The sequence below is a fragment of the Streptomyces nogalater genome, from assembly GCF_039532885.1.
Lineage (GTDB): Bacteria > Actinomycetota > Actinomycetes > Streptomycetales > Streptomycetaceae > Streptomyces > Streptomyces nogalater.
The window spans coordinates 224,255-280,617 of the sequence record NZ_BAAASM010000009.1 but is presented as its reverse complement, the minus strand read 5'-3'; the positions used below and the strand labels follow the sequence as shown (position 1 = coordinate 280,617).

Sequence of the window (56,363 nt, the reverse complement as noted above, 5' to 3'; positions counted from 1 at the left end):
CTCGCCTGCGCGGTGTTCGTCTTCAGCGCCCCCTCCAGCGTCGCCCTGGTCAACCGGCTGACCGGCGTGCCCAACATCTCGGCGCCCTGGTGCTACTCGCTGATCACCGCACTGTGCGCGAACGGCCTGCTGCTGCTCGTCACCTGGCGCAACGGCCCCGGCAGCCGCTCGGCCGGCACCCGCCGCGCGCGGCGCTGGGTGGTCTCGGTGTACTCCGGCGTGATCGTCGCCCTGTGGGCGCTGTTCCCGTTCGCCGACGCCCCCGTGGAGCGGCTGCGGGACCTGGACACCTACTACGCCACCACGCCGTTCATCCGCGAGGGCATCCTGCTCTACCTCGTCGCGCACGCCGTGGCCTGCCTGATCAGCTCCCGGCTGATCCGGGCCTGGGTGCGCGTGGCGGGCCAGGACCCCTGGCTGCGCCGGGGCCTGAGGCTGCTGGGCGCCGGGTACGCGCTGGACCTGGTGTACAGCGCGGCCAAGCTGACGGCCGTCGGGGCGCGCTGGGCCGGGCGGAACGCGGACTGGCTGAGCACCGACCTGGCGCCGGCGGTGGCCGCCGTCGCCGCGATTCTCGTGGCCACCGGGTTCGTCCTGCCACACGCCGGACAGTATCTGCGCGACCGGTGGCGGGTACGGCTCGCGCACTGCGAACTACGGCCGTTATACCGGTTGTTGCGCTCGGTCAGCGGGGCGGGACTGCCGTTCGTGCTGCGCGCCACGCCCGAACTTCGGCTCACCCGGCGCGAGACGTTCATCCGGGACGTGCTGCTGCCGCTGGCCCGGCGCATCGACACCGGGCTGGGCGGGCGCGCCTACGACGCGGCGCTCGGGCTCGGCCATCCGCCCGAGCGGGCGCGGGCGCTGGCGGCGGCGGTGTGTGTCCTGGACGCCGTCGAGACGGGGTCGCGTGCGCGGCCCGGGCCGGGGGGCGACCGGGCCGACGCGGCGGAGCTGCTGCGGGAGATCGGGGCCGTGTCGCGCGCGCTGCGGAGGCCGGCCGACATCGAGGCGGTGCGGGCCCGGGTCGCGGGGGCGTGCTGCGGCCGGCCGGGTGCGGGTGTCGTCCGGCGGAGAGACGGGGATGTGCTGTCGTCGGCCGGGTGCAGGTGCCTTGTGGCTGAGCGCGCGGTTCCCCGCGCCCCTTCGGGGCGCGGTGGCTCGCGGAGTTGAGAAGTGGACCTAGCCCTCGAACGGCGGCTGTGGCAAGCCTTTCCCCGCGTTCGGTACCACCAGCAGGGAGCCCGACAGGGGGTGCGGGGCGTCCAGGCCCGTGCGGGCCGTGGTGATGTAGAGGTCGGTCAGGGCGGGGCCGCCGAAGGCGCAGGCCGTGGTGCGGGGGGTGGGCAGGGAGATGACGCGGTCCAGCGTGCCGTCGGGCGTGTAGCGGCGGACCGCTCCGCCGTCCCACAGCGCCACCCATACGCAGCCGTCGGCGTCGACCGTGAGGCCGTCCGGGTAGCCCGCGCCCTCCTCGATCTCGGCCAGCGGGCGGCGGCCCCGGATGCCCTCGGCGTCGTAGTCGAAGACGTCCACGCGGCGCGTCGGGGTGTCGACGTAGTACATGAGGCGGCCGTCGGGGCTCCAGCCGGTGCCGTTGCTGACCGTGACGTCGTCCAGCACCGTCCGCGCGGTGCCGTCCCCGGTCAGCCGGGACAGCGTGCCGCCGCCGGTCGCCTCGTCGTAGCGCATCGTGCCCGCCCACAGGGAGCCGTCCGGGGCCACCGCGGCGTCGTTCGCGCGCCGGCCCGGGACCGGCTCGTGGTGCAGCCAGCGGAACGTGTCGTCGGGGTCCAGCAGGCCGACGCCGTCCCGCAGGTTCAGCACCAGGCCGCCGCCCGCGCGGGGCTTGGCGGCGCCGATGTGCTGGGGTGTCGTACGGACCGTGCGGCGGCCGGTCACCGGGTCGTAGGTGTGCAACCGCATGCCCAGGATGTCCAGCCACAGGAGCCTGCCGGTCGCCGGGTCCCAGGTCGGGCCCTCGCCGAGCGCCGCCTCCGCCGCCACCGCCACCTCGTACGCCGTCATGCCGCGCTCCTGTACCCCAGCCGCTCCGACAGTTCCGCCGCGCCCTTGACGGCCAGCTGCTCCAGCTCGGCCAGGCGCTCGTCGCTCCAGCGAATCATAGGGACGGAGATGGACAGCGCGGCGACAACCTGGCCGGTGCGGTCGCGGACCGGCGCGGCGACGCAGGAGACGTCGGGGTTGGACTCGCGGCTCTCCACCGCGATCCCGCGCTGCCGGATCTCCGTCAGGGCCGCGCGCAGCGCGGCCGGCTCGGTGATGCTGTTCGGCGTCATCGCGGCCAGCTCGGCGTCGTCGGGAATGCGCGCGGCCAGCTCCGGCCCGGGCAGCGAGGCCAGCAGCATCTTGCCGACCGAGGTGCAGTGGGCGGGCAGCCGGCGGCCGGCGGCGGAGACCATGCGGACGGCGTGGGTGGAGTCGACCTTGGCGATGTAGATGACGTCGGTGCCCTCCAGGATGGCCACGTGCACCGTCTCGTCGCAGGTCTCGGCGACCGCGCGGGCCACCTGCTGGCCCTCGGCGGCGAGGTCGAGCTGCTCGGCGTAGCGGCTGCCGAGCTGGTACGGGCGCACGCCGAGCCGGTACCGTCCCGGCTGGCCGGGCACCGGCACGATGTACGAGCGTGCGGCGAGCGTGGTGACCAGTTCGTGCACGGTGGTGCGCGGCAGCTGGAGCCTGCGCACGATGTCGGGGGCGGAGAGCGTCCCGTCCCCGTCGAGGAACAGCTCAAGAATGTCCAGAGCCCGGGTCACGGCAGGCACGAGGCGTCCCACGTCCGGCCCCCTCCCTTGGTGTAGGCGCCCGTTGGCGATATCCGCGCGGATATGTTCGAGATATCAACAGGCGATCGGCATGACGAACACAGGCTAGTCAGGGAAGGTTGCGCGGGCAATGGGCGGGGGTGGAGGCGGGCACGATGGACCCCATGGGACTCGACTTCCAGCTGGTGCTGCTGCGCCGCATGGCCGACCACAACCCAGACCTCGTCGACGAGGCGCGGCGGCGGCTCGGCGCCTCGGCGGCGGACATGCGGGAGGCCAACAAGCGGTGGCAGGCGATGGCCCGCTCACCGCGGGGCCGGGGCGCCGCCGCCCGGTACCGGGCCGTCCTCGGCGCCCCCGGGACCGTGGCGCCGCGCCGGATCGGCGACCTGGACTGCGAGGCCCGGCGGTGGACCCTGCCGCTCTGGCCCGACCTGCGGTTCGAGGTGCTGGTCGGGCCGGACGGCGGGGTGTGGCACGCGTGGCTGGTGCGGGCGCCGGACGCGCCGGGCCCGCGCCTCGACACCCTGGAGGACCTCACCCCCTGGTCGTGCACGGTGGACGAGGCCGCCCGCGCCTTCGCCCCCGCCCGCCCGCTCCAGGGCACGGCCCCCACCCGGTCGGGCCTGGCCCTCACCGCCCCGGACCGCGACGGCGTACGGCACGACCTGGTCGCCGAGTTCACCTGGGGGCTGCTCCAGCGGACGGCGGTCCTCGGCTAGCCGGCACGGAGTCCGGCCGTCGGGTTCACGCACGGCCGCCCTCGGCCGGGCGGCACCGGGGCCGGTCGCCGGGCCGCACCGCTCCGGCGGCCGGCCCCGCGCGGGGCCTAGGCGTCGAAGCCGGTCGCCCGGGTCTGCTTCTCCCACTCGGTGACCTCCGCGCGGACCTGGTCGAGGTGGCCCAGGACCGCGGTCACCCCGTCGTCGCCGAGCGGCAGGTGCAGCGGGGTCCGCTCGGCCTCCAGCGCGGCCAGGATGACGGCCGCCGCCTTCGCCGGGTCGCCGGGCTGGGTGCCGTCGCCGCCGGAGATGAACCCGCGGGTCTCGCTCACCTTGGCGTACACCCCGCTGTCGGGGCTGGCCCCGGCCCGCCCGGCGCCGAACAGGGAGGTCCGGAACGCGCCCGGCTCCACGATCAGCACCTTGATGCCGAACTCCGCCACCTCGTCGGCGAGCGCCTCGGAGATGCCCTCCAGCGCGAACTTGGTGCCGCTGTACGCCCCGAAGCCCGCGAAGGACATCTGCCCGCCCATGCTGCTCATCTGCACGATCGCGCCCGAGCGCCGCTCGCGCATGTGCGGCAGCACCGCCCGCACCAGGGCCGTCGGGCCGAAGACATGCAGCTCGAACAGGTCCCGCAGCTCCTGGTCCGTGGTCTCCTCGACCGCGCCGACGTGCGTGCGGCCCGCGTTGTTGACCAGCACGTCGATGCGGCCGTGCCGGGCCACGACGTCCGCGACCGCCGCCTCGATCGCGGCACCGTCCGTCACATCGAGGCGCAGCGCCTCCACCTTCCCCGGGTGGGCGGCCACCAGGTCCTCCAGCGCCTCCGGGCTGCGGGCCGCGCCGACCACCAGGTCCCCGGCGGCGACGGCGGCCTCGGTGATCGCCCGCCCGAATCCGCTGCTCGCCCCGGTCACCAGCCATACCTTGGACACGTCAACTCCCCCATCGTGTAGTGATCTTGACGGCGTCAGCCTGCGGTACGGGACCCCGCGGCGTCCAGCGACGACGGCGAACCGTCCGGCAGGCGGACCGGGTTCAGCCGTCCTGGGCCGCCCGGAGGATCGCCTCCGCCACACGGGGCACGGAATCGGGGTGCAGCCCCAGGAACAGGTTGGGTTCGACCAGTTCCAGCTCCATCAGGAGGGGTTCGCCGTCGTCGCCGTCGACCAGGTCCACGCGCGCGTACAGCAGCTCGGGCGTGCCGGGGACGGCGGCCAGCGCTCGCTCGGCGACGGCGAGTTCGGCGGCGGTCGGCCGCCAGCGCTCCAGGCGGGGATGGGCGACCTTGTCGGCGTCGTAGGGGGTGCCGGGGGAAAGCACGGCGCCCTTGCGGCTGGCGTGCAGCAGCCGCCCGCCGAAGAACTGCAGGGCCCGCTCCCCGCGCACGTCGATGCCCGGCATGTACGGCTGCACCATCGCGGTGAAGCCCTCGGCGTGCATCCGGGCGAGCTGGCGCAGCGCGGTGCCGTGCTCGGCGGGGGTGTAGCGGGCGGCGAACCGGGCGCCCGCGCCCGAGGTGGGCTTGACGACGAACTCGTGGCCGCCGGGCAGGCCGGCGGGTTCGCCGGGGGCTATGTAGCGGGTGGGGACGGTGGGCACGCCGGCCGCCGCCAGCTCGCCGAGGTAGCGCTTGTCGGTGTTCCAGCGCACGACGGGGACCGGGTTGGCCAGCCGGGTCAGCACCCCCGTGCGCTCCACCCAGGCGGCGAACTCGGCGGCCCGCCAGCTGTAGTCCCAGGTGGAGCGGATGACCACGAGGTCGTAGCCGGCCCAGTCGGCCGCCGGGTCGTCCCAGTGCCGGGCCTCCGCGTCGGCGCCGGCGTCCCGCAGCGCCCGCACCAGCACCGGCAGATCGGTGTCTTTGCTGCGCCCGGGTGCGGGATCGTAGGTGGCGAGGGCGATACGGGGCACGGCAGGACTCCCTTTCGTACGGGGGTTCGATGACGGTGCGGTGGCGAGGCTAACAAGGCCCGCCACGCGCGCTCCCGCTGGTGTAGGAAGGGTGCTGTCGTCCCCGGCAGCCGGCCGCCGCCGGCAGTAAGGAGTGCGCCGCGTGTCCCCTCTCTTCCCCGCCCTGGCGGACGGTCCCCCCGATATGGCCGCCCTGCGGTTCGGGCCCCGGACCCTGACGTACGGCGCTCTCGCGGGCGCCGCGGGTGCCCTCGCCGCCCGGCTGGAGGGCACGGGCCGGGTCGCGGTGTGGGCCACGCCGGAACTGGAGACCGCCGTCGCGGTGACCGGCGCGCTGCTCGCCGGGGTGGCCGCGGTGCCGCTCAACCCGAAGTCGGGCGGGAAGGAACTCGAACACATCCTCACCGACAGCGCGCCGACGCTGGTCCTGGCCGCGCCCGGCGCCGAACTGCCGTCCTCGGTCGGCGACTTGCCGCGGATCGACGTGGACGCCTTTGCCACCGGTGCGCTGCCCGAGGAGCGGGCGGCGGACGGCGACCCCGCGCTGATCGTGTACACCTCCGGCACCACCGGCCCGCCCAAGGGCGCGGTCCTGCCCCGCCGGGCCCTGGCCGCCACCCTGGACGCGCTGGCCGACGCCTGGCAGTGGACCGGGGGCGACGTGCTGGTGCACGCGCTGCCCCTGTTCCATGTGCACGGGCTGGTGCTGGGCGTCCTGGGCCCGCTGCGGCGCGGCGGCGCGGTGCGGCACCTGGGCCGGTTCACCCCCGAGGGCGTGGCCCGCGAGCTGAACGACGGCGCGACCATGCTGTTCGGGGTGCCGACGATGTACCACCGCCTCGCCGAGGCCCTGCCCGGCGACCCGGGGCTGGCCGGGGCGCTGGCCCGGGCCCGGCTGCTGGTCTCGGGCTCGGCCGCGCTGCCGGTGCACGACCACGAGCGGATCGCGGCGGCCACCGGCCGAAGGGTGATCGAGCGGTACGGCATGACCGAGACGCTGATGAACACCAGCGTGCGGGCCGACGGCGAGGCGCGGGCCGGCACGGTCGGGGTGCCGCTGCCGGGCGTGGAGCTGCGGCTGGTGGAGGAGGACGGCACGGAACTCACCGACTGGGACGGGGAGAGCGTCGGCGAGATCCAGGTGCGCGGCCCGAACCTGTTCACCGAGTATCTGAACCGGCCCGACGCCACCGCCGCCGCGTTCACCGCCGACGGCTTCTTCCGCACCGGGGACATGGCCGTGCGGGAGCCCGACGGCTACGTCCGCATCGTCGGGCGCAAGGCCACCGACCTGATCAAGAGCGGCGGTTACAAGATCGGGGCCGGGGAGATCGAGAACGCGCTGCTGGAGCATCCGGGGGTGCGGGAGGCGGCGGTCACCGGGGAGCCGGACGCCGACCTGGGCGAGCGGATCGTGGCCTGGATCGTCCCGGCGGACCCGAAGTCACCTCCCGGTGCGGAGGAGTTGGCGGACCACGTGGCCCGGCGGCTGGCCCCGCACAAGCGCCCCCGCGTCGTCCGCTACCTGGACGCGCTGCCCCGCAACGACATGGGCAAGATCATGAAGCGGGCCCTGGCCGATGCCTGAGCGGCGCTCGGCGCGGGAGGTGCTGGCCCTGCTGGCGGACCCCGGCACCTTCCGTGAACTCCCGGCGCCCGCCGGGGAGTCGGCGCCGGACGGCCCGCTGGGCTGGCAGGGCTACGACGCCTCGCGGGCCCGCGCCGCCGAGCGCACCGGCGAGACCGAGTCGGTGGTCTGCGGCACCGCGCGCGTCGCGGGCACCGGCGCCGTGCTGATCGCCTTCGAGTTCGGCTTCCTGGGCGGCTCGCTGGGCGAACGCACCGGGGACCGGCTGGTGGCGGCCTACGCCCACGCCCGCGCGCACCGGCTGCCGGTGGTCCCGCTGATCGCGACCGGCGGCAGCCGTATGCAGGAGGGCATGCTCGCGCTCACCCAGCTCCAGCGGGTGGCCCGGGCCTCCGCGCTGACCCGGCGGGCGGGGCTGCCGCAGATCGCGGTGGTCCGGGACCCGACGACCGGCGGCGGCTGGGCCACGCTCGGCGCGGGCGCGGATGTGGTGCTGGCCCTGCCCGGCGCCCAGGTGGGCTTCGCCGGCTCCCGGGTCCGCCCGGCGGACGCCGACCCGGCCGCGTACACCGCCGAGGCGCAGGTGGCGGCGGGTTCGGCGGACGCGGTGGTGGAGCCGGACCGGCTGAAGGAGGTGCTCGGCACCTGGCTGCGGCTGCTGACGGCCCCGGCCGCCGAGGCGCCGGTGCCGCCGGCCCTGGGCCGGGCCGCCCTGCCCGCCACCGGGTGGGACGCCGTCACGGGCGCCCGGGATCCGCGGCGCCCCCGGGCGGGCGCCTACCTGGACGGCTTCTTCGACCGCCGGGTGCTGATCGGCGGCGACCGGTGCGGTGGCACGGACCCCGACGGGATGCTGTGCGGGTTCGGCGAACGGCACGGCCGGAGCGTGGCGTTCGCGGCGCAGACCGGCACGGCGACCCGGCCCGCCGGGTACCGCACCGCCGCCCGGCTGATCCGGCTCGCGGACCGGCTCGGCGTCCCGGTGCTGACGCTGGTGGACACCCCGGGCGCCGCCAACGGCGCGGACGCGGAACGGCAGGGGGCCGGGGCCGCGATCGCCGAGGTGTTCCAGGCGGTGGCCGACGCCCGGGTGCCGCTGGCGACCCTGGTGATCGGCGAGGGCGGTTCCGGCGGGGCGCTGGCACTGGCCGCGCCGGGCAACACCTGGGCCACCCCGGACAGTTACTTCTCGGTGATCGCGCCCGAACTCGCGGCGGCCATCCTCAAGCGTCCCCCGGGACAGGTGGAGGCGACCGCCGGCCAGTTGCGCATCCGGCCGCAGGACCTGGTGGAGCTGGGGGTGGTCCGGGGCATCGTGGAACCCGCGGGCCACCCCCCGCTCGGGGGCTAGCCGACGGCCGCCGCCCGGATGATCTCCTGGGTGACCGAGCCGCCCCGGTCGTCGCGGGCGGAGGCGCGCAGGGAGAGGTGGGCGGTGCCGCGCGGCACGGTGAGCGTGCCGCGCCAGGAGGCGCCCCGGCCGGCGGTCAGCGGGACCGGCCGCCAGGTGGTGCCGTCGTCGTACGACACCTCCAGCCGGCCGCCGCCGAGCCTGCCGGTGCCGGCCGCGCCCGCCACGTACCCGGCGGACATCCCGACCGGCACACGCCGGCCCGCGGGCACCCGGCCGGCCAGGTCGGTGTCCAGGTCGAAGGCGAGGTTGACCAGCGGCAGGTACGTCCAGCGGTCCGCCGGGGTGGCCGCCGACCGGACGGTCCACTCGGTGTGGCCGCGGGTGGCGGCGGGCCACCGACCGGGGTCCAGGGCGGTGTCGGTGACGACCTTGTAGGTGTGCTCGTCGGCGGGTGCGCCGAAAACGTAGGCGGTGGAGCCGGTGTTCCGCTCCACGAGGGTGCCGTCCAGGTAGACGGCGGTGGTCTGGCTCAGTCCGCTGTCGTCGCTCCACACGTCGCCGAAGCCGGTGTGGTCGGGCCCGGAGTCGCCCCAGCCGGGCGTGTTGAACCGGAGCCGGTCCCCGGCGCGCTGCTGTCCCCAGCCGAGCCCGGTGCCCAGCCAGGGGTGCCACACCGGGCGGAACCAGTCCAGCTCCGGCCGGCTGCCGCCGGTGTACCGGACCAGCCCGCCGCGCTCCTCCAGCGCGCCGTCGCGGACGGTGACCGACTCGTGCCACAGCTGGCCGGGGCCGGTGGAGACGTAGTCGGTGCGCTCGGCGGGCAGCGCGACGCGCTCCTGGAAGCCGATGCCGACCGGGAAGGTGCCGGTGAGGGAGTAGCGGAACTCGCCGCCGTCAGTCGGTTCGGCCGCGTGGAACCTCACGTGCACGGCCGCGAGTCGAGGGGTGTACGTGAGGTCCCGGTCGGGGATCGCGCCCGGGTGCCCCTCGGACAGGTCGTAGACGTACGGCGAGTCGGCCGTGCCGGTCATGTCGGCCCGGCCCGCGGCGCGCAGCCGGGCGGCGTCGGCGCGGTTGACGGTGGCGATCGTCAGCGGCCGGTCGGTGTTGTCGTCCGTGCCCCACCAGGCCATCAGCCGGCCGGGCGCGTCGTCCGTGACGAACAGGGCCTCGGCGCCCGCGTCCTGGGCGGCTTCGGCGAGTGCGGCCGGGTCGGCGCCGGAGGCGAGGCGGGCAAGGACGGCCTTGCCGGACACGCCGGTCAGGGGGCCGTCGCCGACGTCGGCCAGCGGCAGCCGGGTGCGGCCCTCGGCGAGGGTGCCGCCGGGCTGGACGGTCGCCTCGCCGACGCCCTTCACCTCCAGCCGCGGCTTGGCCAGCCGCCACACGGTGCGGTACTCGAAGGTGCCCCGGGTGACCTTCCGGGTGGGCGCGGCGAAGACGCTGTCGTAGGCGAGGGGGACCTGGACGGCGCCGAACAGGTCGGCGCCGTCGGCCCGGCGGTCGTACTCCATCAGCAGCTGACGGGTCTCGGTGCGCCGGTCGACGGCGGCCTTGGCCTCGCGCAGTTCCCGGCCGTCCAGGGTGACCTCCTGGTCGTGGTCGAGGCGGATCTCGGGGGCCGTGAGGAAGCCGAGGCCGAGCGAGTCGGCGCCGTGGCCGCCGCGTACGTCGAGGAAGGTGGCGAGGGTGTAGGTGCCCGGCGCGAGGCGCAGCCGAAGGGTGCCGGAGGCGCCGACGTGCGCGGGCCGGGCCTCCTCGCCCCCGGCGAGCCGCTGCACGGTCAGGTCGGCGGGCGCGGGGGCGCCGTCGCGGTCCTTCACATGGACGGTGAGCGTGTACCGCTCCTCCTCCTTGACCAGGCCGAACACGGTGTGCGCGAGGGGCGTGCCGTCCTCGGCGGCGGCCACGACCTGTCCGCCGGTCCCGCCGACGGGCGCCCGGGTGGCGTCGCCGGTGACGGTGGTGGACACGGTGGAGCGGGCGGGCACGGTGAGGGTGTCCCGGGCGAGGGTGACGACGCCGTCCGGGGCGCCCTGGACGGACAGTCTCAGCCGCACATCGGTGCCGGAGGCGTTGCGGTAGGTGAGGGTGCGGGTGACGGGCCGGTTCGTGCCGTAGGGCCAGCGGTGGAAGCCCAGGTCGGCGCTGCCGGTGGCGGTGAGGTCCGCCCGCACGGCGTCCGGGACGCTCACCCGGCCCGCGCCCACGACGTAGGCGGAGCCGTCGAGTTGCCGTGAGGTGGACAGCAGCGCGTCCTTCAGTTCGGCGCCGCTCCAGTCGGGATGCTTCTGGGCGAGCAGCGCGGCCACCCCGGCGACCTGCGGGGTCGCCATCGACGTACCGCTCAGGGAGGTGTAGTCGCCGGTGCCGGGGGCGAGCCGGGAGCGGGCGGCGAGGATGTCGACGCCGGGCGCGGTCAGGTCCGGCTTCAGGGCGTTGTCGCCCGCGCGGGGTCCGGCGGAGGTGAAGGGGGCGGGCCGGTCGGCGGAGTCGACCGCGCCGACGGTGAGCGCGGCGTCGGCGGCGCCGGGCGAGCCGATGGAGGAGGGCGCGCCGGTGTTGCCGGCGGCGACCACGAACAGCGCCCCGGTCTCCTTCGAGAGGGTGTTCACCGCCTGGGCCATCGGGTCGGTGCCGTCGCTCGGCTCCTGCGAGCCCAGGCTCATGGAGACGATCCGGGCGCGCACGTCCCGGGCCGCCCACTCCATCCCGGCGATGATCTGGGACTCGCTGCCCGACCCCTGGTCGCCGAGCACCTTGCCGACGGCGAGGGCGGCGCCCGGCGCGACCCCCTGCTCGGCGCCGTCGGAGGCGGCGCCGCTGCCGCCGACGGTGGAGGTGACATGGGTGCCGTGCCCGTTGCGGTCGGCGACCTCCTCCCCCTCGACGAAGCTCCGGCCGGCGCTCACCCGGCCCGCCAGGTCGGGGTGGCCGAGGTCGGCGCCGGTGTCCAGGACGGCGACGGTGACGCCCTTTCCGGTCAGCCCCGCCTCCCAGGCCGCCGCCGTGCCGATCTGGGCGTTGCTGCGGGCCAGGTCGGCCGTCACCCGCCCGTCCAGCCACACCTTGCCGATGCCGCCGCCCCGGGTGAAGGCCCGCCAGAAGGTACGGCCCCTGTCCGCGGCCAGGGCGGCCCCGCGCAGACTGGGCAGCGCCCGGACCCGCCTGGCCCCGGCCGGGGTGGCGGCCCGCACGCCCTCGCCGTAGGTCACGATCAGCGGCAGCGCGTCCGTCCGGGCGTCGGTGAGCCCCTGCCGGATCAGCCCGCCGACGTCGAACAGCCGCCGGTCCAGGGTGCCGGCCCGCAGATACGGCAGCGCCTCGTCCGGTACGACGGTGAGGTGCCCGTCGCTGCGCTGTGTCCGGACGGCACCGCCGGCGCCCCGGGGCCGCTGGACGGTGACGGTCTGCCGGCCGTGTCCGAGGCCGGTGACGGTCACCCGGTCGCCGGTGACCAGGGTGACGGTCACGGGGGCGGCGGAGCCCGGGGCGGGCGCGGCGGCGGGGGCGGGCGCCGCCCGGGCGACCGCGGGGCCGGCCGGGAGCAGGGCGCTCACCAGCGCCGCCGCCAGCAGGGCCGTGCCGCGTCTGACTGGTCCTGTGCTCATCCACGCCTCGTCTCGTAGGGGTCGCGCGTGTCCTGTGCTGGGACGAGTGTGAGGTGACCGGTCCGGTACGGGAGTCGACCACCGCTGACGGAAAGCTGCCCTGGCGGGTTCTCGCCGGTGCCGCCCGCCACCCGCCGCGCCGTCGTCCGGCGTGACTCGCCAAGCACCGTCCGTACCATGGGGCTTGCACGAGCCACGCACGGAACAAGGGGGAACGAGCGGCGCCATGGACGACGGACTGCTGGAGTTCAGGACCGAGGACGGCGCGCTCGTCGTGGTGGACGGCGTCAACGCCAGGTCGGGCGCCCGCCTCGTCTCGCGCGGCGACGGACCGGCGCAGGCCGCGCGCACCTTCGAGGGCGCGCTGGACGGCGTACGGGCGGCGGCGGCCGCGGCGCTGCGGGTCTTCCGGGACGGCAGCCTGCGCCCCGACGCGGTGGAGATCGAGTTCGGCGTACGGCTGTCCGCCGAGGCCGGCGCGGTCATCGCCAAGGGGTCGACGGAGGGCCACCTGGTGGTCAAGCTCAGCTGGTCCCCGGAGCGGGGCGGGCCGGCACCCGCCGTGCCGGAGCAGGGCGCGTCGGAGCGGAACGTGCCGGAGCAGAGCGCGTCGGGCCCGGAGTCCGGGAGCCGGTGATGCGCGGCCCCGCCTGGCAGGCCCGGATCACCTGCGGCGGCGCGGTGGGGGCCGGCTTCCTGGTGACCGACCGCCTGGTCCTCACCTGCGCCCACGTCGTCCACGGCGGGGCCCCGGTGCGGGTCGGCTTCCCGCACGCCCGGGAGCTCGGCGAGCTGTCCGCCAGGGTCGTCGCCGAGGGCGGCTGGGCGGGCGGGGTCACCGACCCCGGCGACGTGGCCGTGCTGGAACTCGCGGTGGACCAGGGCCTCCCGCTCGCCCCGGCCCGGTTCGCACCGCCCGAGGCCGCGTACACCGAGCCGTACCCGAAGCTGGTCTCCTACGGCTTCCCCGAGGACTACGACGAGGGCACGCTCGCCGAATACCAGGCCGTCTCGGCGCAGTTGATCGCGGGCGAGTGGCTGGAGCTGGTGACGTGGCACGGCCACGGCCAGCCGATCGTGGAGGGCTTCAGCGGGGCGGCGGCGACACTGCCCGACGGCAGGGTGGTCGGCATGGTCACCGCCGCCCTGGGGACGTCACCCCAGGTGCGCAAGGGCCGGATGCTGCCGCTGGACGTGCTGGCCCGGTACTGGCCCGGCCTGGACGAACTGGTCCCCGTCCCGGGCCTCGGCGAGGAAGACCGGCGGCGGCTGTACGACCTGCTGCGCCGGGCCGCCGCCGGCCCCGGCGCGGGCCGCGACCCCAACCGGCTGTACCTGGACGCGGTGGGCCCCTTCGGGCCGCCCCTGCCCCCGGGCGGCTTCCCCTCCCTGCGGGCGGCGGCCCACTATCTGCGCTGGGAGGTCCCGGACCCGCACGCGCTGCCGAGGTTCACCGACCGGCTCGGCGAACTCCTCGGCGAGCGCACCGGGTTACCCGGACAGGCGGCGCGGGACGCGGCGAGCGAGCGGACCGGACCCGTCTGGTCGCCGGTCGTCGTGGAGATCGACCACAGCGGCGCCGGCCCCGACCAGGTGACCGTGGAGGTGTCCGCGTACCGCGACGGCCGGCGCCGGCCGGTGGGTGCCCGCCGGCTGCCCCGCACCGGGGTGCGGGCCTACGTCCAGGGCCGTATCGACGAGGCGGTGGCCCATCTCGCGCCGGACGCCGACGAGTTGGTGACGTTCGTGCTGCCGCGCGAGTGGCTCAACGAGGCGGTGGCGCACTGGGAGTGCGGCGCCGACGACAGCACGCCGCTGGGCTGCGCCTACCCCCTGGTGGTGACCGACCGCGCCCGGCACCACAGCGGGCGGCTGCGCCACCAGCTGCGCAAGAAGTGGCAGAAGCTGGACACCGGGGGCGGGGCCGAGGTGCACCGCGTCGAGTGCGGCACCCGGGAACGCCCGCCGACCCTGCGCAAAAGACTGTGGGACGGCGACGCCCGGCTGGCGGGCTACGCCGCCCCGCCCACGGCGGCCCGCCCGCTGTTCGAGGTCGGTCTCACCGTGCCGGTGCCGGTCCTGCTGTGGTCCCGGACCGGCGCGCCCTGCGCCGTGCACGAGGACGCCTCCCGCGCCGAGGCGGACACGCCCGGTGCGGCGGACCCGTGCCCGGACACGCCCGGTGCGACGGACCCGCGCCCGGACGCGTCCTGTCCCGGCACCGCGTTCCTGGACCAGCTCAGCGCGTCGGTCGCCGATGTCCCGCCCGCCGAACTCCCCCGGCACATCATGTCGTTGCGGCTGACCGCGGAGGCCGCCGACGATCCCGAGCGGCACTGGGCGCGCGACCTCCAGCTGCTCTGGGACGACCCGCGCTGCTTCCCCGAAACCGGCGCGAGCCTGCACTCGCCCGTCGCCTGACCGACCGCACACCCGACCGCCCCCACGGAGAAGAAGAGCCCATGCCCCTGTGGCCCGTCTACACCGGTACGAACGAGCCGCACGACGGCATCACCGAGCTGCCCGCGCCGCCGCCCTGGCGGGCCTTCGACGGCGGGCCGGTCCTCCCAGCGCCGGACGCCGCCGCCGACACCGCCGCCCACTCCCCCGACCGCACCCACCGCGCCGAGACCTACCAGGCCACCGGGGAGACCGTCGAACTGGTCAACGCGGCCCTGTACCTGCGCCGTCCGCTGCTGGTCACCGGTCCGCCCGGCACCGGCAAGTCCTCGCTGGTGTACGCGGTCGCCCGGGAGCTCAGGCTCGGTCCGGTGCTGCGCTGGAACATCACCAGCCGCAGCACCCTGCACGACGGCCTCTACCAGTACGACCCGCTCTCCCGTCTGTACGCGGCCCGGCAGGAGGCGGCCCGGCCGGAGCGGACGGGCGGTCCGCAGGGCGCGGACGGCGCGGACGGCACAGGCGGCGGGGGCCGCGAAGTCGACGGGGCGGGCATCGAGCACCATCTGCGGCTCGGCCCGCTGGGCACCGCGCTGCTGCCCTACGCCCGGCCCCGCGCGCTGCTCATCGACGAGATCGACAAGAGCGACCTCGACCTGCCCAACGACCTGCTGAACGTGCTGGAGGAGGGCCAGTACGAGATCCCCGAGCTGGTGCGCGCCTCCCGGCTGGCACCGGGCGGTGTCGCCGAGGTGCTGGCCGACGGCACCGACGAGCGGGTCCCGGTGGTGCGCGGCCGGGTCCGCTGCCGGGCCTTCCCGTTCGTCGTCCTCACCAGCAACGGCGAGCGCGAGTTCCCGCCCGCCTTCCTGCGCCGCTGTGTCACGCTGCACCTCAGGCAGCCGGACGACCGGCACCTCGCCGAGATCGTCCGCGCCCACCTGGGCGAGCCCGACGCCTACGCCCGGACCCTGATCGACCGTTTCCTGTCCCGGTCGGGCGCCGGCGACCTGGCCACCGACCAGCTGCTGAACGCGATCTACCTGGCCCGCTCCGCCGACCTGGACACCGAGTCCCTGGACCGGCTGGCCGAGCAGCTGATGCCCTACCTGGGGCAGAGCACGCGGTCCGATGTCTTCTGAACCGGCCGGTTCCCCGGATCCCGTGGTCCGCCTGGCCGACGTACTGGCCCAGGTGTCCCACGGGGTGCGCCCGACCCCGCTGGAACTGGCCGAGGTGCTGTGGCTGGCCCGGCACATGAGACCGGAGCCCGGCACCACCGGACCGGAAGCCGACGCCGCCGGACCGGAAGCCGACGCCGCCGGGCAGGAGACCGGCACCGCCGGGCAGGAGACGGGCACCACCGGACCGGAATCCGGTACCACCGGACCGGAATCCGGTACCACCGGACCGGAGGCCGGGGCACGGACACCACCGCCCCCGCCGGCCCCCGAGCCGCCGGCCCCGCACGAGCCGACGCCGGAACCCGCCCGGGTGCCCCTGCACCTGCCCGCCCGGCGGCCCGCCCCGGCGGCGGCCCGGCCGCACGCCACGCTCCTGGCCCCGGCGCCCCCGATGCTGCGCCACCGGCTCGCCCTGCACCGCGCGCTGCGCCCGCTGGCCCGCCGCGCCGACGCGCCCGTGGGCCGGGAGCTGGACGAGCGGGCGACCGCCGACCGCATCGCCCGGCTGGGCGCCGACCCCGCGCGGTGGCTGCCGGTGCTGCGCCCCGCCCGGGAGCGCTGGCTGCGGCTGAACCTGGTGTACGACGCCGGGCCGACCATGCCGGTCTGGCGCCCCCTGGTGCGCGAACTGCACGCGGTGCTGGGCGAGTCGGGCGTGTTCCGCACGATCGGCCTGTACCGCGCGGACGCCGACGGCCGGGTGCGCGGCCCCGGTGTGCCCGCCCCCGCCGACGGCCGTACCGTCACGCTCCTGATCAGCGACTGCATGGGCCCGCAGTGGCGGGCGGGCCCCGCCGGGGAGCGCTGGTACGCCACCCTGCGCCGCTGGGCGCACCGGATGCCCCTGGCCGTCGTACAGCCGCTGCCGGAGCACCTGTGGCGGGACACGGCCCTGCCCGCCGGGCCCGGCACCCTGTCGGCCCCGTACCCCGCGGCCCCCTCGGCGGCGCTCACGTTCACGCCGTACGAGTCCTCCGCCGCGCCCGGGCCGGACGAGCCGGTCCGCCCGGGCGGCACCGTGCCGCTGCCCGTGCTGGAGCCGGAGCCGCGCTGGCTGGCGCACTGGGCCGGGCTGCTGGCCACGCCGGGCGGCGCGGAGTTCCCCGCCGCGGTCGCCGAGCTGGGCCGTCCGCTGCCGGCGGACGCCGAGGACCGGACCGACGTGGGACGGCTCACCGCCGAGGAGCTGGTGCTGCGGTTCCGGGCGACCGCCTCGCCGGAGGCGGTCCGGCTGGCCGGGCATCTCGCGGTGGGGCGCCCCGATCTGCCGGTGATGCGCCTGGTCCAGGCCGCGGTCGAGCCGGATCCGCGGCCCCGGCACCTGGCCGAGGTCATCCTCAGCGGCATGCTCACCACCGTGCCCGGCGGCCCGCCCGGCTGTTACGCGTTCCGGGACGGCGTCCGCGAGCTGCTGCTGCTCGGCCTGCCCCGCACCGAGCGTCGGCGCACCACCGGACTCCTCGACCGGATCGGCGAGTTCATCGACCGCAGGGCGGGCCGGGCGCCGGGCGAGTTCCGCGCGTCGGTGCCGTCCGCGCGGGGTGCAGGGACGGCCGTGGAGGACGATCCGTTCGCCACGGTCCGCGAGGACAGCGCGCGGCGCCTGACGGCGGACGGCGCGGGGGAGCTGTTCGCGGACCGGTACCGGCTGCTGCAGCCGGTGTCGGACACCGGCCTGCTCGCCGAGGACGTCCGGGAGGGCGGCGCCGCCGTCGTCGTCAACAGGTATCCGCCCACGCCGGACCAGGCCGGTTTCCTGGACCTGGGCCGGGCGCTCGGCGAGCTGCGCCACCCCGGGATCACACCGGTCCTGGACCACGGCATCGAGGACGGAGTGCCGTACCTGGTACGGGAGTTCATTGCCGGCCCGACGCTCCAGGAACACGTGGCGGGCCCCTCCGGCCGGCTGTCCGCCGACGGGGTCCGCGCCCTGCTCGCCCCGCTCGCCGACGCGGTGCTCGCCCTGCACGCGCAGGAAGGACCGCGCGGCAGGCTGGAGGCGTCCGCCGTGGTCCTCACCCCGGACGGCCCGGTGCTGACCTGCCCGGACACCGCGCCGGTCGCCGAGGAGGGCCGCACGGACAACCTGCGGGCCCTCGGACACCTCGTGCTCGCCCTGTGCCGTGACCACCCCTGCGCGCTCACGGCGGAACGGGAGGCGGCCACGGCCGCGCTCCTGTCCGACGACCCGGAACGGCAGCTGCGCGGCGCCGACGGCCTCCGCCACCCGGGAACCCTCGGCCTCTCCCTGCTCGGCCCGTTCCAGGTGACGCTCGACGGCCGCCCGCGCCCCCTGGGCGACCCCTACGACCAGGCGATCCTGTCGCTGCTGCTGCTGAGCGAGGACCGGAGCGCCACCCGGCACGACCTGGCCGCCGGGGTCTTCGACAGCCCCCTCACCCCCGCCGTCGCCACCCGGCTGGGCGCACACCTCGCCGGCCTCCGGCTCCGCCTCACCCCCGGCGCCCTCACCGACGACCGCACGGGCCGCCTCCGTCTCTCCCGCCTGCCCGCCCCCGACGACATCGACGTCTTCCGCGCCCGCCGGCTGGCCGCCGAGGCCGAGCGGGCCCGGACCACCGGCGACCCGGAACGCGGCCGTCGACTGGCGCGGCAAGCACTGGCGTTGTGGCGGGGCGAACCGTTGCGGGGGGTCCCGGGCCCGGCCGCCGAGGCCGCCCGGACCGACCTGGAGGCGCTGCGCCGCACGCTCGCGGCCCTCGCCGAGGAGGCCGTCGAGGACCGCCCCGGGATCCGCTTCACGGCCGACGAGCTGACCGGCCGTCCGGAGGCCCGGGTCACCCTCGAAGCCGCGGTGCACGAGATCCTCGCGCGCGGTTTCGTCAGCCCCCGCCGGTACGAGGTGACCGTCCGCCCGGACGGCTACCTGGTGCGGACCGAGCCCGGCGCCTTCCTGCTGCCCGTCCTCGTCGCCGTACTGCGCGAACTCCCCCACGCGCTCGCCCGGCTGAGCGATCCGCCCCGGCTCACGGTGACGTTCGGACAGCCGCCCGTCCCCCCGCCCCGGACGGCCGCCGACGTCACGGTCGTCGTACCGCCCGCGCTGTACGACGAGTTCGCCGCCAGCTCCGCCGCCCAGCGTGCCCAGCGCTTCAGGCCGCTGTTCGCCGACAGCGCCCCGGACAGCCCGCCGGCCGCCTGGTACTGCCCGCTCGGTCCGAAGGCCGCCGAACCCGGTGAACGCGACCTGGTACAGGGCCCGTTCATCACGTCCGACCTGCGCGAACTGGGCGTCCCCACCCCGGGCCGCACGGCCGTCGTGCACACCCGGCCCGACGGCCCGCTGACGCTGCTCGACCCGATCCAGCCCTACGGCACGCGTCCGCCCCGCCCGGAGACGTACTACTCGGTCGACCTCACCCCGCACGAGATCCGCCGGATCGTGTCCCTGCCCAGCTCCGGCAAGGGCGCCTTCCAGGCCGCGGTGCTGCTGTCCTGGCGAGTGTCCGACCCGGTCGCCTTCGTCCGCGCCGAGGCCACCGGCATCCCCGGGCTGCTGCTGCGGCACCTGTGCGCCGCGGCGGCCCCCCTCACCCGCCGTCATCCGCTGCGCCGGGCGGGCGCGGCCCAGCGGGCGGTGAACGCGGGGGTGGCCGACTGGCCGGTGCCGGGGCTGGCGGTGTCGTGCACCGTGCAGCTGGTCCCCGAGTGGGCGCCGGTCCCGGCGGCGGAGCCACCGGTGCCGTCCAGGCGGCGGCTGTCCACGCTCCTCGACGACGCCGAGACGGTGCTGATCGGCTTCGAGGGTCCGCTGGCGCGGCTGTTCACGGCGCACTCGGCGCGGGAGGCGGTGCTCGACCTGCTGTCGGTGGTGGCCGACCACCGCGACCCGCAGGACGCGCTGTCGGGCCGGCCGCTGCCCGTCGCGGGCGCCGCCGGCCGGGAGGCGTTCGCCCATCCGCTGGACCTGCTGCGCGCCTTCGCGCACGACCGGCTCGGCCCGCTGCTGCGGGCCCGCCTCGACGACCTGGAACTGGCCGCCGTCCCCGACGCCCCCATGACACACCGCTCCCTGGCGCTGGTCCGCGCCCTGCACCGGTCCGGGCGCCGGGTCAGCGTGGTGACGGACGTGTCCACCGCGGCCGTCCACCGCTGTCTGCTGCCGTACCGGCTGCCGCTGGCGGGACTGTACGGCCGCCGCGACGACCTCGGCCTGCTCACCCCGCACCCCGACTGCCTGCTGCGCGCCCTGGACGCCGTCGGCGCGCCCGCCCGCGGCGGCGTGCTGATCAGCTCCTCGGTCGCCGAACTCACCGCCGCCCAGCAGCTCGGCGTCCCCTTCATCGGCTACGCGCCCACCGCGGCCGGACGCCGGCGGCTGCGCGGGGAGGGCAGCGAGGTCACCGTCTCCTCCCTGGAGCCGCTGCTGGAGGCGGCCCGCGTGCTGTGACCCGCCGACACACCGGTGCGGCCGCCGAAGTACGCCCGTTCGGCGGCACCCCGCCCGGCCGTGCCCAGCGGGCGCCCGCTCCCGGTGCCGCGTCAGGATGCCAGTGGGCCCGCCGACCAGTCGGGCACCGCAAGGCCCGCGCACTCGGGAGGATCCGCCGTGACCGTCAGCCTGGAGCAGTTGCGCCGCTGCCACTTCGCCGTCGACCTGGGCGCGGCGCGTACCCGGGTGTATGTGAAGGGCGCCGGTCTGGTCGTGGACCAGCCCTCGGCCGCCGCCGTGAACACCCGCAGCGGCGCGCTCATCGCCGTCGGCGAGTTCGCGGAGCAGATGACGGGCCGCACCCCCGACTACATCAAGGTCGTCCGGCCCGTCTCCGGCGGCACGGTGGTCGACATCGAGATGGCCCAGCGCATGCTGCGGCACCTGCTGGGCGACAAGATGCGCCGCATGCTGCGCCGCAAGCCCCGGCTGCGGGCGGCGGCCTGCGCCCCGCACGAAGCCGACCCGCTGGCCCAGCGGGCGACCATCGAGACCCTGGTCGGGCTGGGGGCGCGCCGGGTGGAACTGGTGGACACGCTGATCGCCGCCGCGGTGGGGTGCGGGCTGCCGGTGGAGCGGCCCGAGGCCACCATGGTCATGGTGTGCGGGGCGGCGGCGACCCAGGTCGCGGTGCTCTCGCTGGGCTCCATCGTCGCCGCCGAGCGGATCCCGGTGGGCGGCGAGGCCGTGGACCACGCGATCGTGCAGCATCTGCGGCACGAGCACGAACTGATGCTGCCCACCCAGTCGGTACGGCCGCTGCACCTGGCCCTGTCCGGCAACGGCCTCACCCCGCACGGCCCGGCGTCGGCCGAGATCCACGGCCGGGACGTGGCCACGGGGCTGGCGCGCAGCGTGCGCGTGGACACCGCCGCCGTGCGGGACGCGATCCAGACCCCGCTGACGGCCGTCCTGGACGGCATCGGGAAGGTGCTGCGCGGCTGCCCGCCCGACCTGGTGGCCGACCTCGCCGACCGCGGGATCGTGATGGTCGGCGGCTCGGCCCTGCTGCCCGGCTTCGACCAGATGCTGCGGCAGGCCACGAGGATGCCGGTGCACATCGCCGAGCGCCCGGACGTGTGCGTGGCGCAGGGGCTGGGGGCGATGCTGGAGGGGCGGATCGAGCCGCTCCAGCTGAATCCGCTGGCCGCTTGACACTTGACGGGTGCTCCCGCGCCTCGGGTCACCCTTCGGCCGGCCCGGCGCCCGGTACGGACGCCGACGCCGGGGACGACGCCGGGACCGGGTGGCACCGGGACCCGGTGACGCCGGGACCGGGTGGCACCGGGTCGGGGCGGGCCGGGCCGGGTCCCCGCGGCCCGGGCGGCGCCGGCTCTCAGCGGCCCAGGTAGGAGCGGATGGTCGTGCCCTCCGGGCCGGTGTGGATCCGTACCAGGTCGGACAGCAGGTTGACCAGCAGCAGCCCGCGTCCGCCGCGCTGGTCGCGGGCGGGCGGCCGGCGGCCGGCCAGCGGGTCGGCGAGGCGGCCCTTGTCACGGACCTCGCACACCACGTACCCGTTGTCCGGCCACACCGTCAGCGTGCCCGTCCCGCCGCCGTGCACCACGCTGTTCGTGGTCAGCTCGGCGGTGATCAGCGCCAGGTTCTCCAGGGCCGTCCCGGTCAGGCCCAGCCGGGCACCGTGGCCGGTGGCCAGGTGCCGGACCGCGGACAGGGAGTCCTCGGCGAAGACGATGCCGAGGACGTCGGGACCGGCGCCGGGGGCGGGCGGCAGCGGCAGGTTGTAGCGGGCCACGACGTCGTCGGGGTCGTACGCCGTACTGGCCAGCTCGGCGGCGGAACCGGCCGGGATGACGACCGGGTGGGTGGCGTGGGCGTCGGCGAGTACCCGTTCGTCCAGGCGGGAGCTGTCGTAGGGGCACAGGATGGTGACCTCTCGGCCCTGGAACGCCGCGTTGATCAGTGCCTCGTGCTGGGCGCAGGCCGGGTACTCGGTCTGGCTGCGGCCCGCCCAGATCGGTTCGCCGATGATCCGGATCCGCCGGCCGGGGGGCTGCTGGTCGGCGAAGGCGCGCAGGACACCGGGGATGATCCGGCCCGGGTTGCGGCCGGCCTCGCGCATGTCCAGGAACCGTACGGCGGCGCCGTCGGCGCCCAGCGCGTCCTGGATCAGCGCCAGGTTCTCCTTCGGCACGGCGACGGCGACCGGCTCGCCCGCCGCCAGCCCCTCACGGATGAAGGGCACGGTGCCGGCCAGGTACTCGTGCGTGTCGGTGTAGAACAGCGCGGGGTGCACGAACGGTTCCACGGGGTGGGTCGCCGTGGTCATGATGCCGACACCTCGATCCCCGGAAGGCCGGGCCACAGCAGCGTCAGTATCCGCGGCAGCGCGTCCGGTGGTCGGTCCAGCACCAGCCGACGCCGCCCGTCCAGGCTCTTGGCGGTGTCCGCCAGCGCTCCGGCGCCCGCCACGTCGACGAAGGTCACCGCGGAAAGCTCCAAGTAGTACACGTCTTCGCCCCCGACGTCCTCGGCCTCACGCACGACCCCCTGCAACGCGCGCTCCCATATGTCCCGCGTGGGCAGGATCACCTCGCCCACCGCGCGGAATCCGTTCCGCCCGGTCAGCGGGTACACGTCGAGCCGCGGCGCCGCCTGCTTCGGCACGGCGGCCGTCGGCGACTGCCGGGCCGGCTCGGGTGCGCTCATGCCATCTCCCAGTCGTACGGATACACAGCTGCCCAGTATGCGCCCTCCGCAGCACCGGCAGCCGCGCATCACCCCCGGCGAACACGAATCACCCCCACCGGGCACGGCACCCCACCCCACGCCCGGGACCGCCCCACGCCCCCCGACGCTCCCGGTCCCCGGACGACCCCCGGCCACCCGCCCCCACGGACGCGAGCGCCACCCGACGGACACGGGTCACACCCACCGGGGCCCGGCCGACACCCGACAAGCGGGGCTCGCCCCCGACGGGCGCGGGTGCACGCCCGGCGGACGCGGCTGCTCCGGCGGACGCGGGCCGCCCCGGCGCGCACGGCCGGCACCCGGTGGGCTTCGACCGCCCCCACGGGCGCGGACGCCGACGGTCAGGGGTACCGCCCGCCCCGGCAGCCGCGACCGACGCCCTGCGCACACGGGCGTGCACCCGGCAGGCGCGGCCGGTGCCCGGTGGTCGCGGCCCGCGCCCGGCGGACGCTGGGCACCCCGGTGGGGTGTAGGGCGCCGTGGGGAGGGCAGGCGAGGGGCTACGGAGCACCGGCGGACCGGGAGGGGAGACATGAGCACAGCGGCACGCGCACCGCGGGGCGGGCGGGCGGTACCCCTGACCGTCGGCGTCCGCGCGGAGGGCGGCCGCGCCGTCCTCCGCGCCCGCGGCGAGCTGGTCCACGGCTGCGCGGGCCCCGTCGCCGAGGCTTTGGCCGCGCTGCCGCCGGGCACCGCCCGGGTCGAGCTGGACGCGACCGAGGTGGCCTTCCTGGACACGGCCGGGCTGACGGCCCTGGACACGCTGCGCGAGTACGGCCGCCGGCGGAACGTACCGGTCGGTGCCACCGGCTGGCGCGGGCAGCCGCGCCGGGTGCTGGAGCTGATGGGCCTGGACCCCGTGGACCCGCTCAGCGGCACCGCGCCCACCGGCCCGACCGACCGCGCGGCCTCCGCGGTGGCCCGGGAGCGCGCCGAGCAGTTGGACGTGCTGCGCCTGGAGATAGCCCAGCTGCGCCACGCGATCGACTCCCGCCCGGTCATCGACCAGGCCCGGGGCATCCTGATGGCGGCCCACACCTGCACGCCCGACCAGGCGTGGGAGATCCTCCGGGAGGCGTCCCAGCGGACCAACACCAAGCTGCGGCAGGTCGCGGCGGCGGTCACGGCGAGCGCGGCGCCGGGCGGCACGCCGCCGCCGGAGCCGCTGCGGTCCGCGCTGGCCGCCGCGGTCCGCCGGGTCAGTACGGCAGCACGCGCCCCGAGGGAGTCCTGCGGTCGATCTCCTGCCCGCGCGGGGCGGCGGGCCGCCGGCTGACACGTACCCGGATCCGACGGTCCATGACGCCCTCCTCCTGCCGGCACCGCCCGCTTCGGCACACCGGTAGGGGGTCCGTGCCCAGGACGCGACCGGTTCACGCCTGAACGAGGGCACTTCATGGCATCGTTACGGCCGTGGACCGCCGGCCGGCCACCGGAACGGGCAGCACGCGAGACCCGGACCGGCCGGGCCGGCCGCCCGGCGAGCCGGCCCCGTGGCGGCTGTCCGGGCGGCCCACCGGAGTACACGCCGCCGTCCCCCGGCCGTACGGTACGGCCCCTGTTCGCGGCCGGCTCCGCCCCGGCGGCCCGCGGCGCGGCGGCACGTCCGCCGCCCGGGGTCAGTCACCGCGGGCGCGGACGGCGAGCAGGGCGACCAGCAGGGGCGGCAGGAGCAGCAGGGCGAAGGCCGCGCGGTAGCCGCCGAGCGGTCCGGCGCCGGCGGCGAGGCAGGCGTTGAGGACGGCGGAGGCCAGCGCGAGCACGACGACCTGGCCGAGGTTCATGTTGGTCTGCAGGGCGCTGGTGGTGTGGCCCTGCCGGTGCGGTGGGCTGTGCTTGAGGGAGAGCACGGTGACGCAGGGGTCGAGCAGCCCCATGCCGACGGCGGACAGCGGCATGGCCGCCGCGGCCGTGACCGGGGGCAGCCCGCCGAAGCAGCCGGCCACCGCGAGGGCGACGGCGGCGGCCATCACCAGGGCGCCGGCCGTGACCAGACGGTGCCGGGCCACGTGCTGGAGCACCCTGCCCTGCACCCAGGAGGCGCCGGCCCACAGCACGGCGGAGGCGGTGAACGCCACGCCGATCACGACCGGGTCGACCCGACGCTCGGTGATCAGCATCAGCGGCACCAGCGCCTCCACGGTGAAGTAGGTGCCGGAGGTCAGCCCGCGCAACAGCACCGTGACCGGCAGCCCCCGGGCCCCGCGCCAGGTCCCGCGCGGCAGCAGCCGGGGCGCGAAGACGACGAGCAGGACGACCCCGGCGGCGACCGCGGCCAGATGGCGCGGGTCCCACGCGGAGGCCCCGTACTGCCCGAGCGCCGCCCCCAGGCTGAGCAGGGCCGCGACCAGCAACGGGGGCCGCTCGGCGGGGACTTCGGTCACACCGGCCGCCTGGGTGGCCGTGCCGGGGGCCCGGCGCAGGACGGCGACCAGGGCCACGGCGGGCAGGGCGGTCAGCACGGCCAGGCCGTAGAAGACCGCGCGCCAGGACCACCACTGGACGACCAGGCCGGCCAGCGGCGGGCCGAGCAGGGACGGCAGGACCCAGCCGGCGCTCAGCAGCGCGAGCATCCGGGGCCGCAGGTGCTCGGGGTAGGCCTGGCCGATGGCGGTGGTCACCGACACCGCGACCAGGCCCGCGGCCAGGCCGTCCACGAACCGGCCGGCGGCGAGCTGCCAGACGGACACGCTGGAGGCGGACACCAGCAGGGTGAGCACCGACAGGACCATGCCGAGCGCGAGGGGCCGCCGGGCGCCCGACCGGTCCGCCCAGTGCCCGCCGAGCACCCCGCCGAACAGACCGGCGGCGACGAAGCAGCCGGCCACGACGGGGAAGAGGGACACGCCGTCCAGGTCGCGGGCCGCCGTCGGCAGGGTGGGCACCACGGCCAGGGCGGCGAACCCGGTCAGGAACATCACGACCGTGAAGGTCAGGGTGGCGGCGAGGTACGGCGGCGAGAAGATCCCGCCGGACGCGGGCGCGGCGGCGGGATCCGGGGCGTTCACCGAGCCGGGTGACACCGGTGACACGGGTTCGCGCACGCCGATCCCCCGACATCTGGTCTGGACCATTGAGCAGGACGGCACGGGAATCTACGGCCCGTCCGCCCCGGGGTCAACCGTCCAGGCGTCCGCGGCCGGCCAGGAAGGCGAGGGCCACCGCGGCCTCGCAGGCGATGCCGGTGGCGATCACGTCCTCGTCGACGGTCATGCGGGGCGAGTGCAGCGACGGGGCCTCGTGCGGGGCGTGGCCGGGCGGACAGGCGCCGAGGAAGGCCAGGGCGCCGGGGACGGCCCGCAGCACGTAGGAGAAGTCCTCCGCCGTCATCTGCGGGGCGGGCAGGGCGTGCACCGCGTCGGGGCCGAGCGCGTCGGCGGCGGCGCGCCGGACGAGGGCGGTCATGCCGGGGTCGTTGACGGAGACCGGGTAGCCGGGGACGACGGTCGCCTCCGCGGTGGCCCCGTGCGCGGCGGCCACCCCGTGGGCGACCCGGGCGATCGCCTCGTGCAGCCGTCGCCGGGTCGGCTCGGCCAGCGTGCGCAGGGTGCCGGAGAGTTCGGCGGTGTCGGGGATGACGCCGGTCGCGGTGCCCGCGGTCAGCCGGGTCACGCTGAGCACGGCGCTGTCGTCGGCGGCGACGCCCCGGGTGACCGCGCTCTGCAGGGCGAGCACGATCTCACAGGCCACCGGCACCGGGTCGCAGGTGGTGTGCGGGGCCGAGGCGTGCCCGCCGCGGCCTTGGACCACGACCCGGAACCGGTCGGAGGCCGCCAGCTGCGGTCCCGGCCGCAGCAGCACCGCGCCGGCCGGCATGTTCGGGTTCACATGCAGGGCGAAGGCGGCGTCGGCCCGGCTGCCGGACGCCTCCAGCACCCCTTCCTCGATCATCAGGCGGGCTCCGTGATGGCCCTCCTCACCGGGCTGGAACATGAACACCACGCGCCCGGGGAGCGCCTCGCGCCGCCCGGCGAGCAGCCGGGCCGCGCCCACCAGCATCGCCATGTGGACGTCGTGTCCGCAGGCGTGCATCAGGCCGGGGCCGCGCGAGGCGAACGGCAGCCCGGTGTCCTCGGTGACCGGCAGCGCGTCCATGTCGGCGCGCAGCAGGATCGTCGGGCCGTCGGCCGCCCCGGTGAGGGTCGCGGTGACGGAGGACAGGGCGCGCCCGGTGCGGATGTCCAGGCCGAGACCGTCGAGCGCGTCCAGGATCAGGCGCTGGGTGGCCGGCAGGTCCAGGGCGAGTTCCGGGCCCCGGTGCAGGGCGCGGCGCAGGGCGACCGCCCCGGGGGCCAGCCGGCGCGCCGCGTCGAGCAGGTCCCCTCCGCCGGCGACGAGGGCCCCCGGCCGGGACGCGGCGGGCCCGCCGGACGTACGGTCGGCGGCCCCGGAAACGGAGGCGTCGAGCGTACCGCCGGCGGCCCCGGAAACGGAGGCGTCGAGCGTACCGCCGGCGGCCCCGGGGGCGGGGTCGTCCGGGGAACCTCCGGCAGGCCTGGGCGTGGATGTCATACGGCCGTTCTCCTTCCCGGCACCGGTCGGCGCACGGTTCGGCGGTGGCTCCCCCACCGTAGGGAACGCGGTGCCGGACGGACAGTCCCCGACGGCACCGGCCCCCCGGAACCGGACAGGTCCCCCCTGCCGACAGGATGACCGAAACCCCGTCGACTTCCCCGCCGGCCCCCGCCGGACCGGGCCTCGGCCCCATGGCGCCGGCCCGACCGCGACGGACATGACCGGAGCCCCGGCGGCCGTCCAGGACGGCACGGACAGGGGGCCGGCGGTCCGGGCAGGCGGCTGCCCCGGTCCGGATCCTCGCTGCGAGGGGGTGCGCGCCACGCTCCGTCGCTTCCCGCGCCCACGCCGGGCGGCACCCGGACACGGCCCGTTCACCTCGGCGCCGCACGTTCGTCAACCCGGCGCAACCCACTCTGTTCGCCACCCAAGTGACTGGAGTGTGCAACTTTTTCGCGGTGCGAGGAGTCACGTACGAGCGCGGATGTGCGCGTACGGACCTGGTCCGCGTGCGCGCCCACGCGCTCCACGGGTCACGCACGGCCCGTGCCGACGCACGCCAACCGGTGCCGCACAGACGGCACTTGGAATCCGAAAGGTCTGCCGGATGAAGATCCGCCGCGCCCTGACGGCCGCCGCAGCGGCCGCCGTGATAGCACCCGCCGCCGTACTGGCCGCCCCCACCGCCGCGTTCGCCACGGATCCGGTACCGGACACCGGCCCCCGCACGCCCGCGAATCCCGGCACACCCCATACCCCCGATACCCCGAAACCGGCCCAGCCGCCGACGGACGCCCCGACGAACGACGGCGGAACAGGCACCCCGGACGAGACCGAGGCCGGCGGCCCGGCCTCCCAGGACGACGACGGGGACACCTCGGGGAACCAGCGGAAGGCCGACGGGACCACCGGGGAGGCCACCGAGCAGAGGCCCGGCGGGGCCGGGGCCCCCGACGATCCCCGTGGCCGGCCCTGCGCGTTCGAGTCCGACGAGGTACGCGTGGCCCTCCACGGGCTGCCGACCCAACTGGTCGCGGACGGCCCCTGGTCCCCCTTCTCGATGACGCTCACCAACACCACCGGCAAGACCTTGAACGAGGTCGGGCCCTATCTGAACGTGATCTCCGCCGCGGACGTCGACCGGCCGTACTGGGAGCTGAAAACCGAGTACCACGACCCCAAGTCGGGGCGGTGGAAGCCCTACGAAGACTTCGAACCCGGCCGCCTGTTCGACCTCATCCCCGTCGGTCCGCACGGCACCCGCACGTTCCAGCTGCGCACCCACGTGGTCAAGAGCGCCAAGCCCGGCCCCGGGTACGCACTCGTCGCCGCCGACTACCGCAACCGCGACGGTTCCTGTGGTTCGTCCAAGGAAGGCTGGTACGACTTCACCATCCTCCCGGTGGGCGCCAAGCCGACGCAGTCCCCGACCGCCGGGCCGGGTGAGCCGGGCGGCACGGCGTCGCCCGGCCGGAGCTCCGCGCCCGGCGGCGGCACGGGGGGCTCCGCCTCCACCGGCGGCCCCGGCCCCCAGGGCGGCAACCTCGCCGAGACCGGCTCCTCGTCCGCGCTCCCGGCGATCGGCCTCGCCGCGGGCGCCGCGGTGGTGGTCGGCGCGGGTGCGGTCTTCGTCGTACGGCGCCGCAAGGCCATGGCCGGTGCGGGCGGCGGCGACACGGACGTCACCGCGTAAGCACAGCCCTTCCTCCGAGACTCCGCAGAGCCTGAAAAGAGATCACCATGAAACTGCCCCGCGCCCTGTCCCTCACGGCCGCGACGGCCGCCCTGCTCCCCGTGGCGATGGCAGCCGCCCCCGTCTCCCAGGCGGCCGACACCCCGGTACCGGTATGCACCGAAGTCAGCCAGGGGAAGTACCACGAGAACACCTTCGTGACCCGCTCGTTCGGCATACCCGACAAGCTGACTCCAAGCACCCGCTGGACGCTCTTCACCACCACGCTCACCAACGCCTCGCCGATGGAGGTCGAGTCGTTCAGACTCACCGCATGGGCGCTCAATATCGACGACGACATGGACCACGCCTACCTGGGTAAGTACATCGATCTGCAGTACTGGGACACCTCACAGCACCTCTGGAAGACGCTCCGCGGCTCCCGCACCCCCGTCCCCGCCCCGGACACGCTGAAGCCCCGCACGTCCCTCCACGTGCAGATGCGGCTCAGGCTGAGAGAAGACGTGCCCATGAAGCCGGGCGAGAAGATCTACGGGGAAGTGAGAGTCGGCGGCACCTGGGTCAACACCTCCCGCAACAACTGCGTGGGCCAGACCAGCAGCGGCGGGGACTTCTGGGCCGAGAAGGGCTGAACCCGCGCCGGGGAACCGGCCGCCGCCGCGACTCGGCGGCGGCAGCCGAGGCCTGCGACAACTCCGACAGCGGGGCATCGGGGTCACGTCCCTGAACACCGCTTTGACGAGAGGAGGCGTGAAACGCTGACCGGTGCCCTGTACGACGCCGAGGGTGTCGTCGTGCCTTCTCGTCAGCGCCGCGGGCCGCGCAGACCGAGTGCCGTGGCCGGCGCCCACCGGTTCGAGGCCGGGATCAGGAAGCTGCTGCGGAGCCGGGGGGCGACGGCCGTCCCGGCGGTGGTCCGCGACCTGGACGGAATCGCGAGCGTGTTCCTGACGGGCCTGCTCAAGGATCCCCTGCTGTCCCTGTCCTCCCGCAGGGGGGACAGGCGGACCGTCGGCAGGGACGACGTCCTGGCCGCCGCCACGATCCAGTTGTTCGGCGGCCTCAGGCAGCGAGCCCTCACCGACGCACGCGGGGCGGCACGGAACACTCCGGCCGGCTGAGCGTGCGGCAGCCGCCGGCCCGGGCCGCCTTCTCCTCCTGGGCCGGCACCCGAGCGTGACCGCAGGTCACATCGTTTCTGCACGGACCTGCTGTGGTGGGGCGGGTGGGACTCGAACCCACGGCCGACGGATTATGAGTCTGTGGCTCTAATAGTTACGGCCCAGATCGGCGGGTGCTGGCCCATGTCACCCCGTGTCGGCAGCTCCATTAAACCGCAGGTCGTAGCGCTGAGCCCCGTGCCGTCGAATGCCGGTCCGTCCGCCGCATGCCGGGGAGTTCCACGGCGTTCGGCCGAGCAATGGCCGAGCAGAAAGGCCCCGCCACCTGCGGTGACGGGGCCCTGTGAGGCTGCTCGACCAAACTCTACGCGGCGGGCCGGTCAGCCTCCGGACTACGACGGGCGCGGGGCACGAGGGCGGCGGCCTTCTCCGCGATCTCGCGGTCGACCTCCTCGAGGAACTCGGTGTACGTGTCGGACGTGAGCTGGATCGTCGAGTGCCGCAGCGTCTTCTTCACAGCGTGGATGTCGCCGCCGCCAGCGTGGACGAGCGTCCCAGCGACGTGCCGGCAGTCCCTCAAGCTCACCGGAGGCAACCCCGCCCGCTTGTAGAGCCGCCGGAACTCCTCAGAGACCTTCTCCGGGTGGAGCCAGGTGCCGTCGACGTCCACGAAGACCTTGCCGGTGTCTTCCCAGTCCCGGACGTCCTTGCCCTTGGCCCGCTCCGCGGCGGCGTACCGGTTCCAGGCGTCGCGCTCCTCAAGCTGCCGCACGCGGTGCTGCCGCAGGATGGCGATGTTCAGGGAGTCGAGAGCGATGGTGCTAGCCGATTCCTCAGTCTTCAGATCGTCCTCGAAGACTTCCCAGTTGTCGACGTTCAGCGCGCGACTCGGGGTGATGAGGCCGGCGTCGAGGTCGACGTGACGCCAGTCCTGTCCGACTCCTTCGCCGCGACGCAGGCCGCGGGTCATGATCAAGTGGTAGAACGCGTAGAACCTCGACTCCACGGCCTCGTCCAAGAAAACGCCGGCCTGCTCAGGCGTCCACACCATGACGGGGCTCGGCCTCTCGCCGGTGCGGCGCCAGTGCTCGACGTGCTGATCCGTCCACAGCTTCGCCTTCGGTCGCTTGCCCGACTCCAGCTCAACCCACTCTGCCGCATTGAAGGTGATGAGCTGCTGGCGGATTGCCGCGTTCAACGCGGCGCGGAGCGTAGCCCTGATCCGTTGCTTCGTCGCCGGACCGGTGATTCGCCGGTACGGCGGCATCGCGGCCAGCTTTTCACGCTCGGCTGCCAGACGTTCAGATTCGGCCCGGGACGGCCGGCCGTTCTTGCCCCACTTGCAGCGAGCCTCCTGCTCCCGGCGCGCGGCGTTCTCCGCCGCCACCACCTCATTGCGATCGTCGATCTCGTCGAAAAACGCTTGCACGTGACCGATGTTCAGCCGATCGAGCCTGTACCTTCCCAGGCCGGGCTTCAGGTGCACACGGATGTGGGACTCGTACCCACTCGAGGTACGTCGCTTCGTTTTCTTCTTCCTCGCAGCAGCCCAGGCGTCGAGCCAGGCCCCGACCGTTACGTCACTGTCGAGGGCCATGCCGCCGGTGAGACGTCGTTTCACCTCGGCCGCGTCCGGAATGGGCGCGCGCTCACTCTGGACCTTGGCGAGGAGGTCGCCGATCTGGATGGCGTGCTCCTCGTCGTCCTCATCGGCTACCTCGAGGACGGCGCGGATCTTGTTGAGGTCCTTCTCCGCGTCCTTGACCTGGGTGTAGCCGGTGCGACGGAAACGGCGACGCTCCCCGTCCTTGTCGACGGGGAGTTCTTGGTGGATCTCGTACTTGCCGTGGTTCTTTTTCTTCAGGTCCGGGCATGACGTGCCGAGCCGCTTCTTGTCCGGGCCTCGGCACTCACAGCGCTTGGTTATACCACCAGCACGCCGCACGGCTCCTCCTGTGACGTTTCTTATTCGTGAGACGAATCGAGATTTTCGGGCCAGGGAACGACCCACGACTCCACATCATTCCACGGCAAAACGTATGGCTCAATGTCTTTCGGCAAATAGGGCAGCGCCCACCCTTCCTCGGTAATGCGCCGCCTTACCGCCGCAATCTCTTTCCCTTGCCGCATGAGCGTGTGCTCGTGTCGTTCGATGAACTCCCGCTCGCGCACGAGGGCCCGCTCCAGCTCACGCTCGGACCGTTGCAGGCCGTCCAGGAAGACCTTTCCGAGCTCAACCCACGACGGATCGACAGTGGCGTCACCGGCCTCGACGCTGTGCAGCTTCTCCTCGACCGCCGCTTTCGACTTCTCCTTTTCCTTACCTTCGTCCGTGAGCGCGGCGATTCGCTCCCTCGTCTGCTCCAGCGCCGAGATGTGGAATCGAATTTCAGCAAGGAGGTCTCGATATTGACGCAGGACCCAAACGGGCTTTGCCCCAGTGGAGCGCGGCAGTCCGCGGGAAGGCGCATTTCCCGCGAACCAGTCGACGGCGTCGATTGGCTCGAGGGTGCGATTCGGTAGCGCCTCGCAAGTCTCTTCGTACCCGACGGGGAACACCAGTTGCGCCGGCGCGACGTCCAGCGCGGCGGCGAGGATGAGCACCTCGGCCACCGTGACGGTTGACCGCCGGCCGCTCTCCATGTTCGCGAGGACCGAGCGCTGGATCGGCATCCCCAGTTCGGCGCACCTTTCCGAGAGCTGCTGTGCACTCACCCCTAGCCGCTGCCGGTGTCGGCGCACCTCCTGGGCGACGGACAGGGCCAGCCGTTCGGACCACGGGGTCTCGGTCGCGCTCTGTGTCATGGCGGCACGGTCTCACGGTTTTTGTGTTCGTACAAGACAACACGGCTTGACATGGGGCGGGCGCAGGGCAGAAGCTTCGCCATGTCGTTGCGACACAGAATCCGCGAGGAGTGACACGAATAATGACAACGCTTGCGGCTCAGGGCCTCAGCAGGGCCGAACTCCTTGCCCTGCCCGCCACCACCGACGTCGAGACCGCCGGCCGCGCGTTCGGCCTCGGGCGGACGACCGCGTACGCCCTTGCCCGAGCCGGAGAGTTCCCGTGCGCGATCATCCGAGCGGGCAGGGGCTACCGCGTCGTCACTGCCGACCTTCTGCGCGTCCTTCGTCTCGCCCCGGAAAGCGGTGGCGCTGTAGCGGACGCCACCCCCCGGACTGCCGCCTGATGCGAACGGCTCCTGCCGAGCGCCGGCCGTAGCGGCGGCGACCGATGGGGGCCGCCACGCCCACTCGTAGCCAACCCCGATGCCATCAGTCCGGGGTTCGCGCTCTACCACGCGGATGGAGAGGACTCCTTGCCGACGAGCATCGCCGCCGAGGACGGCCGGCCGAAGCGCGGCCGTGCCGCCACCCGTCCGGCAGCCGAGCGCCACGCCGCGCGCGAGGCGTCCCGTACGCGTCTCGGGCTCACCGTCCACAACCGCGGGCAGACGAAGCTCCCTCTCGTCCTCGTGGACGCCGTCCGCTCCGGGAAGGCCACCGCCTCACACGCCGCCGTCTGGGCGGTCGTCGAGTTGGCATGCGCCCTGGGGCAGGGGCGGTGCACGGCAGCGCAGGCCACCCTCGCCGACGCCGTCGGGACCAGCACGCCGCGTCTCGCTCGTCTCCTGGCGGACAACTCGCCGCTGCTGGCCAACCTGGACGGACGCGGCCCGCTCGTGGCGCAGGAACGCCAGGAACGCGGCCTGCCCACGCATTTCTTCGCGCGCCGTAAGGGCGGTCAGCTGGGCGGCTGGGCTCCGACGTGGACTCTCACGCTCGTCTGTGACGGAACGTCTCACGAGCAGTTGGTGCCCATCCGATTGATCTCGCCCAGTGCCTGGCTCCTGTATGCCGTCCTGGTCTGGTGGGCGGGCGATGAGGGATCCTGCCGTCGCTACGCCCGGGATATCGCCGCCGAACTGGGCGTCTCGGAGCGCCTCGTGCGGGAGTGGACGCGGGAACTGCGGGCGGCCGGTCTGCTGCTGGTACGCGACCGCCGCGGTGACAGTCGGAAGCCCGGTGTCTCCACGGTGAGCGCCAGCACCTACATACCGGTGGTGGTCCGCCGGCCACGGCCGCAGGGCCGGGAGCGGGACGTCGTCGCAGTACTGCGACGACTGCCCGGCGACTTGCCGCTCTCCCAGGCGTGGACCCTCGACCGGCTCGACCCGTCGGCCGGCCTGACCTCCTCGCAACCGGGCCGGGTCGGCTTCGGCGGCTGGGCGGCGTGGCGCGTCCTGGCCGCCACCGGCCCCGTCACGTGTCTCCCGGTGACACTCGCCGACACCTACGGCGTGCCCGAGGAGACGGCATCACAGTGGGCCGAGGAGGCGTTCCAGGCGGGCCTGGTGGTCTTCGATGACGACCCGGTCCAGTGGCGGGCCGTCCTCGAGCAGCCGACGACCACCGAGCAGCCCAGGGCCGACAAGACCACCGACAGCAACCGGCACGGTTTGCTGGAGGGCGACCGGCACGGTTTGTCAGATCCCGAGAAGCCCGACCCGGCACCCGACTCAGGGCCCCTCTCCGCAGACCCGCATCAGGATCGCGGGCTGGTACCCGGTCCTCAAGCTGAGGTAGCGGGGGGCGCGGACGATGCGCGCGCCGCTCCGTCGCAGGAGCAGGCCGTCATCGCGCGTCGGCCGCTGCCGACGGCCGGAGCGGCCACGGCGAAGCCGTGCCGTGAGGACATCACCCGGGTCCTGGGCGTCCCGGAGGTGCGGATTCTGCTGCTGGACCGCATGACCGACTGGCAGCGGCGGGCGGCCGAGCAAGACGTGGCCGATGCCTTGACCCGCCTCAGCGCCGGTCAGCTTGCCTACCGGCTGACCGCCGCCCTGATCAGCAAGTCCCCCGCCGACATCCATAAACCCTACGGCTGGCTACGGCAGGTCATCGCTACGCGGTACGGCTGTGTCGAGAAGTGCACATGCACTGACCCGGCGTGTGAAGCCGGGGTGATCTGGTACGACGGCGCGGCCTGCCGCCACTGCGAGCGGGAGCGGGAGGACCGGTTCGCCGCCGTGACCACCGCGCAGCCGTCGGCGCGGCGGCCGGCACTGTCCGTCGTCCACGGCGCCGGCACGTCCGCCGCCCCCGCGCACAGGCGCGCGCCCGCGGACACCGTGGACGACACGACCGCCGCCGACACCTTGCCGCGCAACGAGGCCCAGGCCCGGATCCGTCGGGCGGTGCGGGCGGCCCGTCGGCAGCCCAAGCAGGCGGTCGGTTGGGCCGGCGAGGATGCGCCGACGCCCCCGGTGGTCGTCTGCTCGTAATCCGCTCACCGGGTGTTGTCGGCGAGCAGGTTGTAAAGGTCCATCGGGGTCACATACCCCTCCCACCGCCCATCGTCGAAGAGTTGGATGCCGGCGTCCAGGTACGCGCGGTCGACCAACTGGCTGCATATGAGGTGGTGGCTCGCTTGCACGTACGAGCGCAGGAAGGGCAGGGGCAGGTGGAGGCGGTGCGCGGCGAGCGCCGCATAGTCGGCGAAGGAGTACGGGACGCCCCGGTACTTGAGGGCGCAGTCGACGATCGCCTTGCGCTGCGCTGGCGTCAGCCCCGCCGGCGACACGTACAGGACGTCGCGGTCGTCATACTCCGACAGCGGGCGCACCGTCGCCCCGCCGGGCATGGCCTCAATGAGGAGGCCGCCCGGGAGGACGACGAACGCATGCTGGTAGCGGCCGAAGCCGTCGCCGTTGAGCCACTGCCCGATACGGATCAGCCGGCCGACCAGGCCGGTGATGGACGTCAGGCCGATGTCGCCGGGCTGCGGGGTCCGGTGGATCACTGGGGGCCTCCGATGAGCGGGGTGAGGTTGATGAGCGTGCGTTGCAGCCAGGTCGCGACGAGCATCTCGGCCATCGGCGGCGACCAGCCGCGGGCGACCAGGTCGACCCGCATGCCGTCGGCCGCGTCGAAGGCCGGTGCAATGTCCTCGTGCAGGGCCAGGAAGCCGTTGATCATCTGGGCACGGACCTCGGCGACCTCGTCAAGGTCGGGCGCCGGTGGGTCGTCGGCGGGCTTACGGGAGAACACGGCGCCTCCTAAGCGGCGGGGAGCGTGAACGGCAGGGTGATGAGGCCGGCCCGGGCGCCGACGATGTCCCACTCGTGGGGCCCGTACGCGCGCCGGCAGGTGTCGCAGCGGATGACCGACTTCCGCGGGTCGTAAGTGAGTTGTCCCCGGCACTTCGGCGCGGCTGGGTCGTCCTCGGCATGGCCGCGCGCCGGCATCGGACAGCGGGGTTCGAGGGCCTCGCGTCGGCGGCGGTCGCCGGACACCAGGCCGCGCATCTCGCCGAGAAGTCGGCGTAGCGCCTGGTCGAGGTCGTCGACGTCCGGGTACGCGCCGCAGGCCCAGTGCAAGTTCAGGCGCAGCCAGTGCACCGTGCCGCGGAGGGTGTTGTCCTGGCCGCCGCGGTGCGGGGTGAGCGGGTAGTGCCCGCTCTTGCGCAACTCCCGCCGCCATGCGTCCTCTTCGGCGAGGAGCGGTTCGGTCACGCCGCCGCCGAGGAGGGAGAGCACGGCGAGGTTCGTCGGCGGTTTCGATCCGGTCGGGCCGGCCGTGCGTTCGCCGGCGTCGTCGCCGCCGGCCGTGCCGGGGATGAGGAGTTCGGGGAGGCGTTCCCAGAGGTCGGCGACCTCGCCGAGCTCGGCGTCGATGCGCTGCTCGCAGGGCCGGCACACGAGGCGGCCGTGCTGCACCTCGGGGCCGAGGAGACGGCGCGGGCAGCACTGGCACACGGGGAACGCCGGCGCGGTGTCGGTAGTCATGCGATGAGCCGCCTCCCGGCCGGCGCGGCGGTCGCGTAGCGGATCCGCCAGTTGTCGAGGGTCATGACGATCGGGTTGCGTTCCCCGGCCGGCCAGGCGATCCAGATGCCTGCCTGGAGGACGAGGGCGCGGATGGTGACCAGGGCCGACGCGACGTCGGCGTGGTCGGCGCGGACGCGGCCCCAGCGGATCCGGGGCACGGTGAGCAGGGTCCACACGCCGTACTCGGTGCCGTTGTGCCAGCGGTCGCCGTACGCGGCTTCGGAGATGCCCGACATGGTGTCGAACAGCAGAGCGCCCACCCCATCGAGCTGGGGCGGGCGCGGGGGTGTTTGGTCCATCGGGGGTCCTCAAGTCATGCCGTGTCGGCCAGCGGTTCGGCGTCGTCGACGAGGAGTTCGTGCACGGTGGGGCCCGGTCTCCGGGGGCCGTCCGCAACCGGTCACGGTTCCCTGCCCTGCTGTTCCAGGCCCCGGAGGGCGTTATCGATGACGGCCGTGGCGGCCTGGACGACGAGGACGTCGGCGGGCCGGCCGCGGCGTAGCTGCGCGACCTCGGCACGGTGGCCGTCGGCGTCACGGGCGCGCCGGTCGTGCTCGACGGCCAGCGCGCGGTTCATGTGGCGTCGTGCCGCCCACCCGGCGGTGAGGCCGCCCAGGGAGGCGGCGCACGCGAAGATGAGGACGGCGGCGGTCATGCCGCGTCGCGGTCTACGGCGGCCCACCGGTACACGGCGATGCCGTGCCCCTTCGTCGGCCGCGACGTCGACGGCACCCGTCGGCCCGTGTTCACCAGCGGGCCGCGCTGGTGCGTGAGCGAGTTGAACGCGGGCCCGATCAGGGGGTGCAGGCGTTCCTCGAGCAACTCCCGGACATCGTTGGCGGACACCTCACCGCGCGCCTTGGCGACGGCCAGGACGACCGCCTTGACGCGGTCGATGTCCCAGGGCCACGCCGCGGCGAGGAGATCTTCGAGGGTCGCGTCACGCACGGCCGCGGCCTGGCGTTCGGCCTTGGTCAGCTTCGTCACGGCTTCCCCTTCCTCGTCCTGCTGCGCTTGAGCTGCCGGCGTTCGGTCTCGGACAGGCCGCCCCAAACGCCGTCCCTCTGACCGGTGTCGAGGGCGAAGGACAGGCATTCCGTCCGCACCGGGCAGCGGGCGCAGACGGCCTTGGCCTGCCCGGTCTGTATGAGGGCGTCCGCGCTCGTGCCGACGGGGAAGAAGAGGTCTGTCTCCTCCCCAGCGCAGGCGGCGTCGTATCGCCATTCCTCCTCTACCGGCTGAGCCGTCGCACAAAGCGAAGGGAGCCGGACAGGTTCCTGTCCGGCTCCCCACATCGACGGCCAGCGGGATTCATCCCGCGAGGTCACCCGGGTCTCTCCCTTCCTCGTGCTGGTTGGCGTACTGGTGGGCGGCGTCGGACGCCTGCCCGGTGCTGGCCCGCTGGGCCTGGGCCCGGCGGAGTGCTTCGATCTGTGTCCGCATGGCGCCCCCGAGGGACACGCCGCGCGGCTTGTTCGGGTCGGCCGGCGCCGACGCGGCCCCGATCTGCGTCGCCCGGTCCAGGAGACTCTGAAGGGCGTCCGGGTCGAGCCAGACCTCCCCGCACGCGGTGCGGATGTCCGCGGTGGTCTTCAGGTGCTCGTAGGGCGACGGCTTACCGGTCGGCGGGGCCGACGTGGGCGGCTGCTGTCCGGCCGGCGTCCTGGACTGACGCGTCGGGTCGGGGCGTTCGGAGGCGACCTGCGCGACGGCGGCGGCCCGCTCCTCCACGCGCCGGCGCTGCTCCTCCTCCTTCTCGAGCTTCATCTCGGCGTACCGCTGGGCGGCGTCTTCCAGGACGGCGAGCTGTGCGTCGATGACGTCACCGAGGGTCTTCCCGCCGCCGCGGGGCACGACGAAGTCGAGCTGGCCGGCCTCCTCGGCCTCCCGTCGGACACCGGCCAGCCACTCCGACGACGACCACACGCGCTGGTCCCGGAGGGCGTCCATGAACGGTTCGGCGGGGTGCGGGGGTTCGGCGTGCAGGTCGGTCTTGGCCCACAGGTCCAAGGCCATGCCGAAGCGCATAGCCGCATTCCTCAGGGCGTCGCCGATGATCTCCTTCGTGGCGGTGGTGCCAGCGCGCTTGCCGACGGCGTCGCCGTAGCCCTTACGGGTCATGCCGCACACGGTGAGTGTGATCCACATGCCGCCGTCGACGTCGAGGAGTGGCAGGCCGTTGGCGTCCTTGGCCATCGGCTCCCAGTTCCAGGTGGGGTCCACTTCCAGGAGCCGGTCGGTGGCCTCGGCGTGCCCGACGTAGTCGAGGTGCTTGTGGGCCGTGGTGATGTACTGGCCGCAGTCCCGGCACGCGCTCTTGCTGTGGCTGCTGCACACCTTGTCCTTGGCGTCCCGGCAGCCGCTGCACGAGATCGTGGGCCGCTTGGCAATCGCCTCCGGGGGGAAGGGTTCGCGGAGCTTGGCCAGGCCGGCCAGCTGTGCCGGCGTGAGGTCGAGGGTGTAGCCGGACGCGGCGGCGTCGAGGTGCTTCGGGGTGCGCTGAGTGGAGCCGCCGGCGGTGCCGGCGGCCTTGGTGCCTGCCATCTGCGGTTATCTCCCTTGGGGAACGTGAAGTGTCGGGGGCGCGCCCGGTGTCGGCGTCCAGGCCGACGCCCCCGCAGCGAGCGCTACGTGCGCTTGTGGGGGCCGAACCGGTGTTCCAGCCAGGCCGCGGCTACCTGCTGCGGCGATGGGGACCAGCCGAGTTCGTCGGCGTGCGCCTCGACGTAGTCGGCTACCTCCTGCCGGCGTTCGGCGGTGGCGCGGGCGCTGAAGTTGCTCTTGGCACCGCCGGCGCCGCGGGGGGCTGGCTTCGGCTTGAAGCGGCCGGCGAGGAAGGCGGTGAAACCCTCCTCGACGAGGTCGGGGATGGAGCCGGCCTTCTGCGCGGCCGTCCAGGTGTCCCGGTACGTGTAGAGGGGGAGGGTCGGGTTGCCCTCCCGAACCCGGGGCCGGGTGAGTTCCGGCAGCGTCTCGCGGACGGCCGCGGCCAGTACGGGCTCGCCGATGCTGTCGAGCTTGTCGGCGGCCTGCTGAACCAGGGCAGGGTCGGGGCGCTTCTTGGGGCGGGCCAACGTGGGTCCTCTCGGCGGGCGACCGCCCGGAGGACGTGCGGGCGGACGCGAGCGGTTCGTGTCCACGCCACGATCTCCTTACATCTATTGCGCGCGCAACCTACGGAGAGGCTCCAGCGGTTGACCGGCTCGGGCGATCCGGCACTGACCAAGCTAAGGGACTTCTATTGCGCGCGCAATAGACAGTGCCTAAGTGCCCCGGCTCCAGGGGTGCACCGAAAGGGAGGCAACTCCGGTGAGCAGGCACAAAAAAGGGGCCTCACCCCAGGAGGTGATGACCCACGCAGGGCGATTGTAGGCCGCTCTCGCGGCAAACGGAAGGGGAAGCCCTGGGAGAGGCGCACCAGCAGGTGGTCGGCCTGCCCGTCTGACCGTCTCCGTCGTCGGGGACCCGCAGGTAGCCCGTCCCCCTTGGGATGACGGCCGGGGCTGGCCCTGAGACGGCGAACGCCCCCTACAGCATGGGGCGTAGAGGGCGTTCGCCGTCTCAGGTACGCCGTGTACGGGTACCGTTCCCAGTGAGCGCTAGGAATGGAGCCAGTATGCCCCAATGGAGCGACTACAGCACTGGTGAGCGGATCAAGATCCTTAGGGGCCGCGAGATGCGGCAGGCCGACCTGGCAGAGATCACCGGCCTCACCACCGCCACCATTCAGAACGTGGAGCAAAACAAGCGGCAGTCTCTGCCGACCCTCCTGAAGATCGCCGACGCCTTCAACGTCGACCTCTCGGTCCTCCTCGGTCAGCAGGCGCCTCGTCGAGCGATGGCCCAGAACGACCGCAGGATGATTCGCGACCTCGCTCGGGCCGTCCATGACACGGCGGCCGGCATCGTGCCGGCGAACGTTGAGGCCGCGCCCTTGGACGAACTCCAGCAGACCACGGATCGCTGCTGGGAGCTGTACTGGCGCGGTCGGTACGTCGAGGCCGGTACCGTGATCGCGCCGTTCCTGACCTCGGCGGCCGTGCGACTGCGCGAGCAGCCCGCCGACGAGCAGGCAGCGGCCCTCGGGGTGATGTCCGACGCCTACCGGCTCGCTGCATACGTGGCGAATCTCATGGGTGCCCGCGACCTCGCCTACGCCGCAATCGGTCACGCGCACCTGGCCGCCGAACGAGCTGCGGACGACATGCGGGTGGCCCTAGTCGGCTCGGGCCGAGCGTGGGTCTACCTCCGGGACGCCCGCCTCCCAGAGGCGCTGACCCTGGCGGAGAAGGCGGCAGTCGACATCGAGCCGCGGTTCTCCAAGGCCACACCGGAACAGCTGACCGCGTACGGTTCCCACGTGAACTTCGCCGCCGTGGTGGCGAGTCGCATGGGGGACAAGGAGCGCGCCGCGGACTTCCTGTCCCAGTCGCACGCCACTGGTGCCCGGATGGGTCAAGAGGTGCGAGCGCACGGCACGCTGTTCGGACCGGTCACCGCGACAACGCAGGCCGTCGGCATCAAGGTCGCCCTTGGGCAAACCGGGCAGGCACTCGACCTCATCAAATCGATCCAGGACGTGTCAGCGCTGACCGAGGCAGCACGAAACCGCTACGCGATGGACAAGGCACTGGCACAGGCCGACGCCCGGCAGTGGGACGCGTCACTGGACACCCTCGAACAAGCGCTGCTGGAAGCTCCGGACTGGGCACGCCATCAGGCGCTGCCAGGCGTAATCGTGCAGCGGGTGGGCCGGGCGTCGACCGCGCGACTGCGGCGGGTGTCAGAACTGATCGGGGTGGCGCCGAGCACTTACGGCGGTCACGAGTTCCTGCCCGCGACTCGGAAGACGGCTCTGTGAAACAGGTAGTCGGCCGTAACGGCTGACTTTTCGGTTCAGCAGGGCCAACGATCGTACGAGGTGGCCGACTTCGGGTTCAGCGAATTCCCGGAGTCGGCCGCCTCGTGGCTGTACCAGCACGATCTGTAGCGGCACCGTTACAGACATGACGAGGACACCCGGCGAACTCTCCCGGCGCCGCTCGATCGCGGCAGCGGCGAGCGGCTTCACTTCCCGCGCTACCGTGGTGCTCTACGCGTGCATCCCGCCCGGCCAGGACCAGGACGAGACCGTGGTCCGCCTGCGGGAGTACGCCGCAGCCCGCGACTGGGACATCATCGGCGAGGTCATCGACCACACCGCGACCGCGACACCGCTGGGCGCCCGGCCGAACTGGCCGCTCGCAAAGACGTACATCGAGAACGGCCAGGCCCATGGCCTGGTAACCACCTCCCGCACCGCATGCGCCGACACCACAAAGTCCGCGCCGTTGACCGAGTGGCTGCGCGGCCGGCACGCGTTCCTTGCCGAGGCCATGCCGACGTCGACGTTGGCCACCGAGGCAGTACGGTGACGCGCGTCAACGTCGTGCAGGCGCTGACCAGTGCGGACTATGCGCGCCGCGTGGCGGCGGAGTCATGGCTCCTGCAAGCGGCCCCACATAAGGAGACAGCGGGCATCGAGTGGTCACAGCAGGCTGTGGCGCTACTGACCGCTGGCGTGACCTGGGACGCAGTGCGCGTGCCGTACGAGGTGCTCGACCCGGCATACAACTACGACACGGAGCCGTTGGTGTTGCGGCGACGGCTGGACGAACTGAGTGTGGACGGCGCAGTTTTCTGCGATCCCCACCGTCCGTGCTTGTACGTCATGGTCCCGCCGGGCACGGACCGGCTCTGGCCGCAGGACGCAGACGTCGTCAAGCTCGGCGTCGACTGTCTAGGCGGCACGCTGCCGTACATCCGCCTCGTTGGAGTACCGCGGTTGGACCGCACGGAGCCGCCTGGTTCGTACTGGCTGCTGCCGCCCGACAAGGCAGGCCGTCGTCACGCAAGCGCGAAGAACCTGTACAACGCACTGCATGCATGCGTGAGAACGGCTGTGCGGCAGGTGATCTCGTGATGGGCCGCGGTCACGAACCGGGACGAGCGGTAACTGCCGTCCTCGCGGTCGGTCACCTGGCTGCATACGTGCTCCTCGGAGTCACGATCGCCAATGCCACCACAGCGGATGACGTCTCCGATGCCGCCGTCACCGTGCCCGACACTGCGCCCGGCCAATCCGGCTCGGCCACGACGGAGAGCACCGTGTAGACCAGCGTCGACCTCGCGGCACCCCGTCCCGGGCGGCCGACGCCTTCCAAACCGCCAGCCACCCCGAGAAGAGAATGTCCGGCCCACTCATGCAAGGGCCGTGTCGTCCCCGTCGGGTCCTCACGAGACGCCCTCCGCCAGTTCTGTCCAGGGCTGGAACCCCACGCCGCTCATCTCGGCTCCACCCTCTGACGTCCGTCCCCCCCGGAGAAGGCCACCGGGGGCCGGACTCTCAGCCCCGTCCGGCTGCCGGGGCCCGTGCTCTCGGCAGCCGGACGGTTCCACCTGACCGACCACCCCCTGCAATTCCGAGAGGACATCGTGCCAGCGGTAAGAGCAAGAGCGGATGTTTCCCCTGCCCAGTCAACAGCGTCCTCCGCGCAGCGCGCCGTGGTCCTGCCCCAGCGCATCCTGCGCGGCGTCAGGCTGCTGGCCGAAGGTAACTCGCGGAAGGACACGGCTTCCGCTCTGCAGATCGCAAGGACGACGCTCGATCGTGACGTGCGGCGGGCGTGCGAGCAGTTAGGGATCCCGGTCCCGAAGTACGCTCCACTGATCAACGCTGTCGTCCGCGACCGGCTGATCACTCTGTGGCCTTGCGAATACGTCCGGCTGGACGAGCCCTTAGTGCACATTCTGGAGCTGGTGGCGGCGGGTCATACCAACCGGCAGATCGGACAGCGGCTCGGCCTGTCGGAGGACGGAGTGATTGACCGCCTCCGAGTGATCATGCGCCTTCTGGACGCGCGGACACGGTGGCAGGCCGTGGCCCGTGGCTGGCAGTGCGGGATCTTCCGGCGCCCCGGTTCGCCCCCGTCCGGTACCGCGCCGGTGCCCACGGAGCAGGTGAGGGCATGACGTATCTGTCCCCGGACGTTCCCGACAAGGTCCAGATCCTGGAGGCCGTCGAGACGGTGCTCGGTTGGCAGCTGGACGGTCCCGAACCGGCTTCGCCCGTCGGACGGCCGGTCATCTCGAGGACTGTCAGCGATGCCGAGATCTGCCGCACGTACGAGGCGGTACTGGGTGATCCGCGAACCGGGATCCCGCGGCTGCCGGACGACGTCGAGCGTATGGCCGACCTCATGCAGGGAGAGACGAGGGCGACCGCCGAGCACGTCATGAAGCGGGCCCGCGAGGCCCTGGGCATCAGCCTCTTCGAAGCGAGGCAGCCGGAGCATCTGATCGACCTGGCTCTGGTCGCACGTGCCCTGGTGTCCATGCGTGAACTCGGGAAGTCGTCGCCGGAACGGAAGTCGTCATGACCGAGACGCACGTCGACCCGCCCCCCGGCCCGGAAGGCGATCCAGGCGACGTCGCCACACGTCTACAGGATCTTGCCTTCCGTGTTCCCGGCACACACTTCGTGCAGCGCAATGCGACGGGCATGGGATGGATCCACGTGCTGTCCTACGACGGTCCCACGCTCATTGCCCGGGACATCGACGCCGCTGACGAGCGCGCTGCCGAGCGGGTCCGCGACGTCCTGGCCGCGGCTGGTATCCGGGCCGACGCCGCACCGCACGCCGGCCCGCACGGGCGAGGAGTGCTCGTCACCCTGTACACCGACCAGGACGCGAACCGGCTGCTGCATGCCGTAGTCGACAGACTGCCGCCGCCGGAGACCCTGGTCCTGGAGTTGACCCAGGTCATGCAGGCCCTCGACTTCTCCGCTCCCACCGCCACCGAACCCCACTACCTGGGCGGCTACGTGGTGGGCATTCAGCTCAGCCTCCCGGACGCACGGACGGTCTGGGCCGCACTCGGCGGGCCACCTGTCGAGCTGAGGGCGGCCGACGGCCGGGAGCTGTTCGTGGTCGCCGACGCCCTCGCTGAGTTCCTGGGAGACGAACTCGGCGGGGACGAGATCAAGGTCGACGCCTACCCTGCCCGCGCCGACTTCTGCGCCGACTGCACGGACCACCTCCTGGTGCTGCACCCCCTGTCGATCGAGCAGACCGAGAAGCTGACGAGCGCGCTCGCCCAGAGCCTGCTGCATGCCCATCCCTCTCCGAAAGGGGGCAGACATACATGACCACTCAGCCGCAACGGTGGTACAGCCTCGGCACCCTCTTCGGGGGCTTCACCCCGGAATACGAGGCGTACCCCCCGCCCGCGAAAGTCAGCCCGCCCACGTACCGGCCGCTGACGCAGGAAGAGATCCAGGCCCAACTCGTCGCCAGGGCGGACGCGGCGTTCCGGGCCGCCGGCTACAAACCGCAAGGCCCCTTCCCGGGCCGGTCGAAGCCCTGGCCCTCCATCTGCATGACCTGCGGAGCACCGCGCCAGCCCACTCTCCACGACATCGTCGCGCGACGCATGCGGTGCATGCACACCCGCCAGAGGTCCACCGCGATCAGGTACGGCCAGGCGGGTCCCGTTCGCCGGGACGACCGGGTGCACGACGAGAACGACAGGGCAACCAGCCCGACAGGAGCAACGGCATGACGGAGCAGACACAGCCGGGAGTCCGCGTCCTGACGGGGCCCAGCGTCGCCAGGGTCTACAACTACCTGGACGGCGGCGTGGACCACTACCAGGATGACCGGGTTCTGGCCCAGAAACTGCTGGAGGTGGCCCCGTGGTGGCCGCAGATGGTGCAGACCGACAGTGAGTACCGGGCGCTCGCCGTCGACTTCATCGCCCGGGACCTGGGCGTCACCCAGTTCGTAGACCTGGGCTGCGGACTGCCCCCCGCGTTGACCGGCAGGAGGCGCGGCCCCAGGCCGGAGCCCGTGTACGAGGTCGCGCGCCGTGTCCATGACGCTCCGCGGGTGGTGTACGTCGACAACGACTGGATGGTGCACGCGCACGCCAAGTTCATGCTGGATAAGTACCGGGGCACCGCGGCGATCGAGGCCGACATCCGGGAGATCGACCAGCTCCTCGCACATCCCGACATCGCGTGCCTGCGTGGGGCGCCGATCGCCTGGCTCCTGCACGACCTGCTGCCGTGGTGGGACGACGAGGCCGCCCACCGGGTGATAACCACACTGCGCGAGTGGTCGCCGCCCGGCAGCGCCATCGCCATCACGCACGTCACCGACGAGCGGATACCGGAGGCGATGCAGGAACTCGCCGACCGGTACGCGGCGGCCGGCATCCACTACCAGCCGCGCTCGCTGCGGGAGATCGCCGACCTGCTCGACCCGAAGGCTCCGTGGGAGCTGCTGGCGCCCGGCATCGTACCGACCAGCCAGTGGGGGGTCACCCGCAGGCCCGTGGTCGACGGGTCACGCGGCCAGTCCTACGCGGCCGTCATCAACAGGGCAGGAGGGGCAGCGTGAGCGAGAACCCCGCGTCCGACTACTCGATGCACTTCTCGCACCGGCCGTTCGTTCCGCGCATCTACGACGTCCTGCTCGGCGGCTCGGACAACTATGTGGCCGACCGGGAACTGGCCGTGGAGCTGGTCCGGGCAGCACCGTGGTTATGGCTGACGGTGTGGGCCAACCTCAGCCACCGTCCGAAGGTCGTCCGCGTCCTCGCCGGTGACCTGGGCATCACTCAGTTCCTCGACCTGGGATGTGGTCTGCCGATGTGGTGGAGCACCAAGAGGTACGGGCCCCGGCCGGAGCCCGTCTACGAGGCCGCGCTCAAGGTGAACGTCGACCCGCGGGTGGTGTACGTCGACGCCGATCCGATCGTGTGTGGGCACGCCCGTACCGTATGGGACGAGTACCTGGGACGGACCGCAGTGGCCCAGGGCGACATCCGGGAGATCGACAAGCTGCTCGACCACCCCACGATCGCGCACCTGGACCGCGGCCGGCCGATCGGGGTCCTCCTGCATGATCTGCTGCCGTGGGTGGATCACGTCGTGGCCGAGCGGGTGATGGTCCGGCTGCGGGAGTGGCTGCCGCCGGGCAGCGCCATCTCCGTCACCCACGACACCAGCGACGAGGTACCGAAGCTGGAGGACCTCGTCGGCATCTACGCCACGGCCGGCATCCAGTACGAGCCGCGGTCGGTACAGGAGATCACCGATCTGCTCCGCCCAGGAGGCAGCTGGGATCTGATGCCGCCGGGCATCGTTCCCACCCGCCTGCGGCGGCCCCGCCCGCCGCGCCGTGTCCGATATCGGACGCAGCACCTCATCGCATAGGAGATGCCTTGCTCACAGCCACCACCTTCCGCAGCGTCGAGGGTGCTTACGTCGCTCTGTTACGGCTCGCGACGAAGCAGCCGGAGCACCGGATCGACGCGCGCGGCAACAGCGCCCTGGAAGTGCTCGGTGTCAGCTTCCAGCTCCCCGACCCACGGCAGCGGCTGCCGTACCTGGCCGAGCGGAAGGTCAACGTGGTCTTCCAGTTCGCCGAGGCGCTGTGGTTTCTGGCCGGCCGCCGCGATCTGGAGATGATCGGCCACTACGCCCCGAAGATGCGCGCCAGCAGCGTGGACGGCGTTCACGTCGGCGGCTCCGCGTACGGGTACACGCTGTTCACCCCGGCCGACGGCGCCCAGCACTCGCCCTTCGACCAGGCCCTGGAGCTGCTGCGGCACGAGACCGACAGCAAGCGGGCCTACCTGCCGGTATTCTCGGCGCAGGAACTCGCCGACCGCTCCAACCCGGACGTTGCGTGCCTGGCCGGCCTCCACCTCCTGGCACGCGGCGGACACCTGCACATGGTGTGCAACATGCGGGCCAACGACCTGGACTGCGGGCTGCTGTCGGACGTGTTCTCCTTCACGGTGATCCAGGAGTACGCCGCCATCCAGCTCGGCCTGGCCCTGGGCACCTACACCCACACCATCGGCTCGGCTCACGTGAACGACCACAGCGCCAACCGGGTCCGCCGCGTGCTGAACGAGGTCGACAACCGCCCGGCTCCGACCACCTTTCTGTTCCCGGCGATGCCGCAGAACACCACGGCGGCGACCATCACGGAGGTCCTGACCCACGAGGAAGCGCTGCGGACCAACGAGATCCGCTACAGCCTCGACACCATCCAGCGGCTCCCCCTCGCACCGTACTGGCAGCAGGTCGTGATGCTGTTCGAGCTGTACCGGCAGATCAAGAGCGACGAGGTCACCCAGGTCGACCCGCACCTGATGGCCGCGCTCGACCCGGGCCTGCGCTGGCTCATGGAGCGCAGGTGGCCGGCCTGCGCCGCCGCTGCTGCCGGGGGCGCCCAGTGAGCACCAAGCCGAAGAGCGGCACGGTCGTGACCGGCGTCGACTTCACCCACTGGTCGGTGATCCTGTGCAAGCCGGACGCGGTGGCGCGCGGCCTGGTCGACGCGGTCCTGGACCGGTTCACGGCCGCCGGCGTCACCGTCACCCACCGTCTCCAGGTCACCGCCCAGCCCTGGCAGGCCCACGTGCACTACTGGGACCTGCTGGTCGACGCCGACCACTTCCCCGGCCGGGACATCCCCGCCTGCCTGGACGCGGTGTACGCGCACAAGCCGGTGACGGTCGCGCTCGCCTACGGGGAACCGGGCATCCACCAGCGGATGCGACGGCTCCTCGGCCACTACGACCCGACCCGGGCCGAGCCCGGCACGATCCGCGGCGACCTCGGCGACGACAGTCTGGAGGCCGCCCTCGCCGAGCAGCGGCTCGTACACAACCTCGTGCACACCTCCGACGACGCGGAGGCCGCACGGCGGGACTTCGGCACCTGGTTCGGCGCCCGCCGCCGCGCGCTGCTCACCCCGCCACCCGCTGTTCCCGTCCAGCCCACGCACCTGGACCGCTGACCATCCGGACCACAGGAGGCCCCCGTTGACCGCTACCTCTGACCTCGTCCCCGGCCCGTTACCGGGCGGGCGCCGACCGCTGCCGCTACTGACCCCGGAGCAGATCGGTGCCCTGAAGCCGGGACTCGCCGACGTCATCGAGTACCGCAAGTCCGGGCTGTCGCTGAACCACATCGTCGGCTGCCCGCTGGACTGCGGCTACTGCGTCCGGCACCTGTTCGACAACTTCGAGATGAAGACGCCCCGGCGGCTGATGAGCGACGAGGCCGCCGTCGAAGCCCTCATCCACCACCCGTACTTCCGGCCCGGCCGGACGCCGATCCAGCTCCTGAACCGGGCCACCGATCCGATGCTGCCGGTCGTCAAGCCGCACGTGTTCGAGGTGCTGCGCCAGCTCGACGGACGGGGCCTGACCAACCACGTCCTGGTCATCACCCGGTGGCGGGTGAGCACCGAGGACTGCGCCGTCCTCAACTCCTTCCGCAACCTGCGGCTGACCATCCTGGTCACCCACTCCGGCATCGATGACCCGCGGATCGAGCCGGTCAACTCCTCGATCGCCGCCGACAGCCTGCGCATGCTCTACGAGCACGCCGAGAACTACCGCACGGTCCTGTACTGGCGGCCGATCGTGCCCGGCCTCAACGACTCCCTTGGCCACATCGAGCGGGCCCGCGAGCTGTCCCTGCACGCGCACGCCACCGTCTTCACGGGCCTGTTCTTCCGCGACGAGATCAAGGCGTACTACGACAGCCACGGCCTGCCGACGCCGTACGAGGACACGGCCCGGCGCAAGATCCTGCCGGAGCAGGCGGAAGAGCGGATCCTGGACGCCTTCGAACTGGGAGCCGTCGGCGTACAGGACTGGGGCCGGCTGTTCCGCAAGACGAGCTGCGGCGTCGCCTACGCCTGGGGCGAGGCCGACTACAACGGCCACTACGGGGTGCGGGAGCTGTGCGACATCTGCCCGCCCGAGCAGATCGAGCTCTGCGCGAAGGCGTGGAAGAAACCGGACCTGGACGAGGTCACCCGCGAGGCGCGCGCCCTGGGGGCGGTCGGCGACGTTGAGGTCAATGACCGTGCCATCGTCGTGGAAGGACTGGACGAGCCGCCCCGCTACTACCTCCAGCACGGGTTCGGCTACCAGTGCCACGACCGGACCAAGCCCCACCTGTACCGCCAGCACGGCCGGGCCCCGATCGGCTGGACGGCGGAGAACGGAACCGACACACGATGAACTTCGCCACCTGGCCCGCGCTGCTCGTAGTCGACGTCGAAGGCAACGGCGCCAACCCGCCCGACCTGGTCGAAGTCGCCGCGCTGCCCGTCCGGGACGGACGCCCCGACACGAACACCGCGGGCTGGTGGCTGACCCGCCCGAACCGCCCCGTCACCCCCTTCGCGACCCGGGTGCACGGGCTGACCAACACCGCCCTGGCCTCCATGCCGGCCTGGACCGACGTCGCGGACCAGGTGCGCGCCGTCCTGGGCACGAAGTGGATGTGCGCACACAACGCGCACACCGACTACCGGGTGCTCAGCGCACACCTGCCCGGCTGGGAACCCGCCGGCGTCCTGGACACACTGCGGCTGGCCAAGGCCACCTTCCCCGGCCTCGGCACGTACAACCTGGACACGCTCATCGAACACGTCCGGCCCGACCTGCACCAGGCCCCCGGCCACCGGCACCGGGCCACCTTCGACGCCTTCGCCACGGCACAGCTCCTGCTGGCCATGGCCTCGCACTACGACACCTGGGACGACCTGGTCGCCGCGGCCGTGCCGCCCGGCCTGCCCGGCGCCCCCGAACCTGAAAGGGACCCCACCCTGTGGTGAACACCCCCTCCACACCGGTCCGCATCGGCATACTCGGCGCCCACTCCACGGGCAAGACACTGCTACTGCGGCGCATCGAGATGGAACTGCGCGGCCACGGCCTCACCGTGGCCCGTACCGGCCGGCTCGGCAAGCGCGCCGCCGCGACCGGCCTGCCGAAAATGGAACGGCACACCGCCGAGTCCACCGAGTGGATCCTCGCGCAAGGCATCGCCGATGAGATCGCCGCGCGCGCCTCGGGCGCCGACGTCGTCCTGGTCGACCGGGCCCCCCACGACGCGCTCGCCTACTGGCACGCCGCCCTGGAGTACCGGGACGAGCGGGCGCTCCGCCGGGAGTGTGACCGCCTCCTCACCCTCGCCTCCACACAACTACTGAAGTACGACCTGCTGTTCGCGACGGTGCTGGACGAGAACGTGCCCCTGGACACGGGCCACGCCTACGACCCCCGCTACCGGCGCCTCGTCGACCGGCACGTGCACCACCTCCTTCAGGACGAGAGCATCCCCCACCAGCGGGTGACCAGCGATCCCGACAGCCAGGACCACGCCGTCCACGTCGCGATGCAGCTCTGCCTGACGGAGGCGCCGGTATGACCACCACCCCGCCCGGCGGCACCATCACCATCGCCGGCAAGAGGGTCTCGCGGCTCGGGTTCGGCACCATGCGCCTGACCGGCGCCGGAACCTGGGGCGACCCGGAGAACCGCGACACCGCGCTCAGCATCCTGCGCCAGGCCGTGCACACCCACGGCATCAGCCACATCGACACGGCCGACGCCTACGGCCCCCACACCGTCGAACACCTGATCCGCGACGCGCTCCACCCGTATCCCGAGCACGTGCTGATTGCCACGAAGGTTGGCATGGTCCGCCCCGGCCCGGGAAACTGGTACCCCCTCGGCAACCCGTACTACCTGCGGGCCTGCGTCGAGGCGAGCCTCCGCCGCCTGACGGTCGACCGGCTGGAGCTGTGTTACCTGCACCGCGTCGACCCCAAGGTGGCGCTCGAAGACCAGATCGCCGTGCTCCAGGCCCTCCAGGGAGAGGGAAAGATCGGGCACATCGGTCTGTCGAAGGTCACGCCCGAGCACATCCGCCGCGTGATCGAGCACCAGCCCATCGCCGCGGTGCAGAACGTCCTCAACACCATCGACAGTCACGACCCGGCCGTGGACCTCTGTCAGGATCTGGGCATCCCCTACGTGGCCTATCGGCCGCTGGACGCCGGCGCTCTGGCCCGCGCCCACGGACCGCAGAAGCCGTTGCACTGGCTCCTCAGCCAGGGCCCCCACATCGCGCCCATCCCCAGCACCAGCCAGCCCCGCCATCTGGAAGAAATCGTGGCGGCCGTCGAACCCGGACTCACCTGATACCGGCCGTCACCGCAGCGGACCATCTTCCCCATCGCCACGCTGCCTACGAGGACGCGGTCGATATGCACGGGTGCCCCCGGAGGTACTTCTCCGGGGGCACCCGTATGTTCCACGACTACGAGTCGGCTGGCAGCTTGGCCTTCTGGTCTGGGCAGTCGACGAGCACCGCGGCGGCGACGAGAGCCGCGGCTTCCTTCGCGGAGAAGCCGGTCCTGGCGTACGAGACGGCGTCGTCATATCCGCCCTTCTTCAACTGGGCGCACAGCTCCTTGCCTTCGTCACCGAGGGTGCCCGCGAGGTCGTCGGTCTTCATCCCGCCGAAGTCGTCCGGGTCGGCCGCCGCGACGGCGTCGGCGTACTTCTTCTGAGTGTCGGACGGCCCGGACGACCCGCACCCGGCGAGCAGCGCTCCGACGGCGAGTATGCCGGCGGCAGTTGTGGTGATCCTGTGCTTCATGCCACACATGTTCATCTAGATTCGCGTTCGTCGCAGGCCAAACCCATAATGCGACCGAACGGAAGGCGTCCCTCCGCCTTGCCACAACGACGGAGGGGGCCGCACTTGGCAACCCAATGGCTGCTTCGGCAGAACTCGGAACTACGCCGTGAGGGCATCTGGAACTGGAGCCTGCCGGCGTGGGCCGGCCGACTCCCGGACGGCCGCACCTACAACACATGTCCGGAGGCGCAGGCGTGCGTCGCCCTGTGCTACGCCAGGACCGGCACCTATCGGTTCCGGGGCGTCCTGGCCGCACACGAGCGGAACCTGATGATGCTCCTCGACAACATGCCGGCCTGGGAGGCTCGGATGACCGAGGAACTCACGCGCCGCCGGTACGTCGGCGCCCACGTGCGCATCCACGACAGCGGAGACTTCTACAGCGACGACTACGTCGCCGCCTGGCTCCGCATCATCCGGGCGACGCCAACCGTCACGTTCTATGCGTACACCAAGAGCGTCGATCGGTTCCGTCGGCTCGTCGAACCCGACTGCCCGCCGAACTTCCTGTACGTCTACTCCCTGGGTGGCCGGGAAGATCACCTCGTCGACCGCCAGCGCGATCGTCACGCCGATGTGTTCACGTCTGACGAGGCGATGGAGGCGGCCGGCTACTCCAGCCAGGAGGAGTCGGACCTGCTCGCCGTGTATGGGCCGCCGAAGGTCGGTATCCCGGCGAACAACATCCGGCACCTGCGGAAGAGGCAGGGCAACGACACGTTCGGCTCGCTCCAGGAGCAGGCCGACGCGGCGGCGCGGGCCCGCCGTGCCGGCCGTACCCGTCGGCGGACCGGCCCGGGCAAGCAGTACAACGGGGGCCGCCCTTGACCCGTCGCCGGCGCCCTGTCAGCCGCAGGGACGTCCGCCGACGCTCCAGGCGAGGAACTCCACCACCACCCCTTGCATGTAGCTACACAACCGGGCAAGCTGAAGCACGCCCCCAAGAGACTTCCTGCCGGCGCCGCGGACCGCCGCGGCGCCGACCCGATCCGGAAGGACACCCCTTATGCCCATCGAGTACGTGCCCGAGTTCGACGAGGACGGTAACCATGTCGACGGGTACATCGAGTCGGTCCCCGAGTACGTCAAGGAGGAGCCCGACTGCTACGCCTGCAACGACGCCGGCTGCCCGTTGTGTGACGGGACCGACTCGGCACCCTCCGCGCCCGCGCAGGCCTCCGGGGAGGGGTACAGCGACGTCCCGCCCTTCGGGCCCGAGCAGATCGTCCCACGCGACGACGACGCGCTGGACAGGTTCCCGCCCTACTGATCCGAGAGAACACCGTGACGAAAACCAAGAAGGAGGCCGCCCGATGAGCGCCGACATCCTCGCCGACGCCGACGCGTTGGAGCTCCAGGCCCGCAAGTTCGGCGACGCCGCCTGCCTCGCCGCGACATGGGAGGACCGCATGCGCGCCGAGGACCGGGCGGAGGAGCTACGCGAGGAAGCGCGCAACATCCGAACCCGGATCGCGTCCAGCCGAGAGCACATCCGGAACTACTACGGCCTCAACCTCGACGTCGGCCTGAACGTGCAGCACGAGGGCCGGCCGGGCGTGATCGTCGGCTTCGCCGGCCAGTACCTCGAGGTCCAGCTCGATGGCGACGACCACACGACGACGTGCCACGCCACGGCCGGCATGGAGTACCCGCCCGGTATCCGTGTCGGGCCCGGGCCCGACGAGCGCTTCGCGCACCTCGTCCAGACCACCGACTGACCGGGAAGGCCCCACCATGCCGCACCAGCTCAAGTTCAACCCGACCAGCCCCGAGGGCGAGGAGATCGTCGCCCTGTACAACAGGATCAGGACGGAGATCTAGGACGAGGAAGGCGGCTGGGACGGCGCCGACACCGTCGACGCCCTCTGCGGCTGGTTCACCCGCCTCGGCGTCGACGTCTCCACGGACGGCGGCGTCATCCCCGCCGCCTGACCCACCGCGTACGACGAAGCCCCGCCGGTCTCGACCTCCGACGGGGCTTTCGCGTGCGGCAGCACAGTCGGTGCCTCCGCACTCGTATTCTCTCTCATCCTCGTGGGCCCGCTCTACATCTCGGTCCTCATTCCTTGGACGACCCATCGGACGCAGGGGCGGGCCCCGCCATCCCCCGCGGTTGGGGGGTTCGTGCCGATACCACATTCGGCTCGTCCGACAGGCGTTCGTTCCGAATCATGCCCCGGCCCGGACCGGGTGACTACGGTGCTGCCTATGCCACCAGAGCTGACCCCGGACCAGGTGCTGCGGGTGATCGCCGCACTCGAAGCGGCATGGGCCGATAACGACGATGCGCTGGCCACGTTGATGCGTGGTGGGCCGAGCGAGACGCCTCTGGCGGCGCTGGTCGCCCAGTACGGCGCTAGCAGGGTCCAGACGACAATCCTGGTCATCACGGGCATCACCAAGCTGAACGGGGCAGCTCTGGATGAGGCGATGGCCCAGTTTCGGCAGGGCCTCGTCGCGCACATGACGTCGGTGGCACTGAGCGGGATGTCAGGTTGGGCTGCCACCGCGGCCGAGGACGTCCGGGCGACCGGCGACCTCGCCCGGCACGTCCTGCGGACGCTTCTGTCTCTCGTCGCGGACGGCGACGATCCAGAATCGGTGCGGGCCCTGTTCGCCCACCTGCGGGCAGACGCCGTAGCTCGGCTGTAGCAGGGGCGAGGGGCACTCCCGCCGGCCTGGCGCGAGGCGGGCGGGAACGCTGGCCAGCCGCTACGCGACGACCTTGAACCCATACTTCCTGCCGAGCGCCTTGAGGGACTCGATGCCCGGGATGCCGTCGGCTGCCTTGCCGCTGAAGTGCAGCTTGCGCTGCCACTTCGCGTACGCCGCGACCGTGACCGACCCGAAGGAGCCGTCACCGGCGTACTTCTGGGCCAGCAGGCCCTCGGCGCGCAGCGCGGCCTCGACGATGCGGACGCCGGCCGCGTACGTCTGGTGTCCCTGCTTGGCCTTCGGGTCGGTCTTCGCCGCCTTGATCAGCTTGGACAGGGACACAGTCGACGTGGGCTTGCCCGGCTTCGGCTTCGTGGGGACCGACGCCGGCCCGGGCCAGCTGTACGACGCCACGGCGGCGCCGCCGCGCGGGTCCCGGGGGTCTGCGGTCGGCGGGCAGATGCCGTCGGGGTAGCGGGGGGCGAAGTACCCGACGACGGCCGTGTCCCGGCGCTCGTGCCGGTGGGACCAGACACCGTTCCCCTGTCCCGCGTCACGGGCCCCGGCCTGAACGGAGTTGCCACCCTTGGTGTAGACGAACCTGTCATCGAATCCGACGCAGATCTCGGTGTGCGCGCCGTCGTTGAAGTTCACCCAGGATCCCACCGACGGGTACAGCGACCACTGGCCGCGGGCCTTCGCCCAGGAGGTGAACGAGTTGACGTTGTCGGTCTTCGGTACGGCCGAGTCGAGCCCGACGTCGTGGTACATATCCCAGTTGAAGATTACGCACCAGGCGACGCCGTCCTCGCCGAACTCGACCCCGAACTTGGTCCGGTTGTCCCAGCCGTTGCTGGACCACGACTCGTAGACCCGCTCGGGGATGGACTGGACATGATCCAGGAGGGTCCGCCACCGCGGGACGGTGGAGGAGTTCACCGGGACGCCCGTGGCCCACCTCTTCAGGTCTGCCGTGCTGGCGAAATTCGCCACGTCCTTGTCCACGCCGTCCTGGCTGTACTGGTGGAACAGCCACGGGTGCTCGATGGCGGGCTGCCCGGCCGGGTGACTGTAGTCGGCGATCCACAAACCGTCCTCGCAGTACGAGGTGGTGTCGACGTCGAGCCAGTAGGTGCGGTTGCAGTAGAGGATGACCTTGTGGGTCGGGCGGAGCTTCTTGACCGCCTTGAGCAGGGCGTCCTTGTCGGCGCAGGAGACACCGGGGTCCTCCCAGTCGATGGCGAGGATGTCTCCGTC

General features: G+C 73.1%; 54 protein-coding genes and 2 pseudogenes (2 of these 56 running past the window's edge). 34 read left to right on the top strand and 22 right to left on the bottom strand.

The window, feature by feature from the left end; translation table 11 throughout:
• A protein-coding gene (locus ABD350_RS09320; protein WP_344347361.1) for an MAB_1171c family putative transporter crosses the window boundary here: on the top strand, positions 1 to 1,173 show its 3' portion. Its footprint begins 147 nt before the window's first position; only the last 1,173 of its 1,320 coding nucleotides appear in the window; its start codon lies beyond the left edge, outside the window; it ends in the stop codon at positions 1,171 to 1,173.
• Between the two features lie 9 nt (positions 1,174 to 1,182).
• Here the strand turns inward: ABD350_RS09320 and ABD350_RS09315 are convergent, their stop codons facing one another.
• Positions 1,183 to 2,028 (bottom strand): SMP-30/gluconolactonase/LRE family protein, encoded by an 846-nt coding sequence (locus tag ABD350_RS09315; RefSeq protein WP_344347360.1) that lies wholly within the window; start codon positions 2,026 to 2,028, stop codon positions 1,183 to 1,185.
• Positions 2,025 to 2,798 (bottom strand): IclR family transcriptional regulator, encoded by a 774-nt coding sequence (locus ABD350_RS09310; RefSeq protein WP_344347359.1) that lies wholly within the window; start codon positions 2,796 to 2,798, stop codon positions 2,025 to 2,027. The genes ABD350_RS09315 and ABD350_RS09310 overlap by 4 nt, the downstream gene beginning before the upstream one ends.
• A 152-nt stretch (positions 2,799 to 2,950) precedes the next feature.
• On the opposite strand from ABD350_RS09310, the gene ABD350_RS09305 reads away from it, so the two are divergent.
• Positions 2,951 to 3,508, top strand: coding sequence for a hypothetical protein (locus ABD350_RS09305; RefSeq protein WP_344347358.1), 558 nt, complete (start codon positions 2,951 to 2,953; stop codon positions 3,506 to 3,508).
• Positions 3,509 to 3,615: 107 nt separating this feature from the next.
• Here the strand turns inward: ABD350_RS09305 and ABD350_RS09300 are convergent, their stop codons facing one another.
• Both ABD350_RS09300 and ABD350_RS09295 read right to left on the bottom strand, forming a co-directional pair.
• Positions 3,616 to 4,446, bottom strand: a complete 831-nt coding sequence (locus ABD350_RS09300) for an oxidoreductase (protein ID WP_344347357.1) — start codon at positions 4,444 to 4,446, stop codon at positions 3,616 to 3,618.
• Between the two features lie 103 nt (positions 4,447 to 4,549).
• A complete protein-coding gene (locus ABD350_RS09295; protein ID WP_344347356.1) occupies positions 4,550 to 5,425 on the bottom strand; it encodes an ATP-grasp domain-containing protein in 876 nt (291 codons plus the stop codon).
• A 142-nt stretch (positions 5,426 to 5,567) separates the two neighbouring features.
• Between ABD350_RS09295 and ABD350_RS09290 the strand changes: the two genes are divergently transcribed.
• Entirely contained in the window at positions 5,568 to 7,013 is a 1,446-nt protein-coding gene (locus ABD350_RS09290; protein ID WP_344347355.1) for an acyl-CoA synthetase, read from the top strand.
• A complete protein-coding gene (locus ABD350_RS09285; protein ID WP_344347354.1) occupies positions 7,006 to 8,364 on the top strand; it encodes a carboxyl transferase domain-containing protein in 1,359 nt (452 codons plus the stop codon). Before ABD350_RS09290 ends, ABD350_RS09285 begins: the two co-directional genes overlap by 8 nt.
• Here ABD350_RS09285 and ABD350_RS09280 read toward each other — a convergent pair.
• On the bottom strand, positions 8,361 to 11,978 hold the full coding sequence (locus ABD350_RS09280; RefSeq protein WP_344347353.1) for a S8 family serine peptidase: 3,618 nt from the start codon (positions 11,976 to 11,978) through the stop codon (positions 8,361 to 8,363). The two genes, ABD350_RS09285 and ABD350_RS09280, sit on opposite strands and share 4 nt — an antisense overlap.
• Positions 11,979 to 12,204: 226 nt before the next feature.
• On the opposite strand from ABD350_RS09280, the gene ABD350_RS09275 reads away from it, so the two are divergent.
• From ABD350_RS09275 to ABD350_RS09255, 5 genes are all read left to right on the top strand, one after another.
• Complete coding sequence (locus tag ABD350_RS09275) at positions 12,205 to 12,615, top strand: CU044_2847 family protein (RefSeq protein WP_344347352.1); 411 nt, start codon at positions 12,205 to 12,207, stop codon at positions 12,613 to 12,615.
• Positions 12,615 to 14,399, top strand: coding sequence for a VMAP-C domain-containing protein (locus ABD350_RS09270; RefSeq protein WP_344347350.1), 1,785 nt, complete (start codon positions 12,615 to 12,617; stop codon positions 14,397 to 14,399). The genes ABD350_RS09275 and ABD350_RS09270 overlap by 1 nt, the downstream gene beginning before the upstream one ends.
• Before the next feature lie 41 nt (positions 14,400 to 14,440).
• A complete protein-coding gene (locus tag ABD350_RS09265) occupies positions 14,441 to 15,520 on the top strand; it encodes an AAA family ATPase (protein ID WP_344347349.1) in 1,080 nt (359 codons plus the stop codon).
• Complete coding sequence (locus tag ABD350_RS09260) at positions 15,510 to 19,973, top strand: SAV_2336 N-terminal domain-related protein (protein WP_344347348.1); 4,464 nt, start codon at positions 15,510 to 15,512, stop codon at positions 19,971 to 19,973. The genes ABD350_RS09265 and ABD350_RS09260 overlap by 11 nt, the downstream gene beginning before the upstream one ends.
• Positions 19,974 to 20,132: 159 nt before the next feature.
• A complete protein-coding gene (locus tag ABD350_RS09255) occupies positions 20,133 to 21,170 on the top strand; it encodes a rod shape-determining protein (RefSeq protein WP_344347347.1) in 1,038 nt (345 codons plus the stop codon).
• A gap of 181 nt (positions 21,171 to 21,351) precedes the next feature.
• Here ABD350_RS09255 and ABD350_RS09250 read toward each other — a convergent pair whose 3' ends face one another.
• Complete coding sequence (locus tag ABD350_RS09250; protein WP_344347346.1) at positions 21,352 to 22,305, bottom strand: anti-sigma factor RsbA family regulatory protein; 954 nt, start codon at positions 22,303 to 22,305, stop codon at positions 21,352 to 21,354.
• Complete coding sequence (locus tag ABD350_RS09245; protein WP_344347345.1) at positions 22,302 to 22,685, bottom strand: STAS domain-containing protein; 384 nt, start codon at positions 22,683 to 22,685, stop codon at positions 22,302 to 22,304. Before ABD350_RS09245 ends, ABD350_RS09250 begins: the two co-directional genes overlap by 4 nt.
• Before the next feature lie 574 nt (positions 22,686 to 23,259).
• Between ABD350_RS09245 and ABD350_RS09240 the strand changes: the two genes are divergently transcribed.
• Complete coding sequence (locus tag ABD350_RS09240; RefSeq protein ID WP_344347343.1) at positions 23,260 to 24,003, top strand: ANTAR domain-containing response regulator; 744 nt, start codon at positions 23,260 to 23,262, stop codon at positions 24,001 to 24,003.
• A gap of 343 nt (positions 24,004 to 24,346) precedes the next feature.
• Here the strand turns inward: ABD350_RS09240 and ABD350_RS09235 are convergent, their stop codons facing one another.
• Complete coding sequence (locus ABD350_RS09235; protein ID WP_382466653.1) at positions 24,347 to 25,735, bottom strand: MFS transporter; 1,389 nt, start codon at positions 25,733 to 25,735, stop codon at positions 24,347 to 24,349.
• Positions 25,736 to 25,844: 109 nt separating this feature from the next.
• Positions 25,845 to 27,239, bottom strand: coding sequence for a M20 metallopeptidase family protein (locus ABD350_RS09230; protein WP_344347342.1), 1,395 nt, complete (start codon positions 27,237 to 27,239; stop codon positions 25,845 to 25,847).
• Between the two features lie 610 nt (positions 27,240 to 27,849).
• Between ABD350_RS09230 and ABD350_RS09225 the strand changes: the two genes are divergently transcribed.
• The 3 genes and pseudogenes from ABD350_RS09225 to ABD350_RS09215 form a co-directional block, all read left to right on the top strand.
• Complete coding sequence (locus tag ABD350_RS09225) at positions 27,850 to 28,935, top strand: LAETG motif-containing sortase-dependent surface protein (protein WP_344347341.1); 1,086 nt, start codon at positions 27,850 to 27,852, stop codon at positions 28,933 to 28,935.
• A 47-nt stretch (positions 28,936 to 28,982) separates the two neighbouring features.
• Entirely contained in the window at positions 28,983 to 29,567 is a 585-nt protein-coding gene (locus ABD350_RS09220) for a hypothetical protein (RefSeq protein WP_344347340.1), read from the top strand.
• A 126-nt stretch (positions 29,568 to 29,693) separates the two neighbouring features.
• Positions 29,694 to 30,056: pseudogene (locus tag ABD350_RS09215) on the top strand (hypothetical protein); the annotation flags it as partial.
• Positions 30,057 to 30,420: 364 nt separating this feature from the next.
• Here the strand turns inward: ABD350_RS09215 and ABD350_RS09210 are convergent.
• Positions 30,421 to 32,001 (bottom strand): site-specific integrase, encoded by a 1,581-nt coding sequence (locus ABD350_RS09210; RefSeq protein ID WP_344347339.1) that lies wholly within the window; start codon positions 31,999 to 32,001, stop codon positions 30,421 to 30,423.
• A gap of 20 nt (positions 32,002 to 32,021) precedes the next feature.
• Complete coding sequence (locus tag ABD350_RS09205) at positions 32,022 to 32,861, bottom strand: helix-turn-helix domain-containing protein (protein WP_344347338.1); 840 nt, start codon at positions 32,859 to 32,861, stop codon at positions 32,022 to 32,024.
• A 122-nt stretch (positions 32,862 to 32,983) separates the two neighbouring features.
• Between ABD350_RS09205 and ABD350_RS09200 the strand changes: the two genes are divergently transcribed.
• Both ABD350_RS09200 and ABD350_RS09195 read left to right on the top strand, forming a co-directional pair.
• The gene (locus tag ABD350_RS09200) at positions 32,984 to 33,247 is read left to right on the top strand and encodes a helix-turn-helix domain-containing protein (protein WP_344347337.1); all 264 of its coding nucleotides are present in this window, start codon (positions 32,984 to 32,986) and stop codon (positions 33,245 to 33,247) included.
• A gap of 129 nt (positions 33,248 to 33,376) precedes the next feature.
• Positions 33,377 to 35,341, top strand: a complete 1,965-nt coding sequence (locus tag ABD350_RS09195) for a hypothetical protein (RefSeq protein ID WP_344347336.1) — start codon at positions 33,377 to 33,379, stop codon at positions 35,339 to 35,341.
• 5 nt (positions 35,342 to 35,346) lie between these two features.
• Here ABD350_RS09195 and ABD350_RS09190 read toward each other — a convergent pair whose 3' ends face one another.
• The 9 genes and pseudogenes from ABD350_RS09190 to ABD350_RS09150 all read right to left on the bottom strand — a co-directional run bounded on the left by ABD350_RS09190 (position 35,347) and on the right by ABD350_RS09150 (position 39,960).
• Positions 35,347 to 35,859, bottom strand: a complete 513-nt coding sequence (locus ABD350_RS09190) for a C40 family peptidase (RefSeq protein ID WP_344347335.1) — start codon at positions 35,857 to 35,859, stop codon at positions 35,347 to 35,349.
• Positions 35,856 to 36,107, bottom strand: coding sequence for a hypothetical protein (locus tag ABD350_RS09185; protein ID WP_344347333.1), 252 nt, complete (start codon positions 36,105 to 36,107; stop codon positions 35,856 to 35,858). The genes ABD350_RS09190 and ABD350_RS09185 overlap by 4 nt, the downstream gene beginning before the upstream one ends.
• Before the next feature lie 8 nt (positions 36,108 to 36,115).
• On the bottom strand, positions 36,116 to 36,844 hold the full coding sequence (locus tag ABD350_RS09180) for a hypothetical protein (protein ID WP_344347332.1): 729 nt from the start codon (positions 36,842 to 36,844) through the stop codon (positions 36,116 to 36,118).
• A complete protein-coding gene (locus tag ABD350_RS09175) occupies positions 36,841 to 37,185 on the bottom strand; it encodes a hypothetical protein (RefSeq protein WP_344347331.1) in 345 nt (114 codons plus the stop codon). The genes ABD350_RS09180 and ABD350_RS09175 overlap by 4 nt, the downstream gene beginning before the upstream one ends.
• Before the next feature lie 101 nt (positions 37,186 to 37,286).
• Positions 37,287 to 37,541, bottom strand: a complete 255-nt coding sequence (locus tag ABD350_RS09170; RefSeq protein ID WP_344347330.1) for a hypothetical protein — start codon at positions 37,539 to 37,541, stop codon at positions 37,287 to 37,289.
• Positions 37,538 to 37,873, bottom strand: coding sequence for a hypothetical protein (locus ABD350_RS09165; RefSeq protein WP_344347329.1), 336 nt, complete (start codon positions 37,871 to 37,873; stop codon positions 37,538 to 37,540). The genes ABD350_RS09170 and ABD350_RS09165 overlap by 4 nt, the downstream gene beginning before the upstream one ends.
• Positions 37,870 to 38,115, bottom strand: a pseudogene (locus ABD350_RS09160) (WhiB family transcriptional regulator); the annotation flags it as partial. The gene ABD350_RS09165 and the pseudogene ABD350_RS09160, both read right to left, overlap by 4 nt.
• Positions 38,116 to 38,197: 82 nt before the next feature.
• Positions 38,198 to 39,430, bottom strand: a complete 1,233-nt coding sequence (locus tag ABD350_RS09155) for a hypothetical protein (RefSeq protein WP_344347328.1) — start codon at positions 39,428 to 39,430, stop codon at positions 38,198 to 38,200.
• A gap of 83 nt (positions 39,431 to 39,513) precedes the next feature.
• Positions 39,514 to 39,960, bottom strand: a complete 447-nt coding sequence (locus ABD350_RS09150) for an aldo-keto reductase family protein (RefSeq protein ID WP_344347327.1) — start codon at positions 39,958 to 39,960, stop codon at positions 39,514 to 39,516.
• Positions 39,961 to 40,502: 542 nt separating this feature from the next.
• On the opposite strand from ABD350_RS09150, the gene ABD350_RS09145 reads away from it, so the two are divergent.
• The 15 genes from ABD350_RS09145 (at position 40,503) to ABD350_RS09075 (ending at position 51,949) form a co-directional block, all read left to right on the top strand.
• Positions 40,503 to 41,747 (top strand): helix-turn-helix domain-containing protein, encoded by a 1,245-nt coding sequence (locus tag ABD350_RS09145; RefSeq protein ID WP_344347326.1) that lies wholly within the window; start codon positions 40,503 to 40,505, stop codon positions 41,745 to 41,747.
• 145 nt (positions 41,748 to 41,892) lie between these two features.
• Positions 41,893 to 42,300, top strand: a complete 408-nt coding sequence (locus tag ABD350_RS09140) for a serine integrase family protein (RefSeq protein ID WP_344347325.1) — start codon at positions 41,893 to 41,895, stop codon at positions 42,298 to 42,300.
• Positions 42,297 to 42,848: a hypothetical protein gene (locus tag ABD350_RS09135; RefSeq protein ID WP_344347324.1), complete on the top strand. Its 552-nt coding sequence runs from the start codon at positions 42,297 to 42,299 to the stop codon at positions 42,846 to 42,848. The genes ABD350_RS09140 and ABD350_RS09135 overlap by 4 nt, the downstream gene beginning before the upstream one ends.
• 581 nt (positions 42,849 to 43,429) lie before the next feature.
• Positions 43,430 to 43,897 (top strand): LuxR C-terminal-related transcriptional regulator, encoded by a 468-nt coding sequence (locus ABD350_RS09130; RefSeq protein ID WP_344347323.1) that lies wholly within the window; start codon positions 43,430 to 43,432, stop codon positions 43,895 to 43,897.
• Positions 43,894 to 44,304, top strand: coding sequence for a hypothetical protein (locus tag ABD350_RS09125; protein ID WP_344347322.1), 411 nt, complete (start codon positions 43,894 to 43,896; stop codon positions 44,302 to 44,304). Before ABD350_RS09130 ends, ABD350_RS09125 begins: the two co-directional genes overlap by 4 nt.
• A gap of 122 nt (positions 44,305 to 44,426) precedes the next feature.
• Positions 44,427 to 45,074, top strand: a complete 648-nt coding sequence (locus ABD350_RS09120; RefSeq protein ID WP_344347321.1) for a hypothetical protein — start codon at positions 44,427 to 44,429, stop codon at positions 45,072 to 45,074.
• A complete protein-coding gene (locus tag ABD350_RS09115; protein ID WP_344347320.1) occupies positions 45,071 to 45,487 on the top strand; it encodes a hypothetical protein in 417 nt (138 codons plus the stop codon). The genes ABD350_RS09120 and ABD350_RS09115 overlap by 4 nt, the downstream gene beginning before the upstream one ends.
• A complete protein-coding gene (locus ABD350_RS09110; RefSeq protein WP_344347319.1) occupies positions 45,484 to 46,326 on the top strand; it encodes an SAM-dependent methyltransferase in 843 nt (280 codons plus the stop codon). The genes ABD350_RS09115 and ABD350_RS09110 overlap by 4 nt, the downstream gene beginning before the upstream one ends.
• Complete coding sequence (locus ABD350_RS09105) at positions 46,323 to 47,144, top strand: SAM-dependent methyltransferase (protein WP_344347318.1); 822 nt, start codon at positions 46,323 to 46,325, stop codon at positions 47,142 to 47,144. Before ABD350_RS09110 ends, ABD350_RS09105 begins: the two co-directional genes overlap by 4 nt.
• 8 nt (positions 47,145 to 47,152) lie before the next feature.
• Positions 47,153 to 48,178: a thymidylate synthase gene (locus ABD350_RS09100; protein ID WP_344347317.1), complete on the top strand. Its 1,026-nt coding sequence runs from the start codon at positions 47,153 to 47,155 to the stop codon at positions 48,176 to 48,178.
• The gene (locus ABD350_RS09095; protein ID WP_344347315.1) at positions 48,175 to 48,741 is read left to right on the top strand and encodes a nucleoside-diphosphate kinase; all 567 of its coding nucleotides are present in this window, start codon (positions 48,175 to 48,177) and stop codon (positions 48,739 to 48,741) included. The genes ABD350_RS09100 and ABD350_RS09095 overlap by 4 nt, the downstream gene beginning before the upstream one ends.
• Before the next feature lie 25 nt (positions 48,742 to 48,766).
• Positions 48,767 to 49,978 (top strand): radical SAM protein, encoded by a 1,212-nt coding sequence (locus ABD350_RS09090; RefSeq protein ID WP_344347314.1) that lies wholly within the window; start codon positions 48,767 to 48,769, stop codon positions 49,976 to 49,978.
• Positions 49,975 to 50,577, top strand: a complete 603-nt coding sequence (locus ABD350_RS09085) for a 3'-5' exonuclease (RefSeq protein ID WP_344347313.1) — start codon at positions 49,975 to 49,977, stop codon at positions 50,575 to 50,577. Before ABD350_RS09090 ends, ABD350_RS09085 begins: the two co-directional genes overlap by 4 nt.
• A complete protein-coding gene (locus ABD350_RS09080; RefSeq protein ID WP_344347312.1) occupies positions 50,574 to 51,173 on the top strand; it encodes an AAA family ATPase in 600 nt (199 codons plus the stop codon). The genes ABD350_RS09085 and ABD350_RS09080 overlap by 4 nt, the downstream gene beginning before the upstream one ends.
• Complete coding sequence (locus ABD350_RS09075; protein ID WP_344347311.1) at positions 51,170 to 51,949, top strand: aldo/keto reductase; 780 nt, start codon at positions 51,170 to 51,172, stop codon at positions 51,947 to 51,949. Before ABD350_RS09080 ends, ABD350_RS09075 begins: the two co-directional genes overlap by 4 nt.
• 118 nt (positions 51,950 to 52,067) lie before the next feature.
• On the opposite strand, the gene ABD350_RS09070 is transcribed toward ABD350_RS09075, so the two are convergent.
• A complete protein-coding gene (locus ABD350_RS09070; protein WP_344347309.1) occupies positions 52,068 to 52,409 on the bottom strand; it encodes a hypothetical protein in 342 nt (113 codons plus the stop codon).
• A gap of 105 nt (positions 52,410 to 52,514) precedes the next feature.
• Between ABD350_RS09070 and ABD350_RS09065 the strand changes: the two genes are divergently transcribed.
• The 4 genes from ABD350_RS09065 (at position 52,515) to ABD350_RS09050 (ending at position 55,103) form a co-directional block, all read left to right on the top strand.
• On the top strand, positions 52,515 to 53,279 hold the full coding sequence (locus tag ABD350_RS09065) for a GP88 family protein (protein WP_344347308.1): 765 nt from the start codon (positions 52,515 to 52,517) through the stop codon (positions 53,277 to 53,279).
• Between the two features lie 178 nt (positions 53,280 to 53,457).
• Complete coding sequence (locus ABD350_RS09060; protein WP_344347307.1) at positions 53,458 to 53,721, top strand: hypothetical protein; 264 nt, start codon at positions 53,458 to 53,460, stop codon at positions 53,719 to 53,721.
• A 43-nt stretch (positions 53,722 to 53,764) separates the two neighbouring features.
• Positions 53,765 to 54,169: a hypothetical protein gene (locus ABD350_RS09055; RefSeq protein ID WP_344347306.1), complete on the top strand. Its 405-nt coding sequence runs from the start codon at positions 53,765 to 53,767 to the stop codon at positions 54,167 to 54,169.
• A gap of 490 nt (positions 54,170 to 54,659) precedes the next feature.
• Positions 54,660 to 55,103: a hypothetical protein gene (locus tag ABD350_RS09050; protein WP_344347305.1), complete on the top strand. Its 444-nt coding sequence runs from the start codon at positions 54,660 to 54,662 to the stop codon at positions 55,101 to 55,103.
• A gap of 60 nt (positions 55,104 to 55,163) precedes the next feature.
• On the opposite strand, the gene ABD350_RS09045 is transcribed toward ABD350_RS09050, so the two are convergent.
• Positions 55,164 to 56,363: the 3' portion of a GH25 family lysozyme gene (locus ABD350_RS09045; protein WP_344347304.1), read on the bottom strand. Its footprint extends 231 nt past the window's final position; 1,200 of the gene's 1,431 nt are visible here — the last part of the coding sequence; its start codon lies beyond the right edge, outside the window — the gene reads right to left on this strand; its stop codon occupies positions 55,164 to 55,166.

Coding starts and splice junctions, on each gene's coding strand:
- ABD350_RS09315 (WP_344347360.1), bottom strand. CDS start 2,028: ATGACGGCGTACGAGGTGGCGGTGGCGGCGGAGGCGGCGCTCGGCGAG.
- ABD350_RS09305 (WP_344347358.1), top strand. CDS start 2,951: ATGGGACTCGACTTCCAGCTGGTGCTGCTGCGCCGCATGGCCGACCAC.
- ABD350_RS09285 (WP_344347354.1), top strand. CDS start 7,006: ATGCCTGAGCGGCGCTCGGCGCGGGAGGTGCTGGCCCTGCTGGCGGAC.
- ABD350_RS09280 (WP_344347353.1), bottom strand. CDS start 11,978: ATGAGCACAGGACCAGTCAGACGCGGCACGGCCCTGCTGGCGGCGGCG.
- ABD350_RS09275 (WP_344347352.1), top strand. CDS start 12,205: ATGGACGACGGACTGCTGGAGTTCAGGACCGAGGACGGCGCGCTCGTC.
- ABD350_RS09270 (WP_344347350.1), top strand. CDS start 12,615: ATGCGCGGCCCCGCCTGGCAGGCCCGGATCACCTGCGGCGGCGCGGTG.
- ABD350_RS09265 (WP_344347349.1), top strand. CDS start 14,441: ATGCCCCTGTGGCCCGTCTACACCGGTACGAACGAGCCGCACGACGGC.
- ABD350_RS09260 (WP_344347348.1), top strand. CDS start 15,510: ATGTCTTCTGAACCGGCCGGTTCCCCGGATCCCGTGGTCCGCCTGGCC.
- ABD350_RS09250 (WP_344347346.1), bottom strand. CDS start 22,305: ATGACCACGGCGACCCACCCCGTGGAACCGTTCGTGCACCCCGCGCTG.
- ABD350_RS09245 (WP_344347345.1), bottom strand. CDS start 22,685: ATGAGCGCACCCGAGCCGGCCCGGCAGTCGCCGACGGCCGCCGTGCCG.
- ABD350_RS09240 (WP_344347343.1), top strand. CDS start 23,260: ATGAGCACAGCGGCACGCGCACCGCGGGGCGGGCGGGCGGTACCCCTG.
- ABD350_RS09230 (WP_344347342.1), bottom strand. CDS start 27,239: ATGACATCCACGCCCAGGCCTGCCGGAGGTTCCCCGGACGACCCCGCC.
- ABD350_RS09225 (WP_344347341.1), top strand. CDS start 27,850: ATGAAGATCCGCCGCGCCCTGACGGCCGCCGCAGCGGCCGCCGTGATA.
- ABD350_RS09220 (WP_344347340.1), top strand. CDS start 28,983: ATGAAACTGCCCCGCGCCCTGTCCCTCACGGCCGCGACGGCCGCCCTG.
- ABD350_RS09205 (WP_344347338.1), bottom strand. CDS start 32,861: ATGACACAGAGCGCGACCGAGACCCCGTGGTCCGAACGGCTGGCCCTG.
- ABD350_RS09200 (WP_344347337.1), top strand. CDS start 32,984: ATGACAACGCTTGCGGCTCAGGGCCTCAGCAGGGCCGAACTCCTTGCC.
- ABD350_RS09180 (WP_344347332.1), bottom strand. CDS start 36,844: ATGACTACCGACACCGCGCCGGCGTTCCCCGTGTGCCAGTGCTGCCCG.
- ABD350_RS09175 (WP_344347331.1), bottom strand. CDS start 37,185: ATGGACCAAACACCCCCGCGCCCGCCCCAGCTCGATGGGGTGGGCGCT.
- ABD350_RS09170 (WP_344347330.1), bottom strand. CDS start 37,541: ATGACCGCCGCCGTCCTCATCTTCGCGTGCGCCGCCTCCCTGGGCGGC.
- ABD350_RS09155 (WP_344347328.1), bottom strand. CDS start 39,430: ATGGCAGGCACCAAGGCCGCCGGCACCGCCGGCGGCTCCACTCAGCGC.
- ABD350_RS09145 (WP_344347326.1), top strand. CDS start 40,503: ATGCCCCAATGGAGCGACTACAGCACTGGTGAGCGGATCAAGATCCTT.
- ABD350_RS09140 (WP_344347325.1), top strand. CDS start 41,893: ATGACGAGGACACCCGGCGAACTCTCCCGGCGCCGCTCGATCGCGGCA.
- ABD350_RS09125 (WP_344347322.1), top strand. CDS start 43,894: ATGACGTATCTGTCCCCGGACGTTCCCGACAAGGTCCAGATCCTGGAG.
- ABD350_RS09120 (WP_344347321.1), top strand. CDS start 44,427: ATGGGATGGATCCACGTGCTGTCCTACGACGGTCCCACGCTCATTGCC.
- ABD350_RS09115 (WP_344347320.1), top strand. CDS start 45,071: ATGACCACTCAGCCGCAACGGTGGTACAGCCTCGGCACCCTCTTCGGG.
- ABD350_RS09110 (WP_344347319.1), top strand. CDS start 45,484: ATGACGGAGCAGACACAGCCGGGAGTCCGCGTCCTGACGGGGCCCAGC.
- ABD350_RS09085 (WP_344347313.1), top strand. CDS start 49,975: ATGAACTTCGCCACCTGGCCCGCGCTGCTCGTAGTCGACGTCGAAGGC.
- ABD350_RS09075 (WP_344347311.1), top strand. CDS start 51,170: ATGACCACCACCCCGCCCGGCGGCACCATCACCATCGCCGGCAAGAGG.
- ABD350_RS09070 (WP_344347309.1), bottom strand. CDS start 52,409: ATGAAGCACAGGATCACCACAACTGCCGCCGGCATACTCGCCGTCGGA.
- ABD350_RS09060 (WP_344347307.1), top strand. CDS start 53,458: ATGCCCATCGAGTACGTGCCCGAGTTCGACGAGGACGGTAACCATGTC.
- ABD350_RS09055 (WP_344347306.1), top strand. CDS start 53,765: ATGAGCGCCGACATCCTCGCCGACGCCGACGCGTTGGAGCTCCAGGCC.
- ABD350_RS09050 (WP_344347305.1), top strand. CDS start 54,660: ATGCCACCAGAGCTGACCCCGGACCAGGTGCTGCGGGTGATCGCCGCA.